The following is a 57,671-nucleotide window of genomic DNA, read 5'->3' on the forward strand; positions in this document are numbered from 1 at the left end:
TCTTTTTTCTGCTGTTCGTTCGGGATCTTTACCACAAGATAATTGCATCTGTTCCTTTTCGCATACTTCGCAATACTTGTATAATTAAATGACGGTGCATTGATTTCAAAATACAACTGTCTTCTCGTTCCTATCGCTCCGCCAGATCCTCTTCTTCCAAACGGCAGATAAATGGACGGATCGTAAACACGAATATAGGAGCTGACGTATTCATCTGCAACCAGAAGAAATTTCTCTCCGCCTGCGTCCTGCTTTGCCAGTTCACAGATTCCTGCAACCACGTCCGGAACCTGCTGGTAATTATTTACCTTATGATAATATCCTTCTGTATAAAACTCTTTGCCACCAAGAACGATCACTGCTGTACAGAGCACCAGGAGAACCGGCTGCAAAACTGCCTTTCTTCCCCGGATAAACTCTGTCATTGCCAGGGCGATCACAGGTGTGGACGGTACAAGCCATAAAACCCGCCAGTAGACATTTTCTCCAATGCATTTCTGTATGATTTTGGCCGTATAGGGAAAAAAGAACAGAAACAATGCCAGAAAAACATATCCCAGCACATATCGGGTTGTTTTTTTCTTACGCTTAAATATCAGCAGGTAAAGAAGTGAGATTGCCAGAAGATAAGGAAAAACGCTGTCTCCCCAGTAATTATTCCAGAATCCCAAAGATTTTTTGATCATTTCTTTCATCATAAATTCTTACCTTCATACAATCAAAATGTAAAAAACTCCAAGTACCATAGAAGGGATACAGCAGGCAAGAGCTTTCAGAAAAGCTTTCCAGTCTCTTCGAAATACCAGACAGAGCAGCAAAAAAATCCCTATCATCAGCGTTCCCAGAATAATCCCCATCGATGACAAGAGACAGCAGCTCAGATCAGCCATAGCCAGCAGCATCCATGGATACTCCGCTTTTTTGGAAAACAGCACCGACTGACAGATATAAAACAAAAACGGCAAAAGGGCTGATGCAAGCAATGCTTTGCCCTGCCAGAGCCGAACCATCTGAAAGCTTCCGGAATTATACACAGAATATGCCGAAAAGCTGCTGATACACGCTGCGAAAAACAGGTACATTCCCTGTGCCTGCCTGTCATCCGGAAACCACTTTTTTCCAAGAAGATACTGAATACCGTACACAAATGGGAGAAAAACTGCCGGATAGATCATGTGTGCCATAATCGCCGGGTGAAGTCCTCCGCTGAGGTTACTCACCACAGCAAGAAATACCGGGAACGGAGAAAGAATATATCTGCTCGCTATCCCGTAATACTTCTGTCCGGTATATGGTATGATCTCAAAAATAGTATCTGTCTGCACACCCGAAGTTGCCTGTGCCACATAAAATGCATCATCCGCATCCATATGTGCAAGCAGAACACACATTGCTATCTGTGCCAGAATCAGTATCATTGCCAGCCACAGACAGATATTTTCTTTCCATGAAGTATCTGGCCGACAAAACCTGTCCTTCTGTCTCACTGTCACAAAGATGCCGCCGGCTGCCAGGAGCAGGATTGCCGCGCCATATGAAATCGTCAACACATGCAGAGGCATTTTCAGAAATATCATAGGCAGTGCCAGAATCTCCATAAGAGAAAAAAGTATCAGATAACCGACAAGAAATCTTTCTAGCAAGAGAGGCTGCCGCCTTTTGATAAAAGGCAGCCTCCCCACAGCGATCGGCACAAGAACAAGCCAGAAGACAGCCAGAATTCCCTTTACCGCAATTTCCATATTATTTCTCCAGATTCTTCTTCAGGATTCCCATCGCAATTTTTTCCGGAGTGATCGGAAGTTCACGTACCCGGACTCCTGTCGCATTATAAATTGCTTCCGCAATTGCCGGGCACGGAGTATCGATCACAAGCTCTCCGATGGATTTGGCTCCAAACGGACCACTCTCCTCATAACTGCTCTCAAAATCCACGCGGATTTTTCCGATATCCTGTCTGGTCGGAATCTTATACTGCATGAACGAATTGTTTCGGATTTTTCCCTTATCCGTGTACTGTACATCTTCAAACAATGCCATTCCGATGCCCTGTGCAATTCCACCCTCCGTCTGCACTCTGGCAAGATTCGGGTTGATTGGAGTTCCACAATCCACAACAGCAACATAATCCAGTACGTCCACACTTCCGGTTTCCTTATCGACTTCTACTTCTGCCATTCCAACCATGAAAGGCGGAGGAGACAGCGGTGAAGAATGCTGTTTTACAACCTGAAGTTCTCTGTTATTAAAGAATGTACTCTTAATTCCAATCTCCTCAAGAGATACTTTTTTGCTTTCATCTTCGGCACAGAACACATAATTTCCATCAAAGTCAACGCTCTTTGGATCTGTTTCCAGCATGTCGGCTCCGAATTCACAGATTTTTCTGCGCAGTTCGTTGCAGGCTTTTACCACTGCCATACCTGTTGTATAGGTTGTCGCTGATGCATAGGAACCGGAATCGTATGGTGAGATATCGGTATCTACACTGAATACGACAATATTTTCCATAGGTGTTTCCAGACAGTCTGCTGCCATCTGTGCCAGAACTGTATCACATCCTGTTCCCATATCGGTACAGCCAAGTGCCAGCGTATAGGAGCCATCTTCATTCAGTTTAATATCTGCACCACCGACATCAACACCGGCGATTGAAGATCCCTGCATCGCCATTGCAACACCAACACCACGAACCTTTCCATTTCCCATATCTCGGAACGGATATTTGGAATCCCAGTTCATCATTTCTTTTGCTTTGGCCATGCAGCGATCCATCGCACAGCTCTGTGCATAAGGAACATCCGGATATCCCGGAAGAGGTCCGCCCTCGATCGGCATATTCAATTCCTTGATCTTTACCGGATCCATTCCCATCTTATGTGCCAGTTCATTAACTGCAGATTCTACAGCAAAAATACCCTGCGTTGCACCATATCCACGGTAGGCACCTGCTGACTGGACATTTGTATACACAACATCAAAAGCAAAACGATGTGCTTCTGTATGTCTGTAAAGTCCAATGGATTTATGTCCGCTCAGACCTACCGTCGTGGAACTGTGTTCGCCATATGCACCTGTATTTGATAAGGTATAAACGTCCAGTGCACGGATGATACCATTCTCGTCTGCACCGGCACGCACCGTGATCTCCATCTCATGACGCGGAGTAGAGCAGATCATGGATTCGTAGCGGGAATAGATCATCTTGGAAGGCCGTCCGGTCTTCCAGGTTACAATTGCCGGATAGATCTCACTGATCGAAGTCTGCTTCGCACCAAAGCCTCCGCCGATTCTTGGTTTGATAACGCGAACTTTTGATGCAGGAATGTCCAGGGCACGACCTACGATTCTTCTGACATGGAACGGGATCTGTGTCGAAGAAAGCACGATCAGTCTTCCGGTATGATCCAGATAACATGCAGTTCTGAAGGTCTCCATCATAGTCTGCTGATTTGCTCTGGTATGATATGTATGTTCTACTGTATATTTACATTCACTGAGTACCTTCTCTACATCACCATGCTCTTCTACCGCTGACGCACACAGATTTCTCTTGTTATCTCCGCCAAGCGGGATTTTGAGTTTCCAGTCTTCCTCCGGATGTACCAGAATTGGATTATCCTTTGCAGTATGAATATCAAAAACCGGTGTCTCCACCTGGTATTTCACACGAATTCTCTTAAGTGCCAGATCAACTGCTGCCTCCGTCTCACCTGCAACGATCGCAACAGCATCTCCGACAAAACGGACATGACGGTCAAGAATCAGTCTGTCATCCGGGCTCATCTCCGGGGCAGTCTGTCCTGCAAGCGTAAAACGCTTCTGCGGAACATCCTCATAGGTAAGAACACAGACAATTCCCGGAACCTTCATTGCATTCTCTGTCTTAATGGTGTCCACCCACGCATTTGCATGAGGACTTCTTAACACCTTGACAATCAGAGAATCCTTCGGTGCCAGATCATCTGTATACACAGGTTTTCCTGTTACCAGCGCCATCGCATCTGTTTTCTGTACAGGCTGATTTACATATTTCATTTTATGATTCCTCCTGTGTTTTTTTATAGTTCAGATATTTCAGAATGCTTGCTGTCTGAGAGACAAAACCGGAGCATCTGCACAGATTTCCTGCCAGATATTCCTTGATCTGCTCTTCGTCCGGTTCTTCAAGCTCACGAAGCATTGCAATCACATTCATGATGAATCCCGGATTACAGAAGCCGCACTGTTCAGCTCCTTCATTCGCAAGGAAATCACCAAACTCCTCAGCCTCTTTCTGCAGTCCCTCCAGGGTCACGATCTTCTTTCCGTCAATCCTTGCTGCGAGCATGGAACAAGAAAGAATCGGTTTTTCATCCATCAGCACCGTGCAAAGTCCGCAATTTGCCGTTTCACAGCCTCTCTTAACACTGTAACATCCCTTTTCTCTCAGGAAATCAATCAGAAGCATTCCCGGATCGATTTCTTCCTGACGCTGTATCCCATTCAGCCAGAATTTAATATTCATCCTTCATTCCTCCTACTGTCTCCCATGCTCTTCTTGTCAGCACCTCAACAAGAAGCGTTCTGTATTCTTTAGATCCTCTCATATTTCCGGATGTTGAAACATGCTCTGCTGCATATCCGGCAAATTTCCGGATTGCCTCTTTCTGTTCTTCTTCACTTTTTTCTGCAAAATTCTCCAGGATATGCTCCGGATCCTCTGCGATCACTGCCCTAGCAGATCTTGCGCCTATTACCGTTCTTGCCTCATTTCCGATCAGAGATGCACATAAGGTCAGTACCGGAAAATCTGTCTTGGTATTTCTCTGACTCATATAACAGACACGAAGAGGCTGTTTCCTGACAATGATGTTTACCAGAATGTCATTGTCTTTCTTTCTGTTTACAAACTCTGTCAGAGGGATTTTGCCGGCATTATAAAGTTCTACCCAGGTATCCATTCCAAGAAACATCGTCAGTACATCAGAAAAACCATAGCGGCCCCAGATACTTCCTCCTACTGTCGCACAGTTTCGAAACTGCACTCCTACAATATGACGGACACTCTCCCGAATGGCCCCCTGTGTATATTCATTCAATCTCTTATCTGTTTCAAGCGCTCTCAGAGATGTCATACATCCGATTACAAATTCATCGTCTGTCTCCTGAATTCCCTCAAGTCCAAGTCCGGAGAGGTCAATGGCTGTGGAAATATTTCGGTTTCCCATCTTGAGCCATACCATTCCTCCAAGCACACAGGCTGTTTTTTTCTGATTCAGCTCGTACGCTTCTGCAATGCTGTTTACTTTCACATAGCTTTTGATCTTTAGCATCTGTGCATCGATTCCTTTCTTTCATCCATACTTTTATATATAAAGGCATACATATTTTTAGTTTAGCAGAATTTTTTTGAAATTTCCAGAGAAACAATTTTTTCTGTGAAACATGCATAAAAATGCCCCTTCCCTTTCGACAGTTTTAAAAACAACTGTTGAAAAGAAAGAGGCTGTAAAAATTCAAATGTTTATCCTGTGATTATTTTATCGATTATTGATTGCTGTTACAAGTGCGTCAATGGATGCACGGATGATGTCCGGGTCGACGCCGGCACCCCAGGAAAGGGTTCCGTCTGGTTTCTGAATTCCCACATAGGCAATCGCTTTGGAACTGGAGCTCTTCTCAAGCGCATGCTCCTGATAGGTAACCAGGTTAAATTTCAGTTCATACGCTTTCTTAAGTGCATTGCTGACAGCATCCAGACGACCATTACCAGCTGCTTCTGTGGTGATTGTCGTTCCATTAAAAGTAGAGGTTACCTGAGTAACAATTCCTCCGTCTTTCTGCTGGAAATGAACCTCATTGATGCTGTACGGACTGACAACATTTTCGAATGTAGATTTAAACAGACTGAAAATCTCATCCGGATGAAGTTCCTTGTGACCGTGGTCAGATACTGCCTTTGCTGCATATCCCATAGCTTCACGCATCTTAGGCGGCAGGTTCAGACCATATTTGGTCTCCAGGATATATCCTACCCCGCCCTTTCCGGACTGGCTGTTGATACGGATAACATCTGCATCGTAGTTTCTTCCGACATCCTTCGGGTCAATAGGAAGATATGGAACTGTCCAGCGGTTCGGATCTTTTTCTTCTCTCCAGTGCATACCCTTGGCAATCGCATCCTGATGTGATCCGGAGAAGGCTGCAAATACAAGTGCACCACTGTACGGACTTCTTTCATCTACTTTCATTCCGGTACATTCCTCGTACACTTCACATACATGCGGCATATCAGAGAAATCAAGCTGCGGATCCACACCCTGAGAGAACATATTCATTGCCAGTGTAACGATGTCCACGTTTCCTGTACGTTCACCGTTTCCAAATAAAGTTCCCTCGATTCTGTCCGCACCTGCCAGAAGACCCATCTCAGAATCGGCAACACCACATCCACGGTCATTATGTGGATGAAGAGAAACGATAACATTTTCACGATACTTCATATTTTCGCACATATATTCTACCTGGCTTGCATACACATGCGGCATAGAATGCTGTACTGTGACAGGAAGATTGATAATTGCTTTGTTATCCGGAGTCGGTTTCCATACATCCAGAACCGCATTGCAGACTTCCAGTGCATATTCCGGTTCTGTTCCTGTAAAGCTCTCCGGACTGTATTCAAACTGGAAGTTTCCTTCTGTCTGATCTGCCAGTTCCTTCAGAAGTGCCGCTCCATCTACTGCGATCTTCAGAATTTCCTCTTTTGATTTCTTAAACACCTGCTCGCGCTGTGCTACGGAAGTAGAATTATATACATGAACAATTGCCTTAGGTGCACCCTTAACCGCTTCAAATGTCTTTCGGATAATATGCTCTCTCGCCTGAGTCAGTACCTGAATCGTAACATCATCCGGAATCAGATTCTGCTCGATCAAGGTACGGATAAATGTGTATTCCGTCTCAGATGCAGCCGGAAAACCAACTTCGATCTCTTTAAATCCTATTTTGACAAGCAGTTTAAAGAATTCAATCTTCTGCTCCAGGCTCATCGGAATGACCAGTGCCTGATTTCCGTCACGAAGGTCAACACTACACCAGATCGGTGCCTTATCTACATATTCTTTTTCAGTCCATTTCATACATTTCACTGGCGGCATAAAATACTGTCTCTGATATTTTGTTACGTTTTTCATAATTTTCCTCCATTTTCTGTAAGAATCGTTACTGTACACAGCAATCTGAGCAAAGGAATAAAGCAAAAAAAATCTTCCATCTCTACAGACTACTGTAAGAGACGAAAGACAACAACTCTCGCGGTACCACTCTTATTTATGAACGGTTTCATACACTCACGGGATACGGAATCATCTGATCCTTATATCCTCTCCATATAACGGTGGATACCGTCTGCGTCTACTCTCCTTATCAGGATTTCGGACAGATGCTCAAAGGCGAGTTCTATGTTTCCCTTCCGCTGTCTCGCACCAACCGACAGTTCTCTGTGCTCCAGTCCGCATATACTATTCCTTGTCAAAGCATTTCTCTTAATTAACTGATGGTTAAAGCCTACCATGTAAGTAGTTTTTTGTCAAGAGCCAATTTCAAAAACTATATACCGGATTTCCATAAAGAAATCCGGTATATGCTTATTTCTTATCCAGAATTTCTGCCAGAATTCTCGAATACTGTCTGGCGGCATCGCCATTCATATGGCCGTCATAATCCGTATATGCCTTCAGATCATGTGTAAATGCCTTAAAATACTGCGTATTAAAGTTCAGGTATTCTACTCCCTGTTCTTCAAAAAACTTGCCAAAATATTTCCATGCCGCATTATAATTATCACTGTAATCCTTCAGTGTAGCGATCGGAATCGGTGTTGTCACCGCCACAAAATCAATATCATTCTTTTTGCAGTATGCGATCAGCTTCTCTATATATTCCATATTCTGATGATTTAGTTTATCTTCTTCAAACAGCTTCGGTTCTGATTTTTTTAATTTTCTGACATCTACCGGATATCTTTCGATAAATCCACTCTCATGATATTCCTGCGAATCACTCTTCAGCCCGTCAATACTGTAATCCTTTTTGACTTTCTGCAAAAAAGTTTCCTTTATTTTCGGAATTTCATAGCTGAGAGAATATTCATACCACGGAAACAGAACCGTACGGAAATTACATTTCAGGATCGAATTCCAGAAATATTCTGCCTTCGCCTTTGACAGCGGAAATTCGTGATAAAACAGCAGATAATTATTTCCCTCTTCTTTTTCCGTAACAAAATACCCCGGATCCACTTCATAAATGATCCGTTTCGGCTGCTGTTTTTCACAGATCAGCTTTGTAAGATAATATGCATCGATCCCATATTCGCCGCCTACACAGAGGTTATGTCCACTGCGTCCATTCACCTCTTCCATGGTTTCCGGATCAATATCCATTTTGCCATGTGAAGTTCCCACAATAATATCGTCAAACTCCTGCGTTGCAACCGTATGTACATCGTTTCTCATAAAAGTACAGGGATAGAGTGCTGTATCCAGCAGTATAAGTATTGTTGTACACACTGCAATCACAAGAACTGCCTTCAAAACTTTCTTAAAACTGTGCATAGATAAATCCCCTTACTGCTGCTGTAGATCCAAAAAATCCTATAGATAACAGCAGGCAAAAATAAACTGCTACTGTGACTGGTAAACTGCATCTGGAGAGTGATTCTCTGATCCTGACTCCGCGTTCCTGAAGAACACTGACAACAAACAAGATCACACATCCAACGGCAAGGATCAGCAAAGCATATGGTGTAAATGCCGTTCCTTCCCTGCCCGCCGGTATCAGAAGCAGTTCAGACGGTGTAAATCGCGTCACTGCCAGCTTCATCATGTGAAAGGCCTGGCCAACGGTATCTGCCCTGTCAAAAAACCAGCTGATATTTACCAGCACAAAGGTCCTGATAATCATAAACACATAATACCAGTTTTCCCTCCCTGTGATGTTGAGCTTTTTTTTCCATTCTTTGTAGTTTCCTGCCATAAGTCCACTGAACGCAATGATAATACCATTATACATACCGTATATAATGTATTTCCATGCTGCGCCGTGCCATACACCGACTACAAAGAATACGATCAGGTTCGACAGACAGATCGGCAGTGTACGTCCTGTCTTTTTTCCAAAAACCTTTTTGGCCCATCGTCCGAAATTTTTCATCCAGCCGGAAAGAGTCACAGGATAAAAAACATAGTCTTTCATCCAGGTACCAAGTGTGATATGCCAGCGGTGCCAGAAATCGGTGATGGAAGTTGCAAAAAACGGGCGGGTAAAGTTCTCATCCAGTTCAATTCCAAACATAGACGCAATACCGATCACGACATCCATTCCACCCGAAAAATCCGCATACAGCTGTATTGTATAAAATAATACGCCAAAAATGGCCAGTCCTGCATACTGATCCGGATTATCAAAGATTGCATCGACAAAAACAGCAGACCAGTCTGCAAGGATCATCTTCTTGAAAAATCCCCATAAAATCCGTTCCAGTCCTCTGGTAATATTTCTACTTTCAAACTTATGGCTGTCATAAAGCTGATGTGCCAGACGACTATACCTTCCGATCGGTCCCTGAAGGATCTGTGGAAAGAACGATACAAACAATGCATATTTCAGAGGATTGTGTTCCGCTTTGCAGCGCTTCCAGTATACATCCAGAATATATCCGGAAGACTGGAAAGTATAAAAAGAAATTCCCAGTGGAAGCAGGATCTCCATTCCCCTCAAATTCATATGAAACAGTGCATTCAGGTTCTCAACAGCAAAATTCGTGTATTTTATGAGACCAAGCATCCCAAAATTAAGGATCAGTCCCAGAATCACAAATTTCCTCGCCCTCTTATGCTTTCCTGCTGTCTCCTCTTTTTCTATAAGAAGAGCGATCATCCAGGTTACAAGCGTAGAAAAAAGCAGGAATCCCACATATTTAATGCCTCCTGCTATGTAATAAATATAACTGAAGCTCAAAAGCACAAGCCACTGCCATCTGGCAGGTACCAAATAATAGACAATGACCGCCGCCGCTACAAAAAGTAAAAATAGATTCGATACTAAAGACATGATATTTTCTCCTGCACAAGTCAAAATAAGGCACTGCACTAATCACTTAATGCAGTGCCCTGCTCTTTTTAGTTTAAAATTGCATTATCCAGGCATCCATCGTCGCCACCTTCGGCAGCAGAATCTCCGGAATCATCATAATCCCCATCGTCACCTTCGTCATAGCTGTAATCATAGTCATAGTCTTCATCATAATCATAGCTGTAATCCTCTGTCTGTGAAGAACTCTGCTGTACCGGTGCTTCTGTCGGCTTTGGTGCCAGTGCCTGTTCTGTCTCCTTTGTATTGACAGATTTCTTCAGATCCTTGCTGTCAAATATAATATATGCAACGTCTCCCTCCAGATGAAGTTCTGCCTCTTCTGTATCACCAAATGGCAGAGTATGCAGTGTTGCTGTTGTTTCATCTTCAAATGTGATCTGCATATCATATTTCTGGACTTCTTCTGCTGCCTCAGTTCCTTTATCTTCTGCCGTATCCGTATTTGCTGCTTCATCCTTCGCTGCATTTGGATCGAACCAGAGTGTTCTTTCTTCGTCTGCCGCAAATTTATCGTCCTTCTCAAGGAAGTTATCTGGGTATTTCTCGTCTTTCTCATTCTTAACAGTTACACCTGTGATCACCTTACCTGTAAGGTTCTTGAATTTCAGACTGAAAACACCCTCGGCATCTTTATCTGTTTCCGGTTTTTTGCCGATTGTCTTTTCTTCAGTTTCATCAGAAGCTTTATCTTCATCTGTCTTGGTTTCTGCTGCAGTCTCTGTTGTTGTTTCTGCTGCCATGACTGTCTGTCCGGCCAGCATACTGGTTCCAATTGCTGCTGTCATTAAGACTGTGACGATTTTTTTCTTCATTCTGTTATCCTGCCTCTCTTTTTAGTAAACTTTCTTTTTGATATACTTCAGTGTACCTTTCTGGCCATATCTGATCGCATATCCGGTATAACCTTTTGGACCAAATTCCTTTTGGAAGTTCGGATCGTATACATAGGTTTTGTTTTTGATTTTGATCTCAACCCATGCATGAGGTCCCTTGGTTTTACCTTTATTTACATAACCCGTTACATAATGTGCATTATATCCTGCTACTTTGGCCATCCAGTAAAATGTACTTGCCATCACATAGCAGTCACCGCTTCCTGTACGGAAACCATAGATTCCATAATTCGTATGATTCTTCTTTGCCACTCTGTAGTTTCCATTATAACGGAGAGACGCTGACCATTTAAATGCCTTCTTTAAGTTACCGCCGCATTTCTGAAGACGGATTGCTGCCAGTGTTTCTACCTGAGACAGTTTACTGGCACGTCCCTTTGCATCAATTTTATAATAAGTCTTTCCGTATTTGTAATATTTTTTGTTTTTGACCAGAACACCTTTGGAATCAAAAATATAGGTGTATTTTCCAATTTTACGAAGCCCTTTTACCTTCTTGCCTTTATTGTCATAATAATATTTATGATCTTTACTCCAGGTATTCTTCTGAACTGCCACCTTGGTTGTTGTCGCTGCTGATACAGTCTGTACATTCATGACCGGGGTTGCCGGCATTACAGCGAGCACCAGACTCAGAACAAGTGCTGTTAATTTTTTCTTCATGTCAAGATCCTCCCTCTTTCTTTCTGTTTAATAACGTGCAACAAGACTTTCTACAACATCATATTTATAGTTTTTGCCCTTCGGACGAAATACAGATAATTCTACAGTATCATACGTATAGGTGATATCTACTCCATTTCCATTCATAAAACAGCTGTTTTTGGAAATTCTGTATTTTCTGCATTTTCCAAGCATCTTCTTGATCGTTGCTGCCTTTTTGTTTGTTTTGGAAGCGGTTCTCAGCTGTGCTGTTCTTTTCTTGTTGTAAGTACCATTTGAGTTAAAGTAAAATACATATGGCATTCCGTATGTAGAAGTACTTCCGACACGTACGCCTTTGACTCTGTGTCCCAAATAATCAAATCCATAGTACTGACCTCTGATTTTCTTTACGATTACACCATATCTTCCCATCATTTCTTTGCTGGCCTGGTAAGCAGCACCATTTGACCCAAAATAATAGGTATATTTCTTCTTTCCACTCTGAATCGTACGCCAGGTATTACGAAGTTTCTTGCCATTTTCGTAAGCGTAGTATCTGCCTCCTGATTTCTTCAGAGTTGTTTTGGTTGTTTTCGCCGCAGCCTGTACCGTAACTGGCTGAGAAACGGAAACCACTGGTGTCAGCATAAGCATTAAAACCAGTACTGCTACCAGAATTTTTCTGATCTTTTTCATCTTGATCCTCTCCTTTTATTTAAAATTTAATTTTATATTGTGCTACATAAGCCGGACGAGAAGCTGCATTAAACAGAGCTCCGTACATATTATCATAATAACGACCATTGATCATTACAAAACTGTGTCCCTCTGCCAATGTGATTACATATGGCTGATATCCCAGTTCCTTTGCCACTGCTGCTACGGAACTTGCTATTCCATAGCAATTGCCGGTCAGACCATTCTGAAACATCTGAAGTGCATATTTATATACCCATTTGCGGCTTCGGAATTCAGCCGGGCTGGGATCCATATTTCCCACAAATCTGTTATAGGCTATAATGTAATTAAAGCATGCTCGCAGTTTTTGATAATTAGTCATGCCTGAATTTGTATGATTTGCGATAAATCTCCTCGCGGCTATCTTACAGCGTGCCTTTGTAGAATCTGCAGCATAGCCATTCCTGCCAAGCTTGAGACCGCCTATCGTTTTGTTTACAACGCATCTTCCACTTTTGTATGCGTAATATATCTTTCCGTTTACTTCCTGCCATCCACTGACAGCTCTGCCATATTTGTCAACAATAAACCAGTTTTTGTTTATCTTTACAACCTTCGTCTTTCCAGGTAATACTCTGTGAGACTTCATATCAAAGATATAACGTGTACCTTTTATATCGTAAGAGCCACCCCTGGCTGCCACACCATTTGCACAAAACCAGTAATATTGTCCTTTTATCTTCTTCCATTTATTTCGGATGGGTTTATTATTCACATAATAACGATATCTGCCCTTCTCCTTGACAAGCCCTTTCTTAATAGAAATACTGTTCTTTTTATCGGAAGCAGATATCTTTGAACTACTATCTGATGCCGCCTGAACCCTCCATGTGCCACACGAAATGGCTAATATGCAAATGAGTACCGCAAACATCGTCTTACCGGCCCACTTTTTCCTTTTCAATTTCACCTTCTCCTCTCCTTCTCAGTGTTTTATATTATAATATATTCCACTATTAATTTCAATCAATTACCTTATAAAATAAAAAGCGGTTGCAAAAGTATTTTTAACTTGTTATAATACTACACAGATTCGTCGGGGTATGGCGTAGCTTGGTAGCGCGCACGGCTGGGGGCCGTGAGGTCGCAGGTTCAAATCCTGTTGCCCCGATTTGATATTGCAGAAGCAAGGGTTTCCGAGAAATTGGGAACCTTTTTATTACTCAAAATCTGATTACTTTTGATTACTATTTGATTACTATTTTTTGCATAGTACTCAACCATATTTCTGTTCTTCAAAATCTTCTTAGTTTCCAGCAACTGCTTTGTTAATCAACGATATAATTCTCTGTTTTTCCGTAAAACTGCTGACATCATATGTATAGTAATTTTCGTTCACTTCTTCTGTATGTCCCAACAAAGATGCAGCTACTGTTGCCGGAACACCACTACACCGCATTTTGGAATTCACGGTTCTTCTGAACGCATGAATACCTTTTTCCTCAATTCCAACCTGCCGACATTTGTTTTTCATACATGAGGATATGATCGGTGCATGAATTCTGCCTTTTTCATTCGCAAATACCCATTCACAGATGTAACCACTTCTGACTTCTGCTCTTTTTACACGATCCAGCAAATCTCTGATCTCATCAGAAACAGGAAACTTCCTTTCTTCCTTATTTTTTGTCGTATCTATATAGTATTTCTTTTCCTGCCTGTCATACTTTTCTGACTTGCTAATAAGAATGTATGTTTCGTGAATGTCTGTCCATTTTAGAGCAGAAAGCTCTCCCACTCTCATCCCTGTCAATGTTGCCAGTTCTACTGCATACGTTGGAATATAGTTCGGTTTGCACTCATAATCTTTCTGAAAACGTGCATATAACTTCTTCATGTCCACATCCGAAACAACTCTCTGTTCAACCGTTTTCTTTTTTTCCGTACAATACTTGTAAAACTGCTTTGCTTCAAGATATTCTGTAGGATTTTCCTTGATAATCTTATTGATTAAGGCACTTTTTATTACATTCCTGACATATCCAAACAATGTTTTACACGCTTTTTTGCACAGTTCTTTTTCTTTTACTGTCTTACAGATAAAAACTTTTACTGTTTCCTCTGTGATCCGTTCGATTTCAATGTCTGAAAACTCCTGACCTGCAAAGTATCTCTGATAATCTGTATCATATTTATAGACTGTGTTGCCTGACACCAGCTTGTCCTGTGTCTCTCTCCATTTGTGATACATTTCTTCAAATGTTACACGCTTCTTTTCTTCCGTACCACAGTACAGCTTTATCAGCATATCTTCCAAAGATTCCTGTGTTGTTTTTTTTATGAGTTTCCTTTTTTTTTCGCCATCAGGAAGAAAATATGTATACCAGTAGCCATTTTTTCCTTGCCATATAGCATATGGATGTTGACTAAGAATTCTCTTTCTTTGCTTCATTTCCAGTTTTTCTTCAACACTTGCCATATCTATTATATTCAGATCCAGTGCTAATTTCAACATATCCTCTGACGATAAATCTTTAATATTTGTCCCCCGGACTACGTTTTTAAATCTCTCATCATTTTTCTTCACTTATTCCTGTTATTCCATTTTCAGAAGAGACACCCTGAACCAGAGCATCCCTTCTGTATCTTTTATACATTTCAATCTAAAAATTAAGAGGACGAAATTTCGTCCCATTTGGGATTATTTTATTTCTTTAGGTATTATCCTGCTGCCTGAAGTTCTGGTTCTTTTTTCGCTGGCGGCAACAGTATTTACATCATTTCTCTATCTTCAATGGATGTGCTTCCGCTTCAATCTCTGACACATCATCTGTTATTGAAGTCATATAAACCACTGGTATCATTCCCATCGCAGCACAATTCTGTAGATTCCATTTAATCAGTGCTTCAAACTGTTCCTGTGTAAGCTGATATGACGAACAGTCTGCTTCCCGGATTTTTTTCTCAAGTTCTCTATCATGTTCCGCACTGGTTTTGTTCGCATAATAGGTTAGTTCTTTGTGGATCTCCCGGGGCAGCAGTTGCAGATTCTCCACCCTGTTACATACGTTTCCTTCGTTTGGTTTATAGAGTGCCTTTTTCCTGATATGGTGTATCTCATTATTCGCAGAATCAAATTCATTTTTCAGGAAATGATCGCTTATTACTCTGTACATGCTGACATGCCTATTATACTTTTCCCCTTCAACTATATACTCATAATACCAGTCCTGCCCGGGACGAATCCCAGCTTTGTTCTTTGCTCCTGTGTATCTGTGGTTCGGTTTCAGTATTCTGATCTTGTCAGAATACGCAGAGAACAGATATCCTTTATTCGAAATGAACCAGTAATTCGGGTATGGTGCTTTACACTGAACGATTTTCTCTCCATCCTGAAGGATGTAATTGAATTTATTCATCTGCTCATTGAATTTTTTTCTGTATTCTTCTCTTCTTGTCGTTTTCTTCATTCTTTTTTCGGTCATAAAATTTTCCTCCTTGTATCTCTAGTTTTCATTAAAACAAGAGCATCCGTTCCCAGATGCCCTTGTGATTATCCCTGTATTCTTTTTATCTATTTCTTCCAGTTAGTTTACTCATATCTTTTCTCAAATTCTTTGTCATTTTCTTTGAAAAATCATCAAACATAACATCACCAAGCTGTTTTGCAAGATTCTTTACATCAAGCTCACTATCAATGCTTTCTACGTTCAGATTAATTTCCGGACTGAAGGTAATATTCTGGTTTTGAACTGAAGGAATACCATTCAGTTTTGTTCCATTATTACCACGCATCATTTCAGTGAACTCATTCATAGAAACGACAGAAGGTTTTAGTAGTTTCGTAAATTCTTCCGTAAGAACTGTTTCCCCGGGTCTTGCACCAATAAATCCGGTGTCACCATTTCTGATGATCGCATTTCCTAGCATTGTACCTAAATCTGCTGGGATAAGATTACGAACGATTCCACCTTTAGAGAATCCATATCCCTGTAGTTTTTTAAGCAGAGCGGTTTTCTGTTTGCCTGTCCATTTACTATATGATTTCGGATATTTTAACCCCAGAATCTTAGCTGCGTCTACTAATTTAGCACCAGATATATCCTTGCCTTTCTTCTTGAAATGCTGTATAAGTTCATGATTCTTTGCATAATCAGATTTTTTAAATGTTTTATTCTTTAAAGATTTATACCATTTATCCAGCTGATTTTTCTTGATCGTATCTTGAATTTTATTATTAAAATCCTTGGTGTTACTTAATTCTTTATCAGATTTTCCTAAAATCAAACTGTCCTTAATAGACTGACGTTCTGCATCAGTAAACTTATAGCCGGATTTATTCAATGCGTTATCTACGGTCTTTGCATATTTATCGTAATTCTTTTGTCGAACAGTAACGCTGAATGTTGCAGTAGCAGCAGAAGATAACTTCGGATATACTGTAATTGTGGTCTTTCCAGATTTTTTAGCAGTAACAGTAAAACTGGTGTTGTTAACTTTTTGTGCTGTAACGATTGAGCTATCTTTAACAGTTAAAGTAAAATCTTTTAGATTTAAAGGAGCATTTTTATATGTTACATTTACGGTCTGTTTCTTCCCGGCAACATATATCGTTGCACTTTTTGGACTCAATGAGATTGAGAGTTTAGCACTATAAGTCTTACCATTAGAATCATAACCAATGTCATTTGCAGCATTGGAAGCATTCTGTGAATCTTTGACCGCATTATTAACAATATTATTTACATCCTTATCATTTGAAATGCCAGAAGTATCAACTTTGGTGTATTCTCCCAGATGTTTATTCGTTTCAGTAACCGTTTCGTTTGTGCTATTCTTAACCGTTTCTGCATTTAGATTATTCTTGAATAACTCGGATGTCTTATATCCTGTATCCTCAATAATCTTACTAATTTCTGCAAATGTATCTTTATAAGACTGTTTTACCTCGGAAAGCATATCAGTGATAACAGTTTTTTGAAGTTCTGTATTGGATTTAAGAGCTTTAAGAGTATTATCCAATGCATCATCTGCCTTTTCAGACAGATCATCGTAACCTTTGGACTCCATATCCAACTGATGCTCGTATTTGGTATCAGCCAGATCCTCTTCTTTGTCCTTCAGGTCAGCTTTGAGTTTAGCCAGTTTTGCTTTTGCAACAGCATTACTGGTTCCTTCAAGAGCAGCAATCTGTGCCTTAAGAGCATTGATGTCTTTGGATTTATCCTTTATAGTCTTATCGTACTCATAGTAATCCTTCTTATTATCAAGAGCTTTCTTGCGTTTATCAATATTCTCCTGAAGCAGATCATTTTCTTTGGTGATCTTATTCTCATACATATCAAGCAGATTCTGCTGGCTGGAATATAAAGACTTGGATGCCTGTTGTATCTGGTTTAAGGCATTTTCTGATCGTTCTTTGTACTCATCGGCTGTAACCATACCGTTTTTCTTTAATTTTTCAAGTAAATCAAGTTCGGCGGTACAGTCAGAAATCTTCTGTTTATACGCATCCATTTCCTTATTGATGAGAGAGATATTTGCAAGCCCGGTATCTGTAAATGATCCATCATCGTTATAAAACGTATCAGAATCCATCATATCCCGGAGATTTCCATAATCCTCAATCAGATCATCCAGTTTGTCTTGTGCTTCGTCAAACTGTTCAAACCGTAGATCAACGATAGATTTCTTTAACTCTGCATTACCATTTGCAGTCTCAAAAATCTTTTTGTCTAATTCGGATAATTGATCGGCATATTCCTGATATTTGTCTGAATCTTTGTTCAGTGTAAGCATTTTCTGCTGTGCTATATTCTTTTGATCCTGTAATGCTTTTATCGTGCGATTGTTAGTAACAATGGCATTTTTATAATCAGCCTCAGTGATCCCTTTAGAAAAATCACCTGTCTTAGCATCATAATAACGGTTTGCATCTTTATAATCCCTATATGCAGATTGTTTCTCAGCTGCCCGAGTATACTTGTCAGTCTTATACTGAGCTGCGTTTGCAGCAAGCTCATCAAGCTGGTTAGTCAATTCGGCGGTAGCTTTTTTGCTATCATTCAGAGCTGTTCTCAGATCCTCTAAACCTGCAAGAGATTCTTTGTAGAAAGTGGAATTTACTCCATATTTCTTTTTAATCTGGTTCAGCTGCTTCTGATAATCCGAAATTTCTTTATTGATTAAACTTGTCTGAGCATTCTGATTGTTTCTCTGAGTAATAATATCTTTGTAATAAGCAGACCCAATCCCCTGAGAATGTCCAGTCTCAGCGGCAAGTTCATTTCTACTACTAAGTGTATTATTCTGATTTTCATATACACTTCGTAAAGCATCGTATTTAGTTGTTACATTATCTAGTTTCTGCTGATACAAGTCTTTTTCCTGTGATTTCAGGTCTTGAATTGCCTTGTCACATTCTACGATCTTATCATACCATTTCTGGTAGGCTTCGACTTTTGATTTATCTGTTTCACTCAGGGATTCCAGTCCCACAGTTCCATCCTGTACCTTTTTCTTTAGTTTTGCCGACAGACCAATTTTCTTTGCATAAGCGTTGGACTTCTTCACGTACATCTTACGGGCATTTCCATAATTGCTAATAAGACGTTCTGTCTCTGCGATTGCATTTCTTGTGTATTTATCCTTTGTTGAAATAGCATCTGCATTGTCTGCTTTTGCCTTGTTCACATCAATCAGGCTTTGAAGTTTCTGCACGACCCGTTCAAACCAATCTTTGACATTCTTCCATGGATCTTCCCATTTTGAGGAAGATCCACCGCCAGAATTTCCACCACCGGAATTTCTACTGCTGGTGTTTCCACTGCTGGTGTTTCCTGAAGAATGTGAGCCTGCATAGGTTGTCTTATGAGATGCAATATTTGCCTGTTTCTTTGAAATCCCACCTCTGACCATAGCAGTACCATTTGCTCTTGCAGTTCCTCTTCCATTTACAAAACCACGTTCTAATAATGCTTCTGACTGTAAGTGATTAAATACAATGCTACCTGCCGGGATATCTACAAACTCTGCCCCGTTATCTCCTACGGTATGCCATGTACCGGAACCCGGATCAACCACAATCTCTCTTCCCAGTTCTCCAACCAGAGTAGTTCCTCCTGTTTTCGTTCCCCAGTTACCATCTGCATAAGCATGACCGACCAAATGGTTATAATGTGCAGTTCCTGCTGCATGAGCCGTACCATTTACGCCATGCTTGCCTCCTGTTGGTGGTGTTGTGTTTGTCCAGTTTACGGTTCCTGTGGCTGTGAACGTTGTCTTAACTTGGCTTACATCATTAGTCCAGCTTACCGTTCCGTTGGATGTATGCATCTGTGCAGCCCATGCATCTACCGTTCCGGTATCATTCTTCCACTTCACTGTACCATCTGATTTCTTTTCTTCCGCAGCCCACGCATCCACTACGGCAGAATCCACACCTGCCTTTACCATGATCTCTGGTGTCAGTGCCTGTAAAGATGCCTCGATCGTATCTGCGGAAGTCGTTTCAATATTCAGCTGTGCCTGTATTTCCGGGCTTAATCCCTGAATCTCACTGACAAGACTGTCCACTTTGCCCTGTGCTTCCGAAGTATCTGCCCCAACTGCTGTCTGAAGTTCCACATTATTCTGTGCCTGTTGAAACTGCTGCAATAAGGATAACGCATTTCCCAGATCACCCTCTACCTGTGAAGTGTCCACAGACATGACTGCTGGTGCTTCTAACATCTGTTTCTGGGTGACACAGTACTGAATCACGGTATTTGCATCATCCACCTGTGAGGAATCCACCTCTACCGTACCTTTGTAATCCTGCATCTTCTGTATAGTATTATCCAGTGTTGCAACTTTATCTTCTGTACTTTCTATATCAGAAACATCTATCTGAATATCCAGATCCTTGTCACCAGCTAATTCTTCAATCCTGCCTTTTGCTTCTCCTGCTGCCATTCCAAGGTCGCCAAGCGTCTTGACTGCCTCATCTGACCAGTCAAAATGAGCATTGAATTCTTCCATTTCACCAAACATAGCCTGTACAAACGGCAGTGACAGGTTCAGACCATCTGCAAAATCCTGCATGGTACGCTGACCTGCAACCTTGTATTCTCCGCTTGCTTCATCCAGTTCCATAAGACCTGCTTTCGTAGCTTTCGCACAGAATTCTGCCACATCAAGCCCGGTTCTGTTTCCATCAGAATCATGGTTGAAGTAATGCTCGATCGAATCAATATAAGAAGAAACGGCTGCTTCATCTTCATGGTCGATATTGTCCGGCACGATAAAATCTACTGCTGCCTTATAATCTTCTCTTCCGGTTCGTCCATAATATTCGGAATCTGTAACCTGTACCGTATCTTCTATGTGCTGCAAGGCTCCCATAGCATCATCGAACATATCCCCGGATTCTGAAGCGTTCTGCTTGTCCAGCCACGCCTGATATGCTCCGGTTGCTTCCCTTAAAGATGCGGACAGCAGATCCAGCTGGTTACACTGGTTTACGATCCCGTCATTCTCAGCCAGAAGTGCATCAATATTGGACTGGATCTTTTCTGCATTCTCACTCTTTGCATCTGATAATCCTCTCAGTTTCTCCTGAAGCTGTTCGATCTCTGCGATATTCTGCATATACTCGTTCTGTTTTTCCAGCTTCAGGTTGTCGTTTGTCTGAATGGCTTCTTCTGCTTTTGCTTTCTGAAGTGCCCGGACTTTCTCAGCATTTAACTGTAAAGCTCCATTATTATATTCCAGAGCAGAAGTATAATCTGCAAGATCATCAGAATTAAAATCATCTATGGTGATGGATTTTCCCGTACTCTGTGAATCCAATAAAGAAGTAGCTGCATTAATTCCACTCAGGGTTGTTTTCGTATCTTCCAGCTGCTTTTCCAGACCAGATACCGCTTCTGTGGCTGCACTGACTGAAGTGGAAGATACGATTCCCAACTCTGCAAGCATACTCACAAGATTGCTCACCTGTTCGCTGGATGTATCGGAGATCACGCCACATTCCAGAGCTGCATCTATCAGAGAATTAACGGCATCTTCTCCCTCCTGCACTCCTTCTGTCTCAAAAGCATACTTGAAATCTGTATCACTCAGGTTCAGATCCTTCAGGGCTTTCGCACTCTCTGCAACCTTCTTCCCAAATGTGCTGGAATCGTTACCTTTTACCGCTTTTGTAAACTTGCTGTTTGCAATCGCTGTATCATTCAGCTGATCCCGGACTTCCTGTATCTGATCCGCATATTCAGACATGCCGCTTTCTTTGCTCAGGGTCTTCATGGAAGAATCCAGCGTGTTAAAGTTGTCTGCTGCTTCTGTGATCTTCAGGTCATCCCCATCTGCAACTGCATCGTTGTATTCTTTTACTGCCTTTGCATAATCGGATAACCACTTTGCAGCAGTCTGTTCTTTTCCATCTGCACTGTATAAGGCATCATCTGAAATCATCTCAGCTTTCTGTGCCTGGTCGTATAAGTCCTGATATTCTCCCAGTACATCTTTTGCAGATTTCAGACCAGAATACGCATTATCAGACATAAGATCCAGCGTATCAGATTCTCCGTATTTCTTTTCAATGTCCGATATTTCGGTCATAAACTCATTCAGGGCTTCTTCTGCCTCCGCTGCATCTGCATTAAACTGAATATCCACGGTAAATCCGTCTGCATATTCGTCCATCTGGAAGACATCTTCCCCGTATTTATCCTGTAGATCCTTCACTGTCTGCTTAACTGCATTGGATTCATCCGAACCATCATCATAAAATTTTCCCAGATACGTATGTCGGTTTTTCTCCATCTCTTGTGCAGCTTTGTCAATGCTCTTTTTATTTTCATTCAGAAAATTCTCTGCATTCTTCTGAGAAATCTGTTCAAGAAGAGATATCTGTTCTGTCAGCGAACCATTCATCAGGTCAATTCCTTTTACCTGATCTCCATAGGATTCTGCTAAAGATTCCTGAATAGATAACAATTCACTCTTGGCATCCGCAGCTTCCTGTTCCGTCAGTGTACCAGATTCAAGTGCTGCCCTTAACTCCTGAATCCTGCTGATATTTTCTTCCAATGAAGCATTTTCTTCTGACCATGAATTTCCTGCATCTCTTGCTGAAGACATTGCTTCCTTCACGGAATTACTGTAACTTGAAATTGCCATAACTGCTGCCGATACACCAGCCGCAACAAGGATCAGCGGATTTGCCATAAGCGTTGCCCACAAACCGGATAATGCACCAGTTAAGGAAAATGTTGCTGCGGTTGCAGTTCCTTCTGCTGTAGCAAGTCCCATAGATGCGATTGCAGCAGCTGCCTGTGTTTCTGACATTCCCTGATTCATCAAGATCGCGATCCTCTGAGCATTTGATAAGTTTGTACTGGATAATACCAGCTTTGTCTGTGCATTTGAAAGATTCTGTGTCAATCCTAATAACTGTGCAAAGGAATCTGTCGACATATTTGCTATTTTGCTGATATTCAAGGCACTTCCAAAATTTGACAGTTCTTTAAACATGGCAATCAGCTGCTGAAATGCAAACACTCCACCTGCTGCTGCAAGTCCTGCAAGGGATGCTTTCAGAAGATCCGTCTGTGCAGTAAAGTCTGCAACTGCTTTTGCCCCATCCAAAAATCCTGCATACATATCGTCAGATACCAAGCCTGTAGCCACATTTTCAAGGCTTGCTTTCAGGGCATTGGTCTTTGCTTCCAGAGAAGTCAGGTAATTGTCCTCAAACTTCTGCTGTGCGGTTCCATCCGAATTCTGTGCTGTTTCTGTAAGCATCTGGACTTTATTCCAGTTGTCAAACATAGCAATCAGCTTATTATACTGATACGTTCCTGCCATCGCAGTTGCTACTGCTTTCTTGGTATTCCCATCAAACGTAGCCCATTTCTGAGCCACTTCATCAATGACAGGTTCCGATTGCTTAAACTGACCATTCACATCTCGCATAGAGATTCCTACTTTTTTCAGGACTTTCTCTACATCATTTAAAGATTCCCCTGTTTCAGAATCCACAAATTTTCCTGCTTTGATCTGGTTCATTCTGGAAAAAATACTCTTCAGACCAGTACCAATACTGTCATCACTGTCCTGTGTAACATCCTTAATCGTTGCGATCATTGCAGCAGTTTTTTCCAGAGAAACACCTGCATTATTCGCCTGCGATGCAACTTTTGTCAGTGCCTGACCGATTCCACCTGCATCAGAAGCAGATTTCAGATCAATACTGTTCAGGACATCATTAATATGGCTTGCCTGATCTGCATTCATCTGAAAACCGTTCAATGTAGCAGTCAGGACTTCTGCCGCCTGTTCAGAATCCATCTGTGCATCTTTACTCAGAACCATACTGTCTTTTATCAGCTGGCTTGTTTCCGACATGGAACGACCCTGACGTAACCATGTATCAGCGGATAATGCCACATCTGAGGTGATTGCTCCAAGCTCCTTACCCAACACATTATAATCCTGCATCAGATCATTGATATATGTCTTATTTGCTCCGGTTGCCATAGCAAGGTCTGTTTTAATATCATTAAATTCTTTTACCGTTGAGATTGCTTTCTTCCCGGACTGAATGACCTTGTTGATCCCATTCTGTAAAAGATAAGCACCACTATATACAGAAAATGCCTGTTTAAAGGTGCTTCCAAGAGATTCAAAAACGCTTTTGCCCTGTTTTCCTGCTGCATTGATATTTCCCATAAGCTGTTGAAACTGTAGCATATTCGAAGTATCAACATTCGGCATATGGATATTCGCACCCTGCATTTCTGCCTGATCGACCGATTCTGTCACAGATTGCCCAACAGATTGTTTCAATGCATCGGTATTAACATGAAGATCCATCTTCACATCCTTGATCTTGTCCAGTGCCGACCGGATCTGTTTTTCCAGCTCCGAAGCATCAATCTTGAACTTCACCGGAAGATCTATCTCTGTCAGTGCTGCACTCAGATCTGATTTCAGGGATTCTCTGTTGATCTGAATATCAACTCTGACAGGCTCATCACCCGTTGCAACCTGACTGATTGCAGCACGAAGATTTGATACAAGCTGTTCCTCATTCATCTTCAGGTCAAGGTTCATAGCTTCCCCGGCTCCGTTTCCTGCATTCTGAATCGCACTTCTTATATCAGAGCTGATTTTTTCTGTATTCACATTCACATCAAGATCAATTGTTGTCTTTGCAGCTTCCGCAGCTGATTGAATGTTATTTTTAAGATTTCCCATCAGCATACCAGAAGCAGCAGATGCCTGTTGCCATGCTGTCTCATCCACAACCGATCTCATCTGACTGTCCATGTTCTGATATGGAATCCAGTACGTCCACCAATGCATTCATCGGACACTTCAAATTATAATCTATACTTGCTTTTAATTTTTGTCTTTCTTTTCTCACATCTTCAGCATCTCTAAACCTTCCATTTCTTGAATACGGAACTTTATGTATATATTCCCAAAATCTAGGCAGTTTCCGCACTTTGACTTTTTTACTTTTCTTCTCTATTTCTTCAGATACCATCGGAACCCACCAGCCGTAGTCCCGATTTTTACTGTCTGGTAAAAACGCTGACACCATCTTATGCACCGTGCCATCTTCTATTTCTATGTAGTCCTCTCTCATTTCAACTTCCTGTGTGCTATTAAGTTCAAAAATTTTCTTCTGCATACTGGCAAGCAATTTTTCCTGACAGTCCATAGCATTCTGAAGCAATTTCACAATCTCCATCTCTTCTGCTTCTGCCAATTCCTCTTCTTCTAGTATTCCTGAATCTTCTAACTCTTCTTCCTCGTCATACTCTGGAATCCACTCTTCCTCGTCCCATAATTCCGGCTCCTGCCACAGATCTTCTTCCAGATCAAACTCTTCATCCGTTTCATTCAGCATTTCTTCATTAAAATTATTCATATGTCTTCTTCCTTTACATTATTTTCGAACATTTTGTTCTTTCATTATTGAGGTTCAATTATCATATCACAAGCATTATTATTTGTCAATTGATTGACAATACATATTGTCATACACTCAATTTACATTATTATCAAACATTTCAATCTATTTACAAACCTCATATATGCCCCTAGAATCGCTTAAAAATTTTTCACCAATATCCTTTCCAGATTAAATATTCGATTCAAATTTTACTTCTCTGGCTTAAAATAAACCTACCGTATACACCAATTATCAAATGTAAACTTTTTGTGAACTTTATTTTCATCACAGATCCTGCTCCCGGCAGTATCTAGCTGTACCTCTCCCGGAAGTCTGATCCGGGATCTGTCAGACATTTATCCTCCACAGCCTGTAGCGTCCCTCATCAAAAACTCTTGCAGGCTCTTCAAAATTTTCAATTTGCACATGTTTTTCTCTCTTATATCAGAAGGTCAGAAAACGTGTGCAATCTCTCTTTCTAGTAGAATTGACTTAATCTTTTGACGCTTGGAGCACAAAGTTAAGCACGAAGAACTCCTGTATATCTGATGCAGTTGGTTTTATCCTATATAATAAGAAGAAACACTCTCACATTCTCAATCTCAAAATTTTTTCTGTCGTTTTTTGATTCGGTTTCCTTCTTATTATATGGGTACTCCGTACAAAGTTGTAACTACCCCCGCCCGGCAGGATCAATCACCTTCTATACCCCAAACTGTTTCTATCTCATTTCTGTTTCTTTCCTCAATTTGTTGATTTATCTGATTTTTTAATTCTTCAGTACGTTCAAGAATTTTTTTATCTTCACATTTTGCTATAACATACATTTTCTCAAAATAATGAATCAGTATCGCCTTTTCTTCCAAACTCAACTCTACTTTGTAATGTTTTTCAGAATTGCATCTTCTTTGAATGCCATCTAAGATTGTATTCAATATTACTCTCCGAAACGCTTCCTGAAGTATCTCTTTCTGTTTTCGATCTGATTTAAAATCCTGTTCAAACTCAATGGATTCAACCGTAATTTTATTCAGCTTTCTAACCCCATATTTTTTCATGTGTACTTCAAATTCATGTTCAATTCCCTCGATAATTTCAAAATACTTGCCACTTCTTACTGCTTCACGCTCGGATCTTAACTTATAGGAATCAAGGAACCATCCCATATAAATCTCATATTCTATTAGCAAATCATTATCAGGAACAGTATGTTCACAAGACTTGCTTTCCTGCCTAAGTATTCCTTTCGGTAAACTGTTTGCCGGGTATCCTAACGTTTTACAAATACGTGTAATAGTTTGACTTCTTACAGTATTAATACAAAGATCCTGAAAAATTTTTTTCGCCTTTATACAAACATATTCTTCAAAAACATGTGTCATATCCTTAAAAATTTTATATATATCAAATCCGAATTCTTTATAAATCAAATAACTCGGTACATATATCTCATTCATCTTTCCTCGCTGATGATACCCATTTTTTCGAATACCCGAAACAAGAATACACTTAAACAAATATTCGAACGTTGCGTCCGGAATCTTTTTCACAGCTCCATTGTTTACACGTTTGTCCTGAAGTTTTGGCTCTTTCAACTGCTTCGTGAAGATATAGCTCTTCTTGGGCTTGTGTGTCTTCTTATTCTCCGGGTGATAAAATTCATAGGAATCTTCTACCTCTTTGATCTGTTTTTTCTTCTGATTACCTGAAGACTCTTTCCATCCGAGCACTTCACAAATTTTTTTATAGGTATACTCCTGATTCAATTCTAACATCGTCCTAACTTCCTTCCTGTTTTATCATATTTAATAACCGTTATACGCAGACGAGCTGCTCTCTATCTCCGTCCGCTTACGCTCCCTGAGATAACAAAATCGTATATGTTATAATGCGAATTATACCTCGCTTTCCAAAATTGTCAACATCAAAAACCTAATAATATATTATTTGATTACATTAGGTATTTGATTTGGACAAATTTGGAAAATATGATAAAAATTCCTTTTATTTTATTGGTTTTTAAAACGGTCATATTCCCATATTTCATTTCTTTCCGAAGGAAAGAGAGAGGACGAAGTCCGTATATTAGTATTTAATTAAGACAATTTTATCTCACATACATCTATAATTTTCTCAGTATTCACAATTCTTTATCGTTATCGGATTCAAAATTCTGGTCAGTATAAAAATGTAACACATCCAGAGAATACAGGAAATATCAAGCCTCTTCTCAGTTATAAGTACCCCCCGTCTACCTGCTGCCCCTCCCCCTCCGATCTGCTTCTTGTGCTTCTGGTTCTTATGCGTCTGTCGTTCCGATCCTGTCCCTGAACTGCATTTTGTTGTTCTTCCTGCTGATGATTCCGGTAAAGATATGATTCTGCATCTGCTCCCCTCTCCTGTATTATGATGTAAATACTGCTATTCTACTACATAATGTTGTTCTTATATCCGATATCACAACTCTTCGCATCATCCATAGTATCTCTTATGCATCAAAAAGACTTATGCTCCTTTACTTTTTTGCTTCTGATCTGCTCATATACTCCAATTCTTCTGGTATTTCCTGTAAAATATTTTTTTAATAGACCTATATCGTCGTATACGGTCTAATTTCGATTTGACCCCCTTCATGGACACATTCTCCACTGACCCTCCTACGATGGCTTCCTGAGCGTGTGAGCGTGATATAGTCCACTAATCTAGGGTAGTAAATTCGGCTCACTTTGTCCGGTTCCGATGGCTCTCCCCTGATCTGCTTCTGGTGTTCTGGCTGTCCTGATCGTTTAGCAGATACACCTGTAAAATCCTTGCTTCTTCTATGTTTCTGTCTGATCTGACCTTTTTATTATCACTGGTTTGTGATCTTTCCTGTGATCCTGTATCTCTTATGATCTCAGATTAAATAATATATTTTCTTCTATAGTAAGTCTGTGTTAACTTATATCATGGTGATATTTCTATACCTTATATCCCCATTCTGCTGATATACTCTGGTGTCTTTCTTCTTTCTGTTGTGATCTGTACGATTGTAGTTACTATATTTTTATTTTTGGTAACTACAACCAGTAAATATAGTTACTATATTTTTATTTCTAGTAACTACGGATAGAATCTGATCTACTGCAACTGATCCGGTTATATACGGTTGTATACGATCTGATCCAGACAACAGAAGCAAGGCAGCAGCTACACAAACCAAACCGGATATAACGCCAGACGCAAAAAGAAGCGGTATTTCTACCGCTCCCCTGTTATTCTGCTGCAAGTATGTAGTTGACTGCTTTTTCTGCTTTACTGCTGGCTGATACGATGAATTTATTATCATTCCTTAACACCTGTAACCAGTTTTGGATATATGCTGTTGAGTTCCTGAAGGTCTTTATTGTTTCGATTCCTAACAGATTCATCAAGGATGCACTTCCGATTTCAGCTACAAGTTCTTCTTTGCTGTATTCCTCGCCGCCAAACGCTGCAACTGATCCGGTCTGAAGTCTGTCAAGCCTGTTCTTATGTCCGGTACTATGTGTCAGTTCGTGAAATGTCGTGCTGTAATACTCATTTATTACTTTGTACTGTTCTTTCAGCGGTACAACCACTTTATCCTGTGACGGGCTGTAATACGCTTCATTACTTGCACATTCTGTGAAATTGATATGCTCTCTGGTGACATAATCTGTTATGATTTTCTCAGCTTCTTTTATTGGTTCTACTTCATTGTTAAGCTGATCTTGTGTTAAAGGTTTTACTCCTTCAACCTGTGAGATGTGGAACACATTGTAATATCTCAATAACGGTATTTTCTTGGTTTCTTTCTCGCCTGTATCTTTGTTGGTTTCTTCTGCTTCGAAGATCTTCCAGAAGACTACGATCTCTGACTTCTCACCTTTCTTGACCTGACCGCCTAAATCCTGCCACTGTTTATAGGTTGCATACTCTCCGGTGTGCTTCAGAAGCATCTGGTTTAATAAACTGTATGGTTTCTTGCTCACTCTGTTGTAAGCTCCTGATCTAACACCTGTCCACGGTTTCTCCCATGGGATAATACCGTCCTCAAGTTCTGCGATAATCCTTGTAGTTACCATATCATATACATTTATCTTTGTTGCCATATTGAAGCACCTCTCTCTTTCATTTGATGCCTCAATTATATATTGGTACTAATATATTGTCAATCCACGCCTTCCACAATATTATTAAGAAAAATTTGTATATTTTGTATAATGGTACTAATATGTTTTATCTTGCTTCTTACTCCAAAATGTGCTAAACTTCTTTATAGAACAACCGTGTTACAGGGTGGCTGACCTCGATTCTACATAGAATGGGGGTGGTGCTTTATGAATAATCATTTCGATTTCAAGGATCTCATGGCTTTCGGAATGTTCATATTATCACTGCTGACATTCATTTATATGATTTGTCACTGACGATTTAAAGCATAGAAAAACCACCCCAAAACTTTGACCGAGTACAGGGTGGCATTTCTATGTTATCTACTATAACGAGGTCAACCCCTTGTGGGCGGTTGTTCTCTTTGTTTGTATTATATCACATCTTATTATAAGATTCAAGTTTTCTATTTGTTCAACTCTCTCTGTATCTTCTCTTGTATTGCTTCTCGAATAAATCCTGCTTTACTACATTCATGCTCTTTGCAATATTCTTCTAATATTTCCGCTTCCTTTATCGGCATCGACAATTTTACCTGTTTGTAGTTATTATCAAAATATTTTTTGCTGGCTCTTTTCTGGGCTTCCGATACTGGCATTACTTCACCTCTCCTTCTATATAGATGGTATATCTCTATCTTATCACTGATCTTTCATTTGTCAATGCATATCACACGGTGTATTGGTACTATTATACATATATGCATATTAGTACCATTATATTTTTGTGCAGTATTCCGTCTTGATTTTATATTGGTACTAATATATACTAATCTCAACAACAAAACAACAGCAACAAAGCAAGCAGGAAAGACCGGATGAAGCGATAGGGCGGTTCACAAGTAACATGGTAGTTATGCTGACAGATGTATCAGATAGAGTGAATGCAGAATAAACATGATCCGGCAAAACAGTTGAAGAAAGCAGGAACAACAGGGCAAGAAAGCACAGTGTTCATACTACTTGAAGAAAATGAACAGTCTGAACCAATCAGAACTTTACCCCTCAACCAAGAAGTTGTTAAGCGGAAGAATCAACGAGCGAGAGGACACAATACTTTGTTGTTGAAGAGTTGCAGCAACACACAAGCAACCGGACATCCGAAAGATGTTCACAAACTTGAAACCATATACCTGTGAGACTTCGTAATTAGACAAGTCAATAGACACGAAGATGATTCAAGGGTTGCTACCAAAGAAGAAATCCCAAGGAGGAAAGACATATGTGTAGAACAATGAATGAGTTAGAAAAAGTTATAGCAGATTACAGAGGACTTAAAGCAATGAAAGAACAGCTTGAAGAAGAATTAAAAGCAGTTGAACGTGAGATCATCGGTTACATGGATGCAAATGAAAAACTCACAGAGACTGGTAATGACTTCACAATTAAACTTTCCACCTGCGAAAGAAGAACACTCGATAGCAAGCGTCTTGAAGAAGATCTCGGTAGCCTTGCAGAGTATCAGCGGATCAGTCAGTATAGAAGACTTTACATTAAATAAATCTCTTATCCTTCCGGTGGCGGTTAACCGGAGAAAGGACTAAACAATGTTATACAGAGTTTTCTTTAATGCTTCCAATGCCAGTTATGCCAGATGCTTTACAGATAAAGAAGAAGCTGAAAAATTTTACAATGGGCTTGTGAACTCAGGATGTTACCGGAATGTAACATTTCAAGAGGGATAAAGTGGTCACAGCCACTATAAACAGGGCTTTAAGCTGTGAGCGTTGACCGTCACACTGGCGGTCAGGTAGTCAAAATATAAGGAGGATATACACTATGATGTATTCAGAGTTTATCAAGATCAGCAACTTCACAGAACACTATATCTCTTTTACAGAGTATACAACCTATATCGAGCCAATCTACATGGCGGCGGATCAGATCCCAACAAAACAGGAATTCATAGCAATGCTGAGAGATGCCTTCAAAAGCCTTGTTAATCCGGTGATTGAGAAAGCTATGCATAGCTTATCACTTGAGGACAAGCTTATGTATCTTGAATGTGGTTCTCAACAGGTACAAGAGTATCTTGAAAGAATCGACTTCGAAGCCCGTAAACTTGCATATCAGTATTTAAAACTGATGCTCACATTATAATCACTCTTGCTGTGCTATCGGCATGACGGGCATTTGTCATTAGTTTTTCTTCACTGTGATTCTAGGGACGAAATTTCATCCCTTAGAATCACACCAAATTTAAGATCACAAGGAGGACTTTACAGATGAATAACACTGTTTTAGCTGCTATCTTCGATACTTATAACACTGGTGACTATCCTGAAGAGATCAGAAGCAGTATTGATGCAACTGTCGATTATTTCGTTACCGCCACACACAAGAAGACTTCACAGATTGACGATAAGATCATGTCACCGATCAGTCTTGTTGAAGCATGGTCATTTGAGCAGGGCTTTCATGCCTGCCTGAACATGATAAACGGTAACTTATTCAAGGAGGATCACAACCATGAAGAATCAGGAAATTGAAACATTTATGACCTATGAGGACTGGAAGAAACTGTATAAACACAACCTGAAGAAATACCTCAAGAACAAGATCAAATACTGTCTTCAGTGTCTTCTCTTCGGTTTGTTTATGGCAGCAGTCCCGATCGGAATGGTAGCTCACTGGTTACTGTTCGGTTATTAGGCTATAAATCCTGACAAGGTTTATAAATACATAATACATAGGAGGATCATACACATGAACATCACAAAAAGCATTGCAGATTTTGCAGCGAAGCAGATCTCTGATGTGAAGGATCAGAAGATAGATCCGGTCATTGCTTTTGGGTTAATCATTGGATATTTAAGAGGGTTGTCCGATTCCTGTCAGATTACACCGATTGAATACCATGCTTACCTGTATACATACAGTCTTGATCTGGCAAAACTTGCAAATCAGGAAACAAAGAAGGATGCTGAAGCACTTCAGACCTTGGAAAACTTAAAAGCAACAGCAAACAGACTTTTGAATGAAACGGGAGGAATAATAAATGTCTTGGATGAGATATAACAAAGAAACTAAAAAAACGCAAAAGGTATGTACACTGGTCAGTGATCTGGAAAAATTTGATTCCGTCGTTATGGATATCGAAACATGGAACGAAATCAACCAGTTTTCGGATAATGTACCGTGGGGAAGGGAATCTCGCATGAATACCTTCGTTGATGATCTTATTACTGCACTTGCATTTAAAGAGGCAGAAAATAACGAACCATTAAACGGTCAGCCGTGGAATTATATTCTTCATATTGAACTGAACGAAGACAAAGATACCGCCATTATCAGTATACAGAGAAGAACATCCTATGAATTCGTCCTCAAGAATCTTCCGATTCCACTGAAGAAATTATAACTGCTTCCGTCCTGCTGCTGCGGATCAGCCCAAGGCAGCAGGATTTACCAGCGGCAGAGAAAGGATTATTTTAATGAAAAAGTACTATGATGCAAAATGGGATCAGGAACCCTACGAAACCTGTGATCTATGGAGAAAGTCTTTGTACCGACTTATGAAGGACTTTTGTTTTTCCAAGAACGTTGCCATGCGGATCATACACGAAACTGAAAAGGAAGCTCTCCCCGGGGAATCCTGTAGTAGGGTATACCGAAGAGGCTGGAATAAATTCCGGTCAGTCTTCCTGAATATGTAGTAGTAAATCTGACGTATCACCAAAAAGTAGTAAAAGTTATGCTCCGATGGTACGTCAGATCAGTTTTTTTAAGTGTAATTTTAAAGGAGCCTTAGATTTACCACAGAAGAAAGGACTATACAGATGAACAAATACTTCGGTTACGTCAGGATCAGTACACCTCAACAGAATCTTCAGCGTCAGATTCGCAATATCCTTGCAGAATATCCACAAGCTGAGATTGTAGAAGAAATCTATACCGGAACAAAATTCCAAGGAAGGAAAGAATTTGACAAACTCATAAGGAAAGTTCATACAGGTGATACCATTATCTTCGATTCCGTCAGCAGAATGTCCCGTAACGCTGAAGAAGGTTTTTTCATGTACAATGAGCTTTTTGGCAAGGGAATCAACCTGATCTTCCTGAAGGAACCACATATCAATACAGATACCTATAAATCAGCTCTTCACGGTGGAATTCCTACAACCGGAACAAACATTGACTGTATTCTGGAAGGAATCAACAAATATCTCCTGTCTCTCGCCAAAGAACAGATCAGACTTGCATTCGAACAGTCCGAAAAGGAAGTTCAGGATCTCCGCCAACGGACTAAGGAAGGAATCCAGACCGCCAGATTATCCGGTAAACAGATTGGACAAGTCCATGGAAGCAAACTGACTACCAAGAAATCCGTCACTGCAAAAGAAATTATCCTGAAGCACAACAAAACTTTCGGCGGATCACTGAATGATGCGGAAACCATCACACAAACTGGTATTTCACGAAAGACTTTCTACAAATATAAAAAGGAACTGCTGCTTGAGACTGCAAGTTAATTTGTTGATTGTTCTGGCTTAATCAGATATAATACTGGTAACAACATTGAACGACTTAACTCTTGAAAGGAGTGTATAATATGGATTGGAATTTGAAGATTACAGATATGGCAGGTGCTACACCTGAACATTCCTCTGTTATTGTAAATTTTGTAGCAGCTATCCGACACCAGCTAAAAAACAGCACTTGTTATGTATATTCAGATAATGTCCAGTATCGTTTTAAAGATTCTGAAGGAAACAATAAGATCGTGATTCCTGATGCGTCTATAAACTGCCGTACAAAGTCCAGAAGGGGCAATACTTTTACGGATGCTCCGCGTTTCGTTATGGAAGTCTTATCTCCATCTACTGAAAATTATGATCGTACAGAAAAGATGGAATTATACTGCCAGCAGGAAATTGAGGAATACTGGATCGTTGACTGGCGAAAAAAGTCTGTAGAAATCTATGAATTGGACTATGAAAACGATATTCCGAAATATTATCTGTGGAAGACTATCACAGAAAAGAATAAAGATGAGCTGAAACTGCTGCATTTTCCTAACATTAAGATAACCTTCGATGAACTGTTTGAGGAAATTGATTATTAAGACATAAGATAATTCTATTGATAATCTGATCGTTTAGCAGCAGGATTTTCCATCTTCAAAAATTAGCACTTTTTCCCAAATAAAAAGTTGACGATTGTCCCTGAAGTTACAAGAGATTTTCGTCAACTTTTTTGATCCAAAAAAATCACGTTTCTGTTTTTTCCTAATTCCATATGAGATAAATTGCAAGTTTTTTTCTTGCATTTCTACTAGGATTCATCAGGGGTTCTTGCAGATTCTGCATTTTCCCAGTCACTATATCACTGATCGGTTATCGTACTGTTAATCGAGCCGAGTAAAGTGTTTCTTATTTCCTACTGTATTGGTATGTTAGTTTCAACATGGCAGCAGATGTGAAACCTGTGAAACTGTCCGATTACTCCTATCGTTCCGCTTATCGCAATTATTGGGGTATTCTCTAGTGATATTGGTGATCTGGGAAGGTATTCTGTAATGGTGTGTGTAACCGATTTCATAGTGCTAAAATTGTTGTGATTACTAGCATAATCGTGATTCTGGCTCTCTTGAGAGCTTATCGCAGCTGCCCGGTGGTGTGGTTTGTTGTGGGGTTGATACGATGTTACTGAAGATACGTTACATTAATATGTCCAACTCCAATCTTCATATTTTTCTTCATATGTTGTCCAATATGTCTTATACCACTTTGAGCCTTTTTTATAAACACTGTCACTACTCCAAGTATGACCTTCATATTGTTTTCCATCATATATAAACCTATAAAAAATAGTAAAATCTGTATAATCATACCACGTTACTCTACCATTTACATAAAACCTTAACGTTACAAGTTTTTTAGGATTAATTTTAATTGTTTTTCCACCTGACAGTCTTAAAGTTCTGTCATAGCTTTTATAATCTACATCAATTGCTTTAGCATTAGACGGACTAATATATACCGGTTTATTTCCCCAGTTTCTAACTTTTACAATAAAACAATTTTCTCTGGTGTCATACTTTGTTAATGCAGCTCCAAAATTAGGATTTTGATATACCACACTTACTTTACAAGTGTACTTCTTAGATCCAACTTTTGCTGTTATTACACATTTTCCCACAGCAATCGCCTTTATTTTACCGCTAGATGAAACTGTTGCTATCTTTTTATTTGAACTTGACCATTTTACTTTTTTATTATTATACATAATCTTCAAATTACCTGTTTGCCCTTTATTTAAAGTATATGCATAATAATTAATATACGGGGCTGGTGTCGATACCATCACTGTACATCTAATTTTTCTACCATTCTCTAATGTGCCCGTTAGTACAGTTTTACCTTTATTTTTTGCTACGATATAACATGTACTATCTATCGTAGCAACTTTAGGATTACTTGACTTCCATTCAACATATGGAAAACTTTTATACGGAGATCTAGACTTAAAATTTAATTGTTTTACATCCCCTATTTTCATCTTATAAGTTGAAGGAATAACTAAATTTGTCGAAATTCCATTATATTTTTCTATCCGGTATTTTATTTTATATATTTTTGAATAATCCGCATTATCAACAACTATTTCTAGTTTATTAGAATCATAATACTCATCACCGAAGAAAATATATCCCGCCTCATTTTTCCCCAAAGAATATGATATTATATCTGCTGAATCATCATATCCGCTTATTGTTCGTGCTGATAATTTTATCGGTTTTTTACAATACTCATTATAATACGAATAATAAAGTGATACTTCGCAATAAGCTAAATAAACACTATTTCCATCATAATTGTTAATTCTTAGAAGCCCTTTTTCCTCCCCTGAATCAACAACTATTGACCCACTTTTTACTATTTCAGCACCTTTAAATAACGTTTCTGCTGACACTTTTTTTGTCACAGTAAACATCATTAAAAGCAAAAAAATTATACTGCCAATCCATTTTATCTTGTTCTTCTTCATCCTTTTATTCTCCACTTAATATTTGGGGCTTTTCTCTCCCACTTCTATTTTATCCCTAAACCTTCAGCAACCATTTTTACGATCTTGTTGTCTGTATCATCAGAAGTGTTCTCTGAGATAAATTTCTGCAACGCTGCTTTGGTCTTGTTACCTGCGATTCCATCTGGTGTGCCGCAATCATAGCCTTTCTGGTTCAGAACATCCTGCACAATCTTTATCAGATCTTTAGATATTGCTACACTGCTGCCAGAACTCAGCTGTACCGTATTAGAAGATGCTGCCGCCGCTGTACTTGCAGCTGATGAAGTAGCCCCACCGTCTTTAAAAGAAAATCCTACAACACTCCCTGATGAAACATTAACAGTTTCAGCACTAGAAGACGAAGATGTACTATAAGGACATACACCGCCACTATGCAGATGTGCTGGATAACCACCACAATGATAATGATATGATCCCAGACCACTTACATTCTTATTATCATGGTGTCCTCCGCTTGCATCGGTTCTTCCTGAATGTGCCTGTACATTCCCCGGAACAGCACTAAAGATAAGCATTCCTGACATAGCGTAAACAGATAATCTCTTTGCCAATTTGCTCATACGCTTTTATCCTCCGTAAAATGATTTTTGTGTTACTTTTTACTCAATTCAGTTTCCAACTGACTAATCAATTCTTCATCAATCATTCCATCTTCCGGTTCATAGCCGTACATTTGTTGAAATCGTTTAATGGATTTTACAGTACGTTTCCCAGAAATGCCATCTGCTTTACCGCAATAAAAGCCAATATCATTTAATAACTGCTGTGTTTTCTGAACTGTCATCTGATCTACTGCTTTATTTCTTGTTTCTGCTTCATTTAAAGAATCCATTGCCGCGGTATCTACACGCATACCCTCAACATCACCAAATGGCAAGCTATAATAATCGGACAATTCAACTATCACATATGCTCGATTATAATACCCTGAGTTAAATTTATTGAGAAACTTATTAATATCCTGTGTATCATCCCAAATTTTCTTTGCATTATATTGTTTGTTCAATCCATTAATATACTGATTACATAAATATTGTATATTCAGATCTGTAAACACTGCGTTTTTATACTTCTCATAAAAATCACGTTCTGATTCCGCACATTCTTCATCATATGAAACAGTTTCTTCTGATGTCATTGTATTTAATTCAGCAACTGTATATTTGTCCGCGATAACACCTCTTGCATTATACGAATTCACAATATCCGTCTTAAATTCTTCTTCGTTCATCTGAACGGTCTTGTCTTTACTTTCATCTTCTACTTCTGCTGTATTCTCTTCATTAGTAGAAGTATCTTCCGACCCATCTTCCACAGTAGCCTTCAATTTCTCATACTCAAGCTGTAATTTCAAATACTCAACCTTCAGTTCTTCCAGTGTCATATCATCAATGTCTTTTTCTGTTGCAGCAGGAACATTGATACTTAAAGCACAACTCAAAGCTACTGCCAATATAGCAATTTTCTTTTTCATCATCCTACCCCCGTAGTTTTTATTTAATAAAAAGCACCACTCCCCATACTTTCTAGGAAAGTGACGCATTCTATTATCTTGTTCTCTCTGTTTCTTATTACAATCTCCTGCCAATCACTTACTTATCATCCTGTAGATTCTTCTCCCGGTTTCCCGGCATTATCCATATTCAGTTTTTGGCATTCGATTTCACACACATTTCACACACATTTCACAATTTCGTTATACCGAATTATACGCTTCTTGTGCATAATTGTAAATATGTAGAACGAAATATTCTTATTTTCGATAGTCCGCAAATGAAATTATTTTCGATCCGCTAGTTTTTGCTCTGCCTCTCTTAGTTTTTCTTGGCTCTTTGTAGCTACTGTTTTTCCCCTTCTCAGCTTGCCGCTCTTCTCTTTTTCGATCACGTTCTTCAAGTTTACTCTGCTCTCTTCGTTTTCTTCCTTCATACATATTCTGTATATGCTCCAATTCTTTCGGATTCTTCAGTTCACCAAAAACATCGTAGCACTGAGCATATATATCTGTACTTTCTTTCATTTCAAATTTCTCGTAAAATGTCTTTTTGTTCTTCTCATATTCTGCAATGATCTGTTCATGCTGTTTATGCGTCTTATATTCTTCTGTCTGCTGAAAGCTCTTTTGTATTGCCTCTTCAAACACCTGAAGTTTTTCGACAAACAACACTGCAATGCTCTCGTCAGAAACCTTGAGCTTTTTTGCTGCTCTTTGTATTCCCACAGCTATTTTGTCAGGATCTATACATCCTTCTGCCAAGTCATAATAGTTAAACGTTCCAATAACTGCCTGTATCTTCTTGATTTTCCCACCTTCCCGATAACTTTTATGCACTGTAACCTTGTATGCTTTTTTCACTGAGCGTTCAAAGCATTCTTCGCTGAAACGATACCTCCACCAAGTAGTCTCTACTCTATCCAATATCATCTTTGTTTCAGGATATACCTCAAGTCTTTTAGGATAACCTCTCTTATTCTGTTTTTTTACTGGAAGTTCCTGTACTACACAAAACAGTTTTATCATCCCCTGTGCGTTTTATTTGATTTCATCCTATTCCTTAAGCGTAAATCTGTCAATCTATATTCTACCAGCACCTACACCTACTCTTCCACCTCAGATCCGTACCTTTAACTCTTCTCTTCATCCTGAGTTCGGAAATCTTCGTACTCTTACTATTGATGGAGAACCGTGGTTTGTGGGTAAGGATGTTGCAGAAGCATTGGGATATGCAAATCCTAAAAATGCAGTTCCAAAACACGTTAGCGAAGAAGATAAGCTGCGTACCCAAATCGAGTACGCAGGTCAGATGAGATCTATAACCATTATCAACGAATCCGGTCTTTACTCTCTCATCCTCGGCAGCAAACTTGAGAAAGCTAAAAACAATGACAAGTAACACAAGTAAAATCGCAGCAACAATCACACCGGAGCAGGTAACAGAAGAAATTCAATCTGCCAACTCAACTACCTCCACCGCTCTTTCACTTCTCCGTGAAGAAGAATTTCTTGATAAAACCGTCAGAGTATTCGGAACACCAGAAAATCCATTATTCCTGGCTAGAGATGTCGCGGAGTGGATTGATTATAGTAAGCGTCCAGATGGAAGTTATAAAATGGATGTGTTCTTAAAAAATGTAGATGTGAAAGAAAAAATAAAGATCTTCAACCCCGCCTACAATAAAGACGGTGTACTCCAGATCAATACAGAATACTGGTTTCTCACCGAGAACGGTCTCTACGAAGTACTGATGCTCTCCTGTAAGCCGAAAGCCAGACAATTTAAAATCAAGATCAAGTAGATTCCAAGAAGTGCAACTAATCCCCCTCTACACCTTATATTCTCTCCTAGAAGCGTTTCTATACTTTTCTGGCTAAAAATTCTCCATCTATTGGCATAGAACCGATTTTAGGGCAAAATACAAAGTCATTCGTAAAGACATATACCGGATCATCATTCCTGCTGCCGGGTTTGCTGATCCATCCATTCCGGGACTGTCTGATCCAAAATAAAAAGTAAAAAAAGGCTCATAAACCATCAGCATTCTTCCACTGATAATCTATGAGCCTATGTCTGTATTGTGTAATAGCATTTTTTCATTTATTTTATCCTGTTATAACCTTCTACTATCTGGCAAGTGTAGAAGAGTCTCCTTTCTTCGATCTTTGATTACTTTTTTGATTACTATTGTAAATTCATTTCCTAAAACCCCATTAAAATCAATACTTCTATGATTTTAATGTCTGCCGTGAGGTCGCAGGTTCAAATCCTGTTGCCCCGATTTGATATTGCAGAAGCAAAAATCCCGGAGTCATCAGACTCCGGGATTTTTTATTACCTTTATTACCTTTTTTGAAACCTAATTCAATATTTTTATTATACATTTACTCAAATATTTCTGCTAATGTCATAGAAATTTTCAGAAAGTCTTTTAGCACTCCTTAATCAGCTTATTTTATTTTGACATTTCTGACATTGCTCCATTTGGAGTACCAGTAATTACTGCCTACCTTTTTGTAGGTCCGGACTCTCACATAGTATTTTCTTTTACTCTTAAGTCCTTTGAAGGTATAGCGTGTTGCTTTTGTATTTTTGGTTTTGGCACCGGAAAATTTCGCATTTGTCGCATACTGGATCTGATATCCTGTATTGCCCGCCGTTTTTTTCCACGTTACCTGAAGTTGTCCTTTTCGAGAACTCTTGGCTGAAGAAAGGGTTGTTTTCTGTAAATTAATGCGGAAAGTTGTTTTGCCGGAATACTTTTTATAATTACCCTTGCCCTGAATGGTAATCATTGCAGTTCCTACAGCCGTATTGTTTTTATAGGATACTGTATAATATTTGCCGGAAATCTTTTTGTTTCCTGCGTAGACTGTTACAGCCGGTTTCTGTGCTTTTCCGTTATATGTGACTGCTGATTTTGAAAACACTACTTTGAAATTATAACTTTTAAGTTTTGGAATACTCCTGAATTCCAGATTTTACAAAATGTTTTTTACACAATAAAAGAGCACTCGTTTTCAGAATGCTCTTTCTTTACAGTTTTTTATTCTGTTTTTTTCACTGGTATTATGTTTCTTACTATATCTGTATGGCTGTATCCGTCATAACGCGTTTTTATATTGGTAAAGGTAAGCTTCGCCGTTTTGTTTTCTCCGTCCAGGACTGCAATTCCGTCTTTTCCTGTAATCTGCACATTTGAGGTATCGGTAGTAACATCCTGGAATCTATAGCGCAATGTCTCTTTTTCACTGATCGTATATCTGCCAAGTGGAATCCTGGAAATCGTACAGCTCAGAATCGCATAGTCATCTTGTTTATTATAATTTCCCTTCTCAAATTCTACATAATTTTCATAACTATGTTCCATCCCTCTCTGATCTTTTCCGGTTATTATAAAACGAAAAACCGGATTTCCATGTGCCCAGATAATATCCTTTTCCAGAATCTTCTTTGTCACTGTAATCTCACCATATGGAAGTCGGGCAAGTGTATTCTCTGCTTTTAGTGTAAAATCCTGTTCCATATCCAAAATGGAAATATCTTTTTTCCATCCACCTATATATCCTGCAGGTGCCTGTGTCTCAACAAGTCTGAACTTACCTTTGTTCTGTCCGGTATACTGCAGTTTTTTGCTATATGTTTTTGTTTTCTTCGAATATGAAAACTTCTGTCCTGCAGATGTATAATTCTTCTTCTGTTCGTTCCATTCATACACTTCAAACACCGCATCTGACAGGATTATGTTTGCATCGGCTGCGTCTGTCTTTTGAATACTGCAGTTTCTTTCGATGCTGCCTCTCACCCACGATACATTCGTTTTTTGGACATCTGTCATCCTGGAAGATTCCAGCCGCCTCTCAGCCTGATTTGAAATATGATAATACATTCCGTCTTTATAATGTCCATGACCGGCAACTACTCTGTCAGCCTTCACCTTGACATGAATCCTGAAATAATATGTCACATTGTTGCACATCGCATCTGACTTAAGGAAACTGTCCGCAGCTGTAAATTTTACTGTATTCTGTGCATTGCTGACCGTAAACCGCTGTGTAACATCATTTCCGAGTGCGGTCTTTACAGAAGCACTCCTGTATTCCAGACAGGAATCCAGTTTATCTGTAAGCTCAAATTTTTTATAATCTCCCGGAAGGACTGTCTGTGCTATCACATAATCAAATTCTCTGTTCTTTGGAATATGATAGGGTTTTTCCTCCGCTGTATCTGATTCTGATTCATGACGTGTCATATCACTGTAAGCGGCATTCGTATTGCCGACTTTTTTCTCCGGTTTTTCATTTGGCTCATACGTTCCGACTGTCTGTGCTCCTGACATAAAAAATGCAGTATAAGGATTAACACCATTCAGTCCAGCCTCTCCTGCAAGCCAGTTTAAGGTGAAAGATTTGTTAAAATCCACATGGCACCATCCTTTGACATCATCAATCTCTGTTGCCACCCCTTCCGGTGCACGCACTTCTGTGTATGCGCCACCATTACTTGTAGTTCCTGTCGTAGCCTGCAGATGCTTATATCCACTTCGGATATACATGGCATCCACACCCCAGCCATCATATACACGAAAGCCCTGTCCACCGTCGAGATCCATCATTGTCACATGTCCCTTCGGATAAATCTGACTTCCTGTTGCATGATCAAAGAACTCAAATTTAAAGCGTACACTTCCTGCAGAAACCGTTGAAAAAGCAATTCTGTCATTATAAAATAAGACACAGGGAGAAATTACTGTATCATCCACGCCTATATGAGAATAGCTCACCGCTCCCCATTCCGGTACAGTGATCCGAAGATCCACGATCTTTCCTTTATATTCTCCTACATTTGTATATTTTACAGAAATTTTACCCTTCTGATCTGCATTCTGAATGCTGCATGCAGAAAATGTATTTTTATAATTCGTCATTCCTTTTTGGGACCAGCCAAACTGTGCATCCAGTTTAGATGGAAGATTCGCAGAAGCTCCGCGCACTTCCGTCAGCTTTGTCACTCCTTTGCGAAACGCATATGCAAATGCATATTCCGCCCGCATTTTGTAGTTTTCCGCCACTGCCTTTACAGCTACGGTTCTTGCGGCTGCAGCGACATCTTCTGTCTCTTTGCCATCTGTAAAAACATCTGCTTCTTCTGCTGTTTCCTCATGATCCTTTTCAAATTCAGCCCGCAGAAGAACCTGTCCCTGGGGCATAAAAAACTCATATTCCTGATTTTCTCCCAGAGTTACAGAAATATTTTCTCCTTCACTTTCTGCCATTACTTCTCTGCATTCATACCCGTCAAAAGGCTGAATATAAAATCCTACGATTTCTCCTGCCTGAAAAGTATGCTCCTGCTCCTGTAACTGCTGCAATTCTTCTTCACTCAGATCTGTTTTACTGTTTTTCTCCAGATTAAGAAGATCCGCTTCAAACACGATCACACCCTGATCAGCACTGGTTATTACCTCAAAATACTCCTCAGCAGAATCCTGTTCAAAGTCTGTCTCCGGTGATTCTTCAAATTCACCGCTGTCACCTTCTGAAAATTCCGGTTCCTGTGCTTCTATTGGAATTTCTTCCTCTTCTGTCTCATCCTGAAATGTTTCCTGCGGCTCTCCTGAAAGTTCCATATCTGAAGCGGCAGAGATTCCTGTCACGGCAGAAACTGCGAGCAGCACAGCAAAAACGCCGGAAATCACCCTTTTTTTCATGTTCGCCTGCCTCCTTTCCATGTTTTGACCATGAGCAGCAGACCACCGGAAGCTATAAGAAGTGCGAAAAGAAAACCTGGACTTGATAAATCACCGGTTTTAACATGAGCTTTTTTCCGATCTTCGACATCTTTTGCTACTGTTGTTCTGCCGGAGTATTCTTTTTTTCCGGAAGTTTCTTCTGTGTCAGGGACGACTTCCTTTACCTTCTCATTGACCGTGAAGATCCAGGTAACGTCTGCTGATTTCTGTGCCATTCGGTTATCCCACTCCGTGGGAATCTCCAGACGAAATTTCATATTTCCGGTTTGCCCGGATGCAAACCTTCCAAGTGATCTGTTTTTTTCAAGTCCTGCTGATTCCAGATTTCCTCTGTACAGGATCTCATTTCCCATTGCTACCGTAAGCTTCACATCCTTAAGCATAGCTCTCATCTCTTCGCTTCTGCCCTTCACGCTGGTGCGAAACAGAAGCTCTGCCGGATCATCCGTAGTATTCGACAGGGTGATCGTATCTGTAAGAACATCTCCTGGCATTGCAGTTCCGAGATTTGTAAAAAAATCTCCCGGTACAGCCAATAGTTTATGTGCTTTTCCATTAAATTCTACCGTCAGCTTTGTCTGCGGTTTCTTACAGGTCATTGTTCCGTTTTCTTCGTGAATACACTGCCGGATCAGCTGATTTCCCCAGGGTGACATTGCCGCAAAATCCGGTGTGAAATTTGCTGCCTGAATTGCCTCTGCCTGAATGACCATTCCCAGCTTCTGAAGCTCATGCTCCTTTTCCCAGGAAGCTGGAATGTGTACACTCTGAAACAGGTCGACAGATTCTCTCTTCTTCAGAATACTTGTATAATAGTAGTATTCACCACGTCGGATCCATTTGGCAGGAAAACCTGAAAGGTTTGTGTCATTCAGACCTTCCAGTTCCTTCACCGAATTTGTATACAGGATCCTGGCACGCACCCAGCATGGAAGTGCATGATTTGTGATTCTGGGAATTTTGGATATCACGGCACCCGGAAGGATCTCGCCGGTGTTGCTGTAAGGAACTTCCTTTGTCCCTTTTTTTTCATATTCTTCCATACTGATCTTAATATCTCCCACCGAAATGTGATTCACGACCTGTAAAGTATCCGAGAAATACCCATATGTCCCTGACACACACAGAAGACCCAGAAAGAGAATTCCTGCTGTTGTCTTTATTCTTTTTCTCATCGCTTCTCTCTCCTTTATGTACGGTAATATTCCCATGCACTTTTGTAATCTCCGAATCCGGCTGCCTGCACCGATTCTTCATAAATCTGTACTTCAAAGGTGTCGATCTGATCCAGATAGGTCTTTTCCAGTTTTGATGCATCTATAAAGATCCCGGAAAAAAGTGGTGTCGTCTTTTCGCCTTCTCTGAGGATTTTTTTATAATAATAAAATCCATCCTCTGCCTCCAGCCAATTCGTCCTGTCTAGCTGTTTCAGTACTGCCGCCCTTCCTATATCCGAATTGGAATAACCAACAGAAACTCTTATATAACAGTCGACAAGAGCGGCTTCTCCCTGCCCGTTTACAATCCTTACCTCTTTTGGAATATCAGAATTTTCGTCTTCCGGAATTGGTGACGGTATAGGGAAATCTTCCTCGATTGTCGTGGTATTCTTACCGATCCCAATTGTATTTACCATCTGGTCATGTGAGGTCAGATACGCATTTGTACCTCCAATCCCCAAAACAAATCCCAGTAATACTGCTCCTGCCATTGCCAGTCTCTTCCTGTTTTTCATGCCCTTTACCTGCTTTCTTTTTTGTCATTTTATGGTGTGACACCACCTTCTTTATCTTTGTTCTGATTTACATATTTTTCATAAGCTGCTTTGGCCTGATCGGTCACACTTCCCGAATCACCTCCGGTATAAGAAGTCTGGATCGCATATGCTCTGATCGGTATGTTCAGTTTCTGTTCATCCAACTGTCCCTCAATGAGGTTGATAAATTTCACGGAATCGAACAAAGCATCTGTTGTCTGTTCCGGTTTCAGAATCTGATTATATGCATAGACATAAATCTGATCCTCTCCAGCCTTTCTGGAACTTAATTTCGTCCAGGACGACGAAGCCTGAAAAGAAAACAGCTCCTGATTTTTCAGATCCAGTCTTGTGCCATCTTCCGCTGCGGTCTCCACATCTGCCATTGGAACGGCCACTTCCAGATACACGAATGCATCATTTACTCCTGTGTTTTTGATCTGAGGATCTTTTTTTACTTCTTTACCAGGTTCAATCTTCGTCTGCTCTTCCTGATCAAATCCCGGTTCTTCCAGATCGATAGAAACTTTTCCCACTGTAAACTGATTATCCGCCTTATCAAAATCCGTCAGATACGCGGATATTCCGCCAACGGATGCCAGGCATAAAATGCCCGCCGCAAGTCCTGCTTTTTTAAGATTTCTCTTCTTGTCTTCTTTCATATTGAATTCTCCTTTCTGTCAGTTCATTTTGGATAAAGAAAAAAATTTCCTGACCGATCATTACTGTCAGTATGGCCAGAATTGTTCTCTGCTTCATAAAAGTCACCAGATATCCGACAAACGGTATGCTAAATATCACTGTTCCCAGCACCTGCTCTGCCTCTACCGGCAGCGGATCTTCGCCTTCGTTTGCATCTCCTTTTGTGATCAGAACTGTTCCTTCTCTTCTCACGACACGATGTGTTATCCGTACATCACGCAGGCGGTAAGTGATAATATCTCCTGTTTGCGGTTCTCGCCTTCTGGTATCTGTAAACACCAGACCTCCTGTCCTGATCCCCGGTTCCATAGAGCCCGACAGGACCACATCTGTGGAAATTCCTGTCCTTGAAAGAATCAAAAACAGCAGGCCTGCAATTCCAAACAGGGTTAGAAAAAGACGCCCTGCCCTTTCTGCTGTTTTCATAGATCTGCCTTTCTTTTTTATATAAAATTTTCAGTCTGTCAAAATTCATGAATTTAAACCAAAAATGGATTTTTGAAGAAACTCTTTAGAAGAAGAGTCCCGGCAGAGAGGTCTGCCTTGTGTAAGATGGTCTTATCATACTCTGCGATACCTTGAAAGTCAATCAGATTCGTTCCTCTTATTTCGGCAAAAAAAGACGCACCCAAAAGGGTGCGCCCACTAAAATACAACAGATTTATTTAGTTGTTGATAAGTTTGTCTTCGCCATTCCAGCTGTACAGTTTACGGATTTCCTCGCCAACTTTTTCTGACGGATGCTCGGAAGCAAGCTTTCTCATTGCTTTGAAGTGAACCTGTTTTCCGGCGTCAGACATATCAAGCAGGAATTCTTTTGCAAAAGTACCATCCTGGATGTCTGTAAGAATCTGTTTCATAGCTTTCTTTGTTTCTGCTGTAACGATCTTCGGTCCTGTGATGTAATCGCCATATTCAGCAGTGTTGGAGATGGAATATCTCATTCCTGCGAATCCTGACTGATAGATCAGGTCAACGATCAGTTTCATCTCATGGATGCATTCGAAGTATGCATTTCTCGGGTCATATCCAGCTTCGCAGAGAGTTTCGAAACCTGCCTGCATCAGTGCAACAACTCCACCACAGAGAACTGCCTGCTCTCCGAAGAGGTCTGTCTCTGTCTCTGTACGGAATGTTGTCTCAAGAAGACCAGCTCTTGCTCCGCCAATTGCAAGACCATAAGCAAGTGCTTTGTCAAGAGCTTTGCCTGTGTAATCCTGCTCTACAGCTACCAGACATGGAGTTCCTTTTCCAGCCTGATATTCGCTTCTTACTGTATGTCCCGGTGCTTTTGGTGCGATCATAGTAACATCTACGTTCTTTGGTGGAACGATGCATCCGAAATGAATGTTGAAACCATGAGCAAACATCAGCATGTTACCTTCTTCAAGGTTTGGCTCGATGTCGTCTTTGTAAAGTTTAGCCTGTTTCTCATCATTGATCAGGATCATGATGATGTCAGCCTGTTTTGCTGCTTCTGCTGCTGTATATACTTTAAAGCCCTGCTCTTCGGCTTTCTTCCAGGACTTGCTTCCCTCATACAGACCCACAATGACATTACATCCTGATTCCTTTAAGTTCAGTGCATGTGCATGTCCCTGGCTGCCATAACCGATAATCGCAATGGTCTTACCATCCAGTAATCCTAAATTACAGTCTTCCTGGTAAAAAATCCTGTTTGCCATCTTTGTTTCCTCCTAAGCTATTTGTAAATTTTTTCATAATTTATCGTTAAGGGCTGTTACCCTTAGCAAACACTGTTATTATGTAAAACTCCTATAAGAATTTCACATCACTGGCACCTCTGGAAAGTCCGGTAATACCAGTTCTTGCAAGTTCCAGTATCTCATACTCTCCCAGAAGGTCGATCAGAGCACTTAACTTACTCTTGCTTCCTGTCATTTCAATGACCAGGGAAGTCTTGCCGACATCAATGACGTTGGCACGGAAGATATTTGCGATGGAAATGATTCCCTCTCTCTGCTCCGGTCTCGCTGCGACCTTCACAAGAACCAGTTCTCTACTCACACTGTTATCCGGCTCAAGAACCTTGATATCTCTTACATCTACCAGCTTGGCAAGCTGTTTGGTGATCTGTTCCAGAATCATGGAATCTCCACTGCATACAACTGTCATTCTGGAATAACGCTCATCTGCAGTCACACCAACTGTCAGGCTGTCAATATTATAACCGCGACGGCTGAAAAGTCCGGAAATACGGCTCAAAACACCTGCGGTGTTATCTACTAACAGGGACAAAATTCTCTTTTGCATAACCCACCTGCTTTCACCACTTTAATCTTTTAAACAATTCCATTGTAAAATTGTCTGCATGTTTTACATTATAGCAATATTAATTCGTTTGTCAACGTCAAATTTTGCTGTATTTGTATACTAACGCATACATTTCGCCATTTTTCTGTATTTTTATACAAGATATTTTCTGCGGAGTGCCTCTATTGCCTTCGGAGTCAGATAAAGAGCCTTTCTCATGAACACTTCCTCACTTCCATAATCCTGCTCGATCGTCTCAAAAACGGCTTCCAGATATTCTTCTTTTACACGATACAGAGCTTTGATCTTATCCATGGTTTCATTGTCCACGATCATCTTGGTCTCCAGAAGCCGGATCATATGCTGTAAATCTTCCTCCAGATAACGGTTTGTCCGAAGATAATCTTCCATGATCGTTTCTCTCGAAATTCCCAGTGCACAGAGAAGAAGTGCAGTTCCGACACCCACTCTGTCTTTTCCCATGCTGCAGTGCCACAGTACGGCCCCATCTTCCTGATGCAGAAGGACATCCAGAAAACGCGCATACTCTTTTACGGAAAAATCATCCCGCACAAAAGAAATGTACTGTTTCTGCATAAATTCATCGATTGGCTGGTCAAATCCAAGCAGCATCTCCAGAAGACCTTTTGATCTTGTGATTCCCAGGGTCTCTTCGTCCACGATCGGAATCTCATGGTACTCTACTCCCTCCAGAATACTGTCCGGTTTTTGCAGAATTTCCATTCTGGTACGAAAATCAACAACAGTTGACAAATGATATTCGTCAAGCAGGGTATCCTCATCCTGGAGAGATATATGATAGAGACAGCCGCTGCGCAGAAGCCTGTGAGGAAGAATATGCCTTCCGTCCCTTGCTATAAGTGCACCGAGATCGCGGGTATTTGGAAGACTTTTAAGTGGAATCCTGGCTCCTTTGGGAAATCCTGTCGCAAGTTCCGGATTCAGGACCTTAAGAAGCTGGATACAGTCTCTGATCTCTTTGTCTGTCATCTCAAATTCATAACGCTTCCGGCGTCTGGTAATGATCACCAGCGAGCTGGTGCTGAACTGCTTGTGCATTCCACCCTCGACACCTTCGCGTCTCATATATGCCCACAGGATATCTTTACATGGAAGATAATTGATCAGCATTCTTTTTGCGAAGATAAAATTTCCGTCCTCGATTCTTATTTTTCCAAATTTCATATCTTTCTCCTGCCTTTCTCAGATCAGGCCGAGTTTTGTGAGTCCGTTCCGGATTCCATAGTGAAACATATCTGTGGTCACATAGTCTGCCAGTTCCCGGATCTTCTTTGAGGCATTGCCCATAGCCACCTTTGTTGCCGCATATTCAAACATGGACAGATCGTTGTTGCTGTCCCCGAATACTACTGTATTTTCCCATGGGATATCAAAAATCCGGCATACCGCTGCAATTCCGACAGCCTTATTACAGCCCTTCGGAACCAGCTCGATTGTCGTTCCTACAAAATCATTGTTTTCATGACGGATCACATCATAATACTGTGACAGTTCCAGACATGCCTGTCTGTCATTGCAGCCCGCTGTCATCTTGGCACTGATCTTATTGATATGCATAGTATCCTCATATCCTCGGATCGGTCTCCATTTCGCTCCAAGTGCCTCAGTAATGAGATCACGGTACCAGTTGATCTCCAGCGTATATTCGTCCTTATCATAATACATAAAATCTGCTCCCTCCATAACCGGGACCAGACCATATTTACGAAGGACCTCAACAGAAAGCTTCGCCACTTCCGGCGTCATCTCATTATTATACAGCCGGACACCATCCTTCTCGATCGTCGCTCCGCAGGCACTGATCATGCCGGTAAACGGGATCTGCTCCAGATATCCCGGCACAAAAGCCCTGCTTCTTCCGGTGCACAGCCATGCCTCATGTCCGTTTTCTCTCAGTTTGCGGATCGCTTCCAGTGCACTGTCCGGAACACCCTTTTCCATGTCACAGATGGTGCCGTCCGCATCAAAAAATACTGCTTTCTTTTCCGTATTCATGCTCTTTCCTCTTTATGTAAATTTATGCAAAAAATTCCTCTGCCACTTTTATGAAATAACTGGTATCCTTTACTCCGGCAGTCTCATACGGTGAATGCATGGAAAGCTGTGGAAGACCGATATCTACCGTGTTCATCGGAACCTGTGTATTGGAAATATTTCCAAGTGTAGATCCTCCCGCCATATCAGAACGGTTCACAAAGGTCTGATACGGAACTTCTGCCCTGTCACAGAGATCTTTGAAGAATGCCGCAGAAACCGCGTCTGTACAGTATTTCTGATTTGCGTTGTATTTGATGACGATTCCCTCATTCAAAAGCGGATGATTGACCGGATCTGTCATATCTGCATAGTTCGGATGCAGGGCATGTGCATTGTCCGCCGAGATCATGAAGCTGTCTGCAAGCGTCATCAGATATTCTTCATAGGTTCTGCCCAAACCATTATGAATGCGAAGCAGTGTATCCTTTAAGAAGGTAGATGCCGCACCCTGCTTTGTACCGCTTCCAACTTCTTCATTATCAAGAACACAGTGAACAGCGATGCAGTCCGCCTTCTTTGCACGCACAAAGCCCTCCATGGAAGCAAATGCACACTGCAGGTCATCCAGTCTGCCACAGGAGGCAAATTCGCGTTCTGCACCCCATATGGAGCCTTCCATGCGGTCATAGAGGAAAAGGTCATGGCTCAGGATGTCTTTTCCATCTACGCCAAGCTGTTCTCCAAGAAGCTTCTGCAAAGACACATCCTTTCCGCCCATACTGAATAACGGAAGCATATCTTTCTGTGCATTATAGGAGATTCCGCTGTTTGCCTCACGGTTCATATGGATCGCAAGATTCGGGATCATCACCAGATCACGGTCAAAGTTGACCAGTCTTTCTTCTAATTTTCCTTCTCTTCGAACGATCACTCTACCGGCGATGGACAGCGGACGGTCAAACCATGGTGCCATCAGCATACCGCCATATTTCTCCACATTCAGCTTCACATACTTCTTCTCTACTACGATCTCTGGATTTTCTTTGATCTTGAAAGACGGTGAATCACTGTGGCTGGCAATGATGTGGAATTTCCAGGATTCCTTCTCTGGTATGGAAAAGGCGATCAGTGCCGAATGATTCCGTGTGACCACATAGTTTCCTCCCGGAACCAGTTTCCAGTGTTCCTTCTCGGAAAGCACCTGGAAGCCTTTTTCTGTCAGTCTGTTCTGCATCTCTTCTACTGCATGGAATGCGGTAGGGCTTTTTTTAATAAAATCAAGCAGTTCTTTTGTTGTTTCATAATACATATCTCATCAAACTCCTCATCTGTCTGTTCTGCCCTTGATTATACGTTATTATTTTGCTCCTGACAATGCCAATCTCACCTTCACAGACGGAAAAACAGGGTGCCGTCCCGACACCCTGCTGCCATTTTTTTATTATAAAGCTTTGATCCTGCGGATTGCCTCTAACGTATTCTCATAGGTTCCAAACGCCGTCAATCGGAAAAATCCTTCTCCGTGTGCACCAAATCCTGATCCCGGAGTGCCGACAATGTGGGCTGTCTCCAGAAGATGATCAAAGAAATCCCAGGAGCTCATGTTATTCGGTGTTTTGAGCCAGATATACGGAGCATTCACACCACCGGATACAGAATATCCTGCCTCTTTCAGTCCATGATAGATGGTATGTGCATTTCTCATATAGTAGGCAACCTGTTCTTTCAGCTGTGCCTTTCCTTCCGGAGAATAAACAGCCTCACCTGCTCTCTGTACGATATATGGAGCACCATTAAACTTGGTTCCGTGGCGTCGTGCCCAGAGGTCATGAAGGGCAACATCTTCACGGACAAGATCTTTCGGAACAACTGTAAAACCAAGACGTACGCCGGTAAATCCTGCATTCTTGGAAAAGCTTCTAAGCTCAATCGCACAGGTACGTGCGCCCTCACACTCATAGATACTGTGCGGAATATTTTCCTCTGTGATATAAGCCTCATAGGCGGCATCGTAGATGATCACAGCACCATTCTTGTTTGCATAGTCTACCCATTCCTGGAGCTTGTCCTTCGTGATCGCTGCACCGCTTGGGTTATTCGGGAAGCAGAGATAGATAATATCCGGAGTTTCCACCGGAAGTTCCGGAAGAAAACCGTTATCTTCCAGACACGGCATATAGATCACTCCGTCAAAGTTCTCGTTCTTTTTGTTGTAATCGCCGGTACGTCCTGCCATAACATTTGTATCTACATATACAGGATAAACAGGGTCGCAGACTGCTACTTTGTTATCTGTACCAAAAATCTCCTGAATGTTTCCAGAATCACTTTTGGCTCCGTCAGAAACAAAGATCTCATCGGCACTGATCTGGCATCCGCGTGCCTCATAGTCATTTTTTGCGATCGCACTTCTCAGGAATTCATATCCGAGATCCGGTGCATAGCCATGGAAAGTCTCGGCATTTGCCATCTCATCTACAGATTTGTGAAGTGCCTCGATGATTGCCGGTGCAAGCGGCTGTGTGACATCACCGATTCCAAGACGCACGATCTCAACATCCGGATTTGCGACCTGATACGCAGATACTTTTTTTGCAATAGTGGAAAAAAGATAACTGCCTGGCAGTTTCAGATAATTTCTATTTACTGTTACCATAATATTACATCTCCTGTACTATCAGATTATCACTGATTTTTTCTCTTTTCTACTTCTTTGACAATTGCCTCACGGACTGCATCCGGGCTTGCCTTGCCTTTGAGTTCTCTCATCATTTTTCCGACAAAAAATCCGAAAACTTTTTCTTTGCCGCCAAGAAGTTCCTCAAGCGGTCCGGGATTCTCGTCCATGATCTTCTGCAGTGTATCATTGAGGAGTCCTGTATCCTCCACAATCTTAAGACCGTGCTCCTCAATATAGGATACCGGCTCAATGTCCTCGTCAAAGACTTTTTCGAAGACTTTTTTTGCATTCTGTGCACTGACTTCTTTTTTCTCTACCATCTGGATCAGATCTGAGAGATGTTCTGGTGTAAAGGAAACCTTCTCCACATCAAGACCTTTGTCCTTGGTCAGACGGAGAACTTCTCCCATAAACCAGTTTGCTGCTTTTTTCGGGCTGCCGCAGAGGTTTGCCACTTCCTCAAACAGCTCGGAAAGATGTCTGGATTCTGTAAGGATTCCTGCATCGTATGCCGGAAGCTCAAATTCCTGCTGATAACGAAGCTGTTTTTCTTCTCGAAGTTCCGGCTGTGAACTGCGGATCTCATCGATCCACGCATCTGAAATATGGATCGGCGGAAGATCCGGATCCGGGAAATAACGATAATCCTTGGCATCCTCTTTGGAACGCATTGCATGAGAGGATTCCTTGTTGTCATCCCAGCGGCGGGTTTCCTGCACAACGGCTCTTCCCTCTTCGATCAGCTCGATCTGACGTTCTCTCTCTCCCTCAATCGCTCTTGCAATTGCCTTGAAGGAGTTCAGGTTCTTCATCTCTGTTCTCGTTCCGAAGGTTTCACTGCCGACTTCACGGACGGACAGGTTGACATCGGCACGCATGGAACCTTCCTGCAGCTTGCAGTCAGATACACCAAGATACTGCATCATACAGCGAAGCTTCTCAAGATAGGCAATGACTTCCTCCGAGCTTCTCATATCCGGCTCGGATACGATCTCGATCAGTGGAACGCCACTTCGGTTATAGTCTACCAGAGAGCAGTCCTCCCACTCATCATGGATCAGCTTTCCGGCATCCTCTTCCATATGCATTTCGTGAATGCGGACTTTTTTCTTTCCGGCAGAAGTTTCAATCTCTACCCAGCCATCATGGCAGATTGGCAGATAAAGCTGTGATATCTGGTAGTTCTGCGGGTTATCCGGGTAAAAATAGTTCTTTCTGTCAAATTTGCAGTACTGGTTGATCTGACAGTTTGCCGCGATGCCGGCTTTGAGTGCAAATTCAACAACCTGACGGTTCAGTACAGGAAGAGAACCCGGCATTCCGGTGCAGACCGGGCAGGTATGTGTATTCGGTGCTCCACCAAATTCTGTCGAGCAGCCGCAGAAAATCTTTGTTTTTGTCGCAAGTTCTACGTGAACCTCAAGACCGATGACGGTTTCATACTGTTTCATGCCTTTCTGCCTCCTTTCAGAGGAGTTGGAAATACCCCTCTTTCTGCTTCATACGCAGCTGCTGCACGGAGGATCTTGTGCTCTCCGAAGCAGTTTCCGATCATCTGGACACCAATCGGCATTCCGGCTTTGTCCTGACCGCACGGAACTGTGATTCCAGGCAGACCACAGAGGTTTACGGCAACGGTATAGATATCGCCAAGATACATGGCAAGCGGATCCTTGAGGCTTTCTCCAATTTTCGGTGCAGTATAAGGAGCTGCCGGTGCAAGGATCACATCATATTTGTCAAAGGCACGGTCAAATTCCTGTTTGATAAGAGCTTTTGTACGAAGTGCCTTCAGATAATAGGCATCGTAATAACCGGAACTCAGTACAAACGAACCAAGCATAATACGACGCTTGACTTCCTCACCGAAGCCTTCTGTCCTGGTCTTTTTGTACATATCGTGAAGTCCTTCATACTCAGCTGCACGGTAGCCGTATTTGACACCATCGAAACGTTCCAGGTTGGAACTTGCCTCCGCACTGGCGATGATATAGTAGGCTGGGATCATATATTCCATAGTCTCCACAGAGAAAAATTCTACAATCGCTCCCTGTGAGGTGAGGACTTTGAGTGTATCCATGAATGCCTCTTTGACTTCCGGGTCAAGCCCCTTTGCAAGGAATTCCTTCGGCACACCGAACTTCATTCCGAGAAGTTTTTTCTCCTCGATGCTCTTTGAGAAATCAAGATCCTTACGATCCAGAGACGTGCTGTCTTTCGGATCGTGTCCTGCGATCACTTCCAGAAGTGCGGCACAGTCTGCCACATCCTTTCCCACAGGTCCGATCTGATCCAGGGAAGAAGCATAGGCAACCAGTCCATAACGGGAAACTGTACCATAGGTCGGCTTGATTCCGGTCACACCGCAGAAAGAGCTTGGCTGACGGATAGAACCGCCGGTATCAGAACCAAGTGCCAGATAAGCCTCTCCTGCTGCCACAGCGGCACAGGAGCCACCTGATGAACCACCAGGTACATGCTCCAGATTCCACGGGTTTCTTGTTACGCCATAGGCAGAAGTTTCTGTCGTACTTCCCATGGCGAATTCATCCATATTTGTCTTACCGATGATGATCATTCCGGCTTTTTCCAGACGGTCGATGACCTCCGCATTATACTGCGGTACAAAATTCTCCAGGATCTTTGATGCACAGGTTGTCTTTTTGCCTTTGATGCAGATGTTGTCTTTGACTGCGATCGGCACTCCGGCAAGTGGACCTGTATAAGTGCCATCCATGATCCCCTTCTCTACTTCTTTTGCTCTTGCAAGGGCATCTTTCTTATATATATCAAGATATGCGTGTACTTTGCCTTCTTTTTTCTCAATCTGGTCAAAAACCTCTTTGACACCGTCTGAGACTTTTACCTGACGCTGTCTGATCTTTCTGGCCAGCTCAAGGGCTGTCATTGTCTCCAGTTCCATAATATATTCTCCTCTATCCAATGGTCTTTGGTACCTGATACTGTCCTTCTTTTTCCTTCGGTGCGTTCATGAGCATTGCTTCCCTGTTATCTCCGTTTGTCACAACATCCTCACGAAATACATTTTCATCACCAAAAATATGAGACAGCGGCTCCACGCCATCTGTATCCAACTCGTCCAGTTTTTCTACATAATCGAGCATTTTCTGCATATCCTGTTTTGCCTTCTCCTTCGCTTCATCCGTCAAAGAAAGCTTTGCGAGGATACATACATTTTCAATTGTCTCGTCATCTATAATTTTTGCCATCTGACTTTTCCTCCTTCTCTTATGGAATACTGCCTTTGCACAGTTACGGCTCCAGTCTGTTCAGATCTCTCGGGAACAGACATGCTTCACGGACATTTTCTTCTCCAAGAAGCTGCATGGTCAGACGCTCCAGTCCGATACCAAGTCCTCCATGTGGCGGCATACCATGTTTGAAGGTATCCAGATACTGTTCCATTCCTTCTTCTTCCATGCCTCTTGCTGCGATCTTGGCTTTAAGCTGGTCGTAGTCATGGATTCTCTGTCCTCCGGTCGTCACCTCAAGTCCGTGGAAAAGAAGGTCAAAGCTTAACGTAAATTTCTCATCGTTTGGATCATCCATTGCATAGAACGGACGTTTCTTGGACGGATAGTGAGTTACAAATACAAAGTCCGCATCGTATTCTTCTTTGAAATATCTTCCGATCAGAGCTTCCTCCTCCGGTTCCAGATCATATGGGTTGCGGATCTTACGGTTATATTTCTCAGCGACAAGTTCTTTGGCCTTGTCAAAACGTACCGCCGGGATCTTGTCGACTTTTGGAAGCTGGATTTTGAGGATCTGAAGTTCCTTAGCATAGTCTTTCCTCAAAAGCTCAACTGCATACTGAAGAAATCCTGTTTCCATTGCCATGATCTCTTCAAAGCTGTCAATATATCCCATCTCAAAATCAAGACTGGTGTATTCATTCAGATGACGCTTGGTGTTGTGTTTCTCTGCACGGAATACCGGTCCTGTCTCAAACACTCTGTCAAACACACCGACCATCATCTGTTTGTAGAACTGTGGGCTCTGTGCAAGCACTGCCGGTTTGTGGAAGTAGCTGAATTTAAAAAGGTTCGCTCCACCCTCGGCTCCTCTTGCTCCGATCTTCGGTGTATGGATCTCTGTAAATCCGTTTTCATAAAGGTAATCACGAAAAGCACGGGTAAGAGCTTCCTGAATCTTGAATTTGGATCGTTCCTGGATGTTACGGAGTGCGATCGGACGCAGATTCAGTTTGGCCTCCAGAGATGTGTTTAATTTCCATTTGTCGATCGCAAGCGGCATCGGCTCTGCCGGCTGTGACAATATCTCAACCTCCCGGATACGGATCTCTCTTTCATGAGGAGCACGTTTCTCCTCATTCAGGATTCCCCTTACACGAACTGTCATCGCCTCTTTGAGATCATGGATTGAAATATCTGCTTTTTCATTTTCAAAAACTGTCTGAAAGAGCCCCTCTCTTCTTCTGAGGATCACAAATGCAACATCACCCATA

50 protein-coding genes, 1 tRNA gene and 1 other annotated feature (2 of these 52 cut by a window edge) are annotated in these 57,671 nt (G+C 41.1%); of the genes, 12 read left to right on the forward strand and 39 right to left on the reverse strand.

Annotated elements, in window-relative coordinates:
- The 12 genes from LIR34_RS01865 to LIR34_RS01920 all read right to left on the reverse strand — a co-directional run.
- Window positions 1-698, reverse strand: partial view of a hypothetical protein gene (locus LIR34_RS01865; protein WP_173901687.1) — the 5' portion only. 112 nt of this gene lie to the left of the window's left edge; 698 of the gene's 810 nt are visible here — the first part of the coding sequence; its start codon is at window positions 696-698; its stop codon lies beyond the left edge, outside the window.
- A gap of 12 nt (window positions 699-710) precedes the next feature.
- On the reverse strand, window positions 711-1,742 hold the full coding sequence (locus tag LIR34_RS01870; RefSeq protein ID WP_161286254.1) for a DUF6077 domain-containing protein: 1,032 nt from the start codon (window positions 1,740-1,742) through the stop codon (window positions 711-713).
- 1 nt (window position 1,743) lies between these two features.
- The gene (locus tag LIR34_RS01875; RefSeq protein WP_173901686.1) at window positions 1,744-4,038 is read right to left on the reverse strand and encodes a xanthine dehydrogenase family protein molybdopterin-binding subunit; all 2,295 of its coding nucleotides are present in this window, start codon (window positions 4,036-4,038) and stop codon (window positions 1,744-1,746) included.
- A 1-nt stretch (window position 4,039) separates the two neighbouring features.
- Window positions 4,040-4,507, reverse strand: coding sequence for a (2Fe-2S)-binding protein (locus LIR34_RS01880; protein ID WP_161286256.1), 468 nt, complete (start codon window positions 4,505-4,507; stop codon window positions 4,040-4,042).
- On the reverse strand, window positions 4,497-5,315 hold the full coding sequence (locus LIR34_RS01885; protein ID WP_161286257.1) for an FAD binding domain-containing protein: 819 nt from the start codon (window positions 5,313-5,315) through the stop codon (window positions 4,497-4,499). Before LIR34_RS01885 ends, LIR34_RS01880 begins: the two co-directional genes overlap by 11 nt.
- Before the next feature lie 207 nt (window positions 5,316-5,522).
- On the reverse strand, window positions 5,523-7,178 hold the full coding sequence (locus LIR34_RS01890) for a 2-isopropylmalate synthase (protein ID WP_173901685.1): 1,656 nt from the start codon (window positions 7,176-7,178) through the stop codon (window positions 5,523-5,525).
- 94 nt (window positions 7,179-7,272) lie between these two features.
- Window positions 7,273-7,528: a binding site (T-box leader), on the reverse strand.
- 103 nt (window positions 7,529-7,631) lie between these two features.
- On the reverse strand, window positions 7,632-8,600 hold the full coding sequence (locus LIR34_RS01895) for a hypothetical protein (RefSeq protein WP_173901684.1): 969 nt from the start codon (window positions 8,598-8,600) through the stop codon (window positions 7,632-7,634).
- Window positions 8,587-10,098, reverse strand: a complete 1,512-nt coding sequence (locus LIR34_RS01900) for an MBOAT family O-acyltransferase (protein WP_173901683.1) — start codon at window positions 10,096-10,098, stop codon at window positions 8,587-8,589. Before LIR34_RS01900 ends, LIR34_RS01895 begins: the two co-directional genes overlap by 14 nt.
- Before the next feature lie 68 nt (window positions 10,099-10,166).
- Window positions 10,167-10,952, reverse strand: coding sequence for a hypothetical protein (locus tag LIR34_RS01905; RefSeq protein WP_173901682.1), 786 nt, complete (start codon window positions 10,950-10,952; stop codon window positions 10,167-10,169).
- Between the two features lie 21 nt (window positions 10,953-10,973).
- Complete coding sequence (locus LIR34_RS01910) at window positions 10,974-11,696, reverse strand: transglutaminase domain-containing protein (RefSeq protein ID WP_173901681.1); 723 nt, start codon at window positions 11,694-11,696, stop codon at window positions 10,974-10,976.
- Window positions 11,697-11,723: 27 nt separating this feature from the next.
- On the reverse strand, window positions 11,724-12,374 hold the full coding sequence (locus LIR34_RS01915; RefSeq protein ID WP_173901680.1) for a hypothetical protein: 651 nt from the start codon (window positions 12,372-12,374) through the stop codon (window positions 11,724-11,726).
- Window positions 12,375-12,393: 19 nt separating this feature from the next.
- The gene (locus LIR34_RS01920) at window positions 12,394-13,320 is read right to left on the reverse strand and encodes a hypothetical protein (RefSeq protein WP_173901679.1); all 927 of its coding nucleotides are present in this window, start codon (window positions 13,318-13,320) and stop codon (window positions 12,394-12,396) included.
- A 133-nt stretch (window positions 13,321-13,453) separates the two neighbouring features.
- Between LIR34_RS01920 and LIR34_RS01925 the strand changes: the two genes are divergently transcribed.
- A tRNA-Pro gene (locus LIR34_RS01925) sits at window positions 13,454-13,527 on the forward strand.
- A gap of 135 nt (window positions 13,528-13,662) precedes the next feature.
- Here LIR34_RS01925 and LIR34_RS01930 read toward each other — a convergent pair.
- The 7 genes from LIR34_RS01930 to LIR34_RS01960 all read right to left on the reverse strand — a co-directional run bounded on the left by LIR34_RS01930 (window position 13,663) and on the right by LIR34_RS01960 (window position 30,070).
- A complete protein-coding gene (locus LIR34_RS01930) occupies window positions 13,663-14,871 on the reverse strand; it encodes a tyrosine-type recombinase/integrase (RefSeq protein ID WP_173901678.1) in 1,209 nt (402 codons plus the stop codon).
- Window positions 14,872-15,133: 262 nt separating this feature from the next.
- Window positions 15,134-15,841: a hypothetical protein gene (locus LIR34_RS01935; RefSeq protein WP_173901677.1), complete on the reverse strand. Its 708-nt coding sequence runs from the start codon at window positions 15,839-15,841 to the stop codon at window positions 15,134-15,136.
- Between the two features lie 85 nt (window positions 15,842-15,926).
- Complete coding sequence (locus tag LIR34_RS01940; protein ID WP_173901676.1) at window positions 15,927-24,704, reverse strand: phage tail tape measure protein; 8,778 nt, start codon at window positions 24,702-24,704, stop codon at window positions 15,927-15,929.
- Complete coding sequence (locus tag LIR34_RS01945) at window positions 24,637-25,275, reverse strand: hypothetical protein (RefSeq protein WP_173901675.1); 639 nt, start codon at window positions 25,273-25,275, stop codon at window positions 24,637-24,639. The genes LIR34_RS01940 and LIR34_RS01945 overlap by 68 nt, the downstream gene beginning before the upstream one ends.
- A gap of 716 nt (window positions 25,276-25,991) precedes the next feature.
- Complete coding sequence (locus tag LIR34_RS01950; protein ID WP_173901674.1) at window positions 25,992-27,074, reverse strand: hypothetical protein; 1,083 nt, start codon at window positions 27,072-27,074, stop codon at window positions 25,992-25,994.
- A gap of 1,479 nt (window positions 27,075-28,553) precedes the next feature.
- Window positions 28,554-29,411, reverse strand: a complete 858-nt coding sequence (locus LIR34_RS01955; RefSeq protein ID WP_173901673.1) for an ArdC family protein — start codon at window positions 29,409-29,411, stop codon at window positions 28,554-28,556.
- Window positions 29,412-29,878: 467 nt separating this feature from the next.
- Window positions 29,879-30,070: a hypothetical protein gene (locus LIR34_RS01960; protein ID WP_173901672.1), complete on the reverse strand. Its 192-nt coding sequence runs from the start codon at window positions 30,068-30,070 to the stop codon at window positions 29,879-29,881.
- Between the two features lie 285 nt (window positions 30,071-30,355).
- Here LIR34_RS01960 and LIR34_RS01965 point away from each other — a divergent pair, with 285 nt between their 5' ends.
- From LIR34_RS01965 to LIR34_RS02005, 9 genes are all read left to right on the forward strand, one after another.
- Window positions 30,356-30,610: a hypothetical protein gene (locus tag LIR34_RS01965; protein WP_173901671.1), complete on the forward strand. Its 255-nt coding sequence runs from the start codon at window positions 30,356-30,358 to the stop codon at window positions 30,608-30,610.
- An 83-nt stretch (window positions 30,611-30,693) separates the two neighbouring features.
- Window positions 30,694-30,972 (forward strand): hypothetical protein, encoded by a 279-nt coding sequence (locus LIR34_RS01970; protein WP_173901670.1) that lies wholly within the window; start codon window positions 30,694-30,696, stop codon window positions 30,970-30,972.
- A 278-nt stretch (window positions 30,973-31,250) separates the two neighbouring features.
- Complete coding sequence (locus LIR34_RS01975; protein WP_173901669.1) at window positions 31,251-31,571, forward strand: hypothetical protein; 321 nt, start codon at window positions 31,251-31,253, stop codon at window positions 31,569-31,571.
- Window positions 31,572-31,696: 125 nt separating this feature from the next.
- Window positions 31,697-31,960 carry a hypothetical protein gene (locus LIR34_RS01980; protein ID WP_173901668.1) on the forward strand — a complete coding sequence of 88 codons (264 nt, stop codon included), beginning with the start codon at window positions 31,697-31,699 and terminating at the stop codon, window positions 31,958-31,960.
- A complete protein-coding gene (locus tag LIR34_RS01985) occupies window positions 31,941-32,123 on the forward strand; it encodes a hypothetical protein (protein ID WP_173901667.1) in 183 nt (60 codons plus the stop codon). Before LIR34_RS01980 ends, LIR34_RS01985 begins: the two co-directional genes overlap by 20 nt.
- Before the next feature lie 54 nt (window positions 32,124-32,177).
- Window positions 32,178-32,489, forward strand: a complete 312-nt coding sequence (locus tag LIR34_RS01990) for a hypothetical protein (protein WP_173901666.1) — start codon at window positions 32,178-32,180, stop codon at window positions 32,487-32,489.
- Window positions 32,470-32,832 (forward strand): hypothetical protein, encoded by a 363-nt coding sequence (locus LIR34_RS01995; protein ID WP_173901665.1) that lies wholly within the window; start codon window positions 32,470-32,472, stop codon window positions 32,830-32,832. Before LIR34_RS01990 ends, LIR34_RS01995 begins: the two co-directional genes overlap by 20 nt.
- Before the next feature lie 418 nt (window positions 32,833-33,250).
- Complete coding sequence (locus tag LIR34_RS02000) at window positions 33,251-33,943, forward strand: recombinase family protein (protein ID WP_173901664.1); 693 nt, start codon at window positions 33,251-33,253, stop codon at window positions 33,941-33,943.
- 80 nt (window positions 33,944-34,023) lie between these two features.
- Entirely contained in the window at window positions 34,024-34,536 is a 513-nt protein-coding gene (locus tag LIR34_RS02005; protein ID WP_173901663.1) for a Uma2 family endonuclease, read from the forward strand.
- Between the two features lie 599 nt (window positions 34,537-35,135).
- Here LIR34_RS02005 and LIR34_RS02010 read toward each other — a convergent pair.
- From LIR34_RS02010 to LIR34_RS02025, 4 genes are all read right to left on the reverse strand, one after another.
- Complete coding sequence (locus LIR34_RS02010; RefSeq protein WP_180211166.1) at window positions 35,136-36,461, reverse strand: Ig-like domain-containing protein; 1,326 nt, start codon at window positions 36,459-36,461, stop codon at window positions 35,136-35,138.
- 44 nt (window positions 36,462-36,505) lie between these two features.
- Window positions 36,506-37,027, reverse strand: coding sequence for a YHYH domain-containing protein (locus LIR34_RS02015; protein WP_334297680.1), 522 nt, complete (start codon window positions 37,025-37,027; stop codon window positions 36,506-36,508).
- Window positions 37,028-37,095: 68 nt separating this feature from the next.
- Complete coding sequence (locus tag LIR34_RS02020) at window positions 37,096-37,980, reverse strand: peptidoglycan-binding domain-containing protein (RefSeq protein ID WP_173901661.1); 885 nt, start codon at window positions 37,978-37,980, stop codon at window positions 37,096-37,098.
- Window positions 37,981-38,256: 276 nt separating this feature from the next.
- Window positions 38,257-38,928, reverse strand: a complete 672-nt coding sequence (locus tag LIR34_RS02025; RefSeq protein ID WP_173901660.1) for a hypothetical protein — start codon at window positions 38,926-38,928, stop codon at window positions 38,257-38,259.
- A gap of 112 nt (window positions 38,929-39,040) precedes the next feature.
- Between LIR34_RS02025 and LIR34_RS02030 the strand changes: the two genes are divergently transcribed.
- The gene (locus tag LIR34_RS02030; protein WP_244092138.1) at window positions 39,041-39,397 is read left to right on the forward strand and encodes a BRO-N domain-containing protein; all 357 of its coding nucleotides are present in this window, start codon (window positions 39,041-39,043) and stop codon (window positions 39,395-39,397) included.
- Window positions 39,387-39,800: a BRO-N domain-containing protein gene (locus LIR34_RS02035; protein ID WP_173901659.1), complete on the forward strand. Its 414-nt coding sequence runs from the start codon at window positions 39,387-39,389 to the stop codon at window positions 39,798-39,800. Before LIR34_RS02030 ends, LIR34_RS02035 begins: the two co-directional genes overlap by 11 nt.
- Before the next feature lie 649 nt (window positions 39,801-40,449).
- Here the strand turns inward: LIR34_RS02035 and LIR34_RS02040 are convergent.
- The 16 genes from LIR34_RS02040 to aspS all read right to left on the reverse strand — a co-directional run.
- Window positions 40,450-40,929, reverse strand: coding sequence for a fibronectin type III domain-containing protein (locus LIR34_RS02040; protein ID WP_173901658.1), 480 nt, complete (start codon window positions 40,927-40,929; stop codon window positions 40,450-40,452).
- A gap of 116 nt (window positions 40,930-41,045) precedes the next feature.
- Entirely contained in the window at window positions 41,046-43,709 is a 2,664-nt protein-coding gene (locus LIR34_RS02045; RefSeq protein WP_173901657.1) for an isopeptide-forming domain-containing fimbrial protein, read from the reverse strand.
- Window positions 43,706-44,926 carry a hypothetical protein gene (locus tag LIR34_RS02050; protein WP_173901656.1) on the reverse strand — a complete coding sequence of 407 codons (1,221 nt, stop codon included), beginning with the start codon at window positions 44,924-44,926 and terminating at the stop codon, window positions 43,706-43,708. Before LIR34_RS02050 ends, LIR34_RS02045 begins: the two co-directional genes overlap by 4 nt.
- 14 nt (window positions 44,927-44,940) lie before the next feature.
- Window positions 44,941-45,486 (reverse strand): hypothetical protein, encoded by a 546-nt coding sequence (locus tag LIR34_RS02055; RefSeq protein ID WP_173901655.1) that lies wholly within the window; start codon window positions 45,484-45,486, stop codon window positions 44,941-44,943.
- Window positions 45,487-45,515: 29 nt separating this feature from the next.
- Window positions 45,516-46,169, reverse strand: coding sequence for a TasA family protein (locus LIR34_RS02060; protein WP_161286027.1), 654 nt, complete (start codon window positions 46,167-46,169; stop codon window positions 45,516-45,518).
- A complete protein-coding gene (locus tag LIR34_RS02065; protein WP_173901654.1) occupies window positions 46,141-46,635 on the reverse strand; it encodes a signal peptidase I in 495 nt (164 codons plus the stop codon). The genes LIR34_RS02060 and LIR34_RS02065 overlap by 29 nt, the downstream gene beginning before the upstream one ends.
- Before the next feature lie 239 nt (window positions 46,636-46,874).
- A complete protein-coding gene (gene ilvC / locus LIR34_RS02070) occupies window positions 46,875-47,894 on the reverse strand; it encodes a ketol-acid reductoisomerase (RefSeq protein ID WP_161286029.1) in 1,020 nt (339 codons plus the stop codon).
- 91 nt (window positions 47,895-47,985) lie between these two features.
- Complete coding sequence (gene ilvN, locus LIR34_RS02075; protein WP_022214762.1) at window positions 47,986-48,483, reverse strand: acetolactate synthase small subunit; 498 nt, start codon at window positions 48,481-48,483, stop codon at window positions 47,986-47,988.
- A 153-nt stretch (window positions 48,484-48,636) separates the two neighbouring features.
- On the reverse strand, window positions 48,637-49,689 hold the full coding sequence (locus tag LIR34_RS02080; RefSeq protein WP_173901653.1) for a tyrosine-protein phosphatase: 1,053 nt from the start codon (window positions 49,687-49,689) through the stop codon (window positions 48,637-48,639).
- An 18-nt stretch (window positions 49,690-49,707) separates the two neighbouring features.
- Window positions 49,708-50,520: a Cof-type HAD-IIB family hydrolase gene (locus LIR34_RS02085; protein WP_173901652.1), complete on the reverse strand. Its 813-nt coding sequence runs from the start codon at window positions 50,518-50,520 to the stop codon at window positions 49,708-49,710.
- 22 nt (window positions 50,521-50,542) lie between these two features.
- Window positions 50,543-51,811, reverse strand: a complete 1,269-nt coding sequence (locus LIR34_RS02090; protein WP_173901651.1) for a M18 family aminopeptidase — start codon at window positions 51,809-51,811, stop codon at window positions 50,543-50,545.
- A 132-nt stretch (window positions 51,812-51,943) separates the two neighbouring features.
- On the reverse strand, window positions 51,944-53,158 hold the full coding sequence (locus LIR34_RS02095) for an LL-diaminopimelate aminotransferase (protein ID WP_173901650.1): 1,215 nt from the start codon (window positions 53,156-53,158) through the stop codon (window positions 51,944-51,946).
- 29 nt (window positions 53,159-53,187) lie between these two features.
- Window positions 53,188-54,633 (reverse strand): Asp-tRNA(Asn)/Glu-tRNA(Gln) amidotransferase subunit GatB, encoded by a 1,446-nt coding sequence (gene gatB / locus LIR34_RS02100; RefSeq protein WP_161286034.1) that lies wholly within the window; start codon window positions 54,631-54,633, stop codon window positions 53,188-53,190.
- The gene (gatA, locus tag LIR34_RS02105) at window positions 54,630-56,105 is read right to left on the reverse strand and encodes an Asp-tRNA(Asn)/Glu-tRNA(Gln) amidotransferase subunit GatA (protein WP_173901649.1); all 1,476 of its coding nucleotides are present in this window, start codon (window positions 56,103-56,105) and stop codon (window positions 54,630-54,632) included. The genes gatB and gatA overlap by 4 nt, the downstream gene beginning before the upstream one ends.
- Window positions 56,106-56,118: 13 nt before the next feature.
- Window positions 56,119-56,412, reverse strand: a complete 294-nt coding sequence (gene gatC / locus LIR34_RS02110) for an Asp-tRNA(Asn)/Glu-tRNA(Gln) amidotransferase subunit GatC (protein WP_161286036.1) — start codon at window positions 56,410-56,412, stop codon at window positions 56,119-56,121.
- 43 nt (window positions 56,413-56,455) lie between these two features.
- Window positions 56,456-57,671: the 3' portion of an aspartate--tRNA(Asn) ligase gene (gene aspS / locus LIR34_RS02115; RefSeq protein ID WP_173901744.1), read on the reverse strand. Its footprint extends 116 nt past the window's final position; the window shows 1,216 of its 1,332 coding nt (coding positions 117-1,332); its start codon lies off the right edge, out of view; it ends in the stop codon at window positions 56,456-56,458.

The sequence above is a fragment of the Blautia sp. MSK17_66 genome (assembly GCF_020538025.1).
Lineage (GTDB): Bacteria > Bacillota > Clostridia > Lachnospirales > Lachnospiraceae > Blautia_A.

Bases quoted from the DNA above. Each gene is read 5' to 3' on its own strand.
- LIR34_RS01885 (WP_161286257.1), bottom strand. From the start codon at position 5,315: ATGCTAAAGATCAAAAGCTATGTGAAAGTAAACAGCATTGCAGAAGCG.
- LIR34_RS02090 (WP_173901651.1), bottom strand. From the start codon at position 51,811: ATGTATTATGAAACAACAAAAGAACTGCTTGATTTTATTAAAAAAAGC.
- LIR34_RS02080 (WP_173901653.1), bottom strand. From the start codon at position 49,689: ATGAAATTTGGAAAAATAAGAATCGAGGACGGAAATTTTATCTTCGCA.
- LIR34_RS01940 (WP_173901676.1), bottom strand. From the start codon at position 24,704: ATGCATTGGTGGACGTACTGGATTCCATATCAGAACATGGACAGTCAG.
- LIR34_RS01895 (WP_173901684.1), bottom strand. From the start codon at position 8,600: ATGCACAGTTTTAAGAAAGTTTTGAAGGCAGTTCTTGTGATTGCAGTG.
- LIR34_RS01935 (WP_173901677.1), bottom strand. From the start codon at position 15,841: ATGACCGAAAAAAGAATGAAGAAAACGACAAGAAGAGAAGAATACAGA.
- LIR34_RS01905 (WP_173901682.1), bottom strand. From the start codon at position 10,952: ATGAAGAAAAAAATCGTCACAGTCTTAATGACAGCAGCAATTGGAACC.
- LIR34_RS02020 (WP_173901661.1), bottom strand. From the start codon at position 37,980: ATGATGAAAAAGAAAATTGCTATATTGGCAGTAGCTTTGAGTTGTGCT.
- LIR34_RS02055 (WP_173901655.1), bottom strand. From the start codon at position 45,486: ATGAAAAACAGGAAGAGACTGGCAATGGCAGGAGCAGTATTACTGGGA.
- ilvC (WP_161286029.1), bottom strand. From the start codon at position 47,894: ATGGCAAACAGGATTTTTTACCAGGAAGACTGTAATTTAGGATTACTG.
- LIR34_RS01930 (WP_173901678.1), bottom strand. From the start codon at position 14,871: ATGTTGAAATTAGCACTGGATCTGAATATAATAGATATGGCAAGTGTT.
- LIR34_RS01950 (WP_173901674.1), bottom strand. From the start codon at position 27,074: ATGTTAGAATTGAATCAGGAGTATACCTATAAAAAAATTTGTGAAGTG.
- LIR34_RS02010 (WP_180211166.1), bottom strand. From the start codon at position 36,461: ATGAAGAAGAACAAGATAAAATGGATTGGCAGTATAATTTTTTTGCTT.
- LIR34_RS02000 (WP_173901664.1), top strand. From the start codon at position 33,251: ATGAACAAATACTTCGGTTACGTCAGGATCAGTACACCTCAACAGAAT.
- LIR34_RS01990 (WP_173901666.1), top strand. From the start codon at position 32,178: ATGAACATCACAAAAAGCATTGCAGATTTTGCAGCGAAGCAGATCTCT.
- LIR34_RS02060 (WP_161286027.1), bottom strand. From the start codon at position 46,169: ATGAAAGAAGACAAGAAGAGAAATCTTAAAAAAGCAGGACTTGCGGCG.
- LIR34_RS02025 (WP_173901660.1), bottom strand. From the start codon at position 38,928: ATGATATTGGATAGAGTAGAGACTACTTGGTGGAGGTATCGTTTCAGC.
- LIR34_RS01985 (WP_173901667.1), top strand. From the start codon at position 31,941: ATGAAGAATCAGGAAATTGAAACATTTATGACCTATGAGGACTGGAAG.
- LIR34_RS01945 (WP_173901675.1), bottom strand. From the start codon at position 25,275: ATGAATAATTTTAATGAAGAAATGCTGAATGAAACGGATGAAGAGTTT.
- gatB (WP_161286034.1), bottom strand. From the start codon at position 54,633: ATGAAACAGTATGAAACCGTCATCGGTCTTGAGGTTCACGTAGAACTT.
- LIR34_RS02065 (WP_173901654.1), bottom strand. From the start codon at position 46,635: ATGAAAACAGCAGAAAGGGCAGGGCGTCTTTTTCTAACCCTGTTTGGA.
- LIR34_RS01875 (WP_173901686.1), bottom strand. From the start codon at position 4,038: ATGAAATATGTAAATCAGCCTGTACAGAAAACAGATGCGATGGCGCTG.
- LIR34_RS01915 (WP_173901680.1), bottom strand. From the start codon at position 12,374: ATGAAAAAGATCAGAAAAATTCTGGTAGCAGTACTGGTTTTAATGCTT.
- LIR34_RS02085 (WP_173901652.1), bottom strand. From the start codon at position 50,520: ATGAATACGGAAAAGAAAGCAGTATTTTTTGATGCGGACGGCACCATC.
- LIR34_RS01970 (WP_173901670.1), top strand. From the start codon at position 30,694: ATGTGTAGAACAATGAATGAGTTAGAAAAAGTTATAGCAGATTACAGA.
- LIR34_RS01965 (WP_173901671.1), top strand. From the start codon at position 30,356: ATGCAGAATAAACATGATCCGGCAAAACAGTTGAAGAAAGCAGGAACA.
- LIR34_RS02015 (WP_334297680.1), bottom strand. From the start codon at position 37,027: ATGTCAGGAATGCTTATCTTTAGTGCTGTTCCGGGGAATGTACAGGCA.
- LIR34_RS01995 (WP_173901665.1), top strand. From the start codon at position 32,470: ATGTCTTGGATGAGATATAACAAAGAAACTAAAAAAACGCAAAAGGTA.
- LIR34_RS02045 (WP_173901657.1), bottom strand. From the start codon at position 43,709: ATGAAAAAAAGGGTGATTTCCGGCGTTTTTGCTGTGCTGCTCGCAGTT.
- LIR34_RS01975 (WP_173901669.1), top strand. From the start codon at position 31,251: ATGATGTATTCAGAGTTTATCAAGATCAGCAACTTCACAGAACACTAT.
- LIR34_RS01870 (WP_161286254.1), bottom strand. From the start codon at position 1,742: ATGGAAATTGCGGTAAAGGGAATTCTGGCTGTCTTCTGGCTTGTTCTT.
- LIR34_RS02050 (WP_173901656.1), bottom strand. From the start codon at position 44,926: ATGAGAAAAAGAATAAAGACAACAGCAGGAATTCTCTTTCTGGGTCTT.
- LIR34_RS01900 (WP_173901683.1), bottom strand. From the start codon at position 10,098: ATGTCTTTAGTATCGAATCTATTTTTACTTTTTGTAGCGGCGGCGGTC.
- gatA (WP_173901649.1), bottom strand. From the start codon at position 56,105: ATGGAACTGGAGACAATGACAGCCCTTGAGCTGGCCAGAAAGATCAGA.
- LIR34_RS01980 (WP_173901668.1), top strand. From the start codon at position 31,697: ATGAATAACACTGTTTTAGCTGCTATCTTCGATACTTATAACACTGGT.
- LIR34_RS01955 (WP_173901673.1), bottom strand. From the start codon at position 29,411: ATGGCAACAAAGATAAATGTATATGATATGGTAACTACAAGGATTATC.
- LIR34_RS02095 (WP_173901650.1), bottom strand. From the start codon at position 53,158: ATGGTAACAGTAAATAGAAATTATCTGAAACTGCCAGGCAGTTATCTT.
- LIR34_RS02035 (WP_173901659.1), top strand. From the start codon at position 39,387: ATGACAAGTAACACAAGTAAAATCGCAGCAACAATCACACCGGAGCAG.
- LIR34_RS02005 (WP_173901663.1), top strand. From the start codon at position 34,024: ATGGATTGGAATTTGAAGATTACAGATATGGCAGGTGCTACACCTGAA.
- LIR34_RS01880 (WP_161286256.1), bottom strand. From the start codon at position 4,507: ATGAATATTAAATTCTGGCTGAATGGGATACAGCGTCAGGAAGAAATC.
- LIR34_RS01890 (WP_173901685.1), bottom strand. From the start codon at position 7,178: ATGAAAAACGTAACAAAATATCAGAGACAGTATTTTATGCCGCCAGTG.
- gatC (WP_161286036.1), bottom strand. From the start codon at position 56,412: ATGGCAAAAATTATAGATGACGAGACAATTGAAAATGTATGTATCCTC.
- LIR34_RS01910 (WP_173901681.1), bottom strand. From the start codon at position 11,696: ATGAAGAAAAAATTAACAGCACTTGTTCTGAGTCTGGTGCTCGCTGTA.
- ilvN (WP_022214762.1), bottom strand. From the start codon at position 48,483: ATGCAAAAGAGAATTTTGTCCCTGTTAGTAGATAACACCGCAGGTGTT.
- LIR34_RS01960 (WP_173901672.1), bottom strand. From the start codon at position 30,070: ATGCCAGTATCGGAAGCCCAGAAAAGAGCCAGCAAAAAATATTTTGAT.